53 protein-coding genes and 1 tRNA gene are annotated in these 57671 nt (G+C 65.2%); 33 read left to right on the top strand and 21 right to left on the bottom strand.

Translation table 11 applies throughout. From position 1 onward, the window contains the following. The first annotated feature begins 36 nt into the window (after positions 1-36). Complete coding sequence (locus tag ACLB0R_RS00270) at positions 37-315, top strand: hypothetical protein (protein ID WP_416641144.1); 279 nt, start codon at positions 37-39, stop codon at positions 313-315. 55 nt (positions 316-370) lie between these two features. Here the strand turns inward: ACLB0R_RS00270 and ACLB0R_RS00265 are convergent, their stop codons facing one another. Continuing rightward, a complete protein-coding gene (locus ACLB0R_RS00265) occupies positions 371-1912 on the bottom strand; it encodes an ABC transporter permease/substrate-binding protein (RefSeq protein WP_416641142.1) in 1542 nt (513 codons plus the stop codon). Beyond that, a complete protein-coding gene (locus ACLB0R_RS00260; RefSeq protein ID WP_416641140.1) occupies positions 1909-2694 on the bottom strand; it encodes an ATP-binding cassette domain-containing protein in 786 nt (261 codons plus the stop codon). Before ACLB0R_RS00260 ends, ACLB0R_RS00265 begins: the two co-directional genes overlap by 4 nt. A gap of 64 nt (positions 2695-2758) precedes the next feature. Between ACLB0R_RS00260 and ACLB0R_RS00255 the strand changes: the two genes are divergently transcribed. Next, a complete protein-coding gene (locus ACLB0R_RS00255) occupies positions 2759-3550 on the top strand; it encodes an SDR family oxidoreductase (protein WP_416641138.1) in 792 nt (263 codons plus the stop codon). Here ACLB0R_RS00255 and ACLB0R_RS00250 read toward each other — a convergent pair. Further along, positions 3547-3840 (bottom strand): 4a-hydroxytetrahydrobiopterin dehydratase, encoded by a 294-nt coding sequence (locus tag ACLB0R_RS00250; RefSeq protein WP_416641136.1) that lies wholly within the window; start codon positions 3838-3840, stop codon positions 3547-3549. The genes ACLB0R_RS00255 and ACLB0R_RS00250 overlap by 4 nt on opposite strands. 77 nt (positions 3841-3917) lie before the next feature. Between ACLB0R_RS00250 and ccmA the strand changes: the two genes are divergently transcribed. Both ccmA and ACLB0R_RS00240 read left to right on the top strand, forming a co-directional pair. After that, positions 3918-4499 (top strand): heme ABC exporter ATP-binding protein CcmA, encoded by a 582-nt coding sequence (gene ccmA / locus ACLB0R_RS00245; protein ID WP_416641135.1) that lies wholly within the window; start codon positions 3918-3920, stop codon positions 4497-4499. Beyond that, positions 4496-5131: a heme exporter protein CcmB gene (locus ACLB0R_RS00240; protein WP_416641133.1), complete on the top strand. Its 636-nt coding sequence runs from the start codon at positions 4496-4498 to the stop codon at positions 5129-5131. The genes ccmA and ACLB0R_RS00240 overlap by 4 nt, the downstream gene beginning before the upstream one ends. On the opposite strand, the gene ACLB0R_RS00235 is transcribed toward ACLB0R_RS00240, so the two are convergent. The 3 genes from ACLB0R_RS00235 to ACLB0R_RS00225 are packed head-to-tail and all read right to left on the bottom strand — an operon-like array spanning position 5128 to position 6769. Next, on the bottom strand, positions 5128-5589 hold the full coding sequence (locus ACLB0R_RS00235) for a cytidine deaminase (RefSeq protein ID WP_416641132.1): 462 nt from the start codon (positions 5587-5589) through the stop codon (positions 5128-5130). The genes ACLB0R_RS00240 and ACLB0R_RS00235 overlap by 4 nt on opposite strands. Next, positions 5579-6268: a glycoside hydrolase family 25 protein gene (locus ACLB0R_RS00230; protein ID WP_416641131.1), complete on the bottom strand. Its 690-nt coding sequence runs from the start codon at positions 6266-6268 to the stop codon at positions 5579-5581. The genes ACLB0R_RS00235 and ACLB0R_RS00230 overlap by 11 nt, the downstream gene beginning before the upstream one ends. Before the next feature lie 18 nt (positions 6269-6286). Further along, positions 6287-6769, bottom strand: a complete 483-nt coding sequence (locus tag ACLB0R_RS00225) for a UPF0262 family protein (RefSeq protein WP_416641130.1) — start codon at positions 6767-6769, stop codon at positions 6287-6289. A 130-nt stretch (positions 6770-6899) separates the two neighbouring features. On the opposite strand from ACLB0R_RS00225, the gene ACLB0R_RS00220 reads away from it, so the two are divergent. Beyond that, positions 6900-8402, top strand: a complete 1503-nt coding sequence (locus ACLB0R_RS00220; protein ID WP_416641129.1) for a replicative DNA helicase — start codon at positions 6900-6902, stop codon at positions 8400-8402. A gap of 232 nt (positions 8403-8634) precedes the next feature. Here ACLB0R_RS00220 and ACLB0R_RS00215 read toward each other — a convergent pair whose 3' ends face one another. From ACLB0R_RS00215 to ACLB0R_RS00185, 7 genes are all read right to left on the bottom strand, one after another. Then, positions 8635-9393 carry a phosphoadenylyl-sulfate reductase gene (locus ACLB0R_RS00215; protein WP_416641128.1) on the bottom strand — a complete coding sequence of 253 codons (759 nt, stop codon included), beginning with the start codon at positions 9391-9393 and terminating at the stop codon, positions 8635-8637. Then, positions 9386-9814 (bottom strand): DUF934 domain-containing protein, encoded by a 429-nt coding sequence (locus ACLB0R_RS00210; protein ID WP_416641126.1) that lies wholly within the window; start codon positions 9812-9814, stop codon positions 9386-9388. Before ACLB0R_RS00210 ends, ACLB0R_RS00215 begins: the two co-directional genes overlap by 8 nt. 119 nt (positions 9815-9933) lie before the next feature. Further along, positions 9934-11571, bottom strand: a complete 1638-nt coding sequence (locus ACLB0R_RS00205) for a nitrite/sulfite reductase (RefSeq protein ID WP_416641125.1) — start codon at positions 11569-11571, stop codon at positions 9934-9936. A 134-nt stretch (positions 11572-11705) separates the two neighbouring features. Beyond that, complete coding sequence (locus ACLB0R_RS00200) at positions 11706-12002, bottom strand: DUF2849 domain-containing protein (protein WP_416641123.1); 297 nt, start codon at positions 12000-12002, stop codon at positions 11706-11708. Next, positions 11999-12787, bottom strand: coding sequence for a uroporphyrinogen-III C-methyltransferase (gene cobA / locus ACLB0R_RS00195; protein ID WP_416641122.1), 789 nt, complete (start codon positions 12785-12787; stop codon positions 11999-12001). Before cobA ends, ACLB0R_RS00200 begins: the two co-directional genes overlap by 4 nt. 259 nt (positions 12788-13046) lie before the next feature. After that, positions 13047-14474, bottom strand: a complete 1428-nt coding sequence (gene astD, locus ACLB0R_RS00190) for a succinylglutamate-semialdehyde dehydrogenase (RefSeq protein WP_434953637.1) — start codon at positions 14472-14474, stop codon at positions 13047-13049. 36 nt (positions 14475-14510) lie between these two features. Then, entirely contained in the window at positions 14511-15890 is a 1380-nt protein-coding gene (locus ACLB0R_RS00185; protein WP_416641118.1) for a protein adenylyltransferase SelO family protein, read from the bottom strand. Positions 15891-15927: 37 nt separating this feature from the next. Between ACLB0R_RS00185 and ACLB0R_RS00180 the strand changes: the two genes are divergently transcribed. The 4 genes from ACLB0R_RS00180 (at position 15928) to ACLB0R_RS00165 (ending at position 19848) form a co-directional block, all read left to right on the top strand. Further along, positions 15928-16818, top strand: a complete 891-nt coding sequence (locus tag ACLB0R_RS00180; RefSeq protein WP_416641116.1) for an alpha/beta fold hydrolase — start codon at positions 15928-15930, stop codon at positions 16816-16818. Then, positions 16818-17960 (top strand): glycosyltransferase family 4 protein, encoded by a 1143-nt coding sequence (locus ACLB0R_RS00175; RefSeq protein ID WP_416641114.1) that lies wholly within the window; start codon positions 16818-16820, stop codon positions 17958-17960. Before ACLB0R_RS00180 ends, ACLB0R_RS00175 begins: the two co-directional genes overlap by 1 nt. A 72-nt stretch (positions 17961-18032) precedes the next feature. Further along, entirely contained in the window at positions 18033-19436 is a 1404-nt protein-coding gene (locus tag ACLB0R_RS00170) for an NAD(P)H-dependent flavin oxidoreductase (protein ID WP_416641112.1), read from the top strand. An 82-nt stretch (positions 19437-19518) separates the two neighbouring features. Then, entirely contained in the window at positions 19519-19848 is a 330-nt protein-coding gene (locus ACLB0R_RS00165) for a PilZ domain-containing protein (RefSeq protein WP_416641110.1), read from the top strand. Between the two features lie 30 nt (positions 19849-19878). On the opposite strand, the gene ACLB0R_RS00160 is transcribed toward ACLB0R_RS00165, so the two are convergent. Then, positions 19879-20364 carry a hypothetical protein gene (locus ACLB0R_RS00160; protein WP_416641108.1) on the bottom strand — a complete coding sequence of 162 codons (486 nt, stop codon included), beginning with the start codon at positions 20362-20364 and terminating at the stop codon, positions 19879-19881. Between the two features lie 266 nt (positions 20365-20630). On the opposite strand from ACLB0R_RS00160, the gene ACLB0R_RS00155 reads away from it, so the two are divergent. Further along, positions 20631-22916, top strand: a complete 2286-nt coding sequence (locus ACLB0R_RS00155) for a penicillin acylase family protein (protein ID WP_416641106.1) — start codon at positions 20631-20633, stop codon at positions 22914-22916. Positions 22917-22920: 4 nt separating this feature from the next. Here the strand turns inward: ACLB0R_RS00155 and ACLB0R_RS00150 are convergent, their stop codons facing one another. Then, a complete protein-coding gene (locus ACLB0R_RS00150; protein ID WP_416641104.1) occupies positions 22921-23931 on the bottom strand; it encodes a 2-hydroxyacid dehydrogenase in 1011 nt (336 codons plus the stop codon). A gap of 109 nt (positions 23932-24040) precedes the next feature. On the opposite strand from ACLB0R_RS00150, the gene ACLB0R_RS00145 reads away from it, so the two are divergent. Both ACLB0R_RS00145 and ACLB0R_RS00140 read left to right on the top strand, forming a co-directional pair. Further along, positions 24041-24529, top strand: coding sequence for an SH3 domain-containing protein (locus tag ACLB0R_RS00145; RefSeq protein ID WP_416641103.1), 489 nt, complete (start codon positions 24041-24043; stop codon positions 24527-24529). Between the two features lies 1 nt (position 24530). Further along, positions 24531-25004: a GNAT family N-acetyltransferase gene (locus tag ACLB0R_RS00140; protein ID WP_416641100.1), complete on the top strand. Its 474-nt coding sequence runs from the start codon at positions 24531-24533 to the stop codon at positions 25002-25004. A gap of 264 nt (positions 25005-25268) precedes the next feature. Here the strand turns inward: ACLB0R_RS00140 and ACLB0R_RS00135 are convergent, their stop codons facing one another. The 4 genes from ACLB0R_RS00135 to hppD all read right to left on the bottom strand — a co-directional run bounded on the left by ACLB0R_RS00135 (position 25269) and on the right by hppD (position 28634). Further along, complete coding sequence (locus ACLB0R_RS00135) at positions 25269-25571, bottom strand: hypothetical protein (protein ID WP_416641099.1); 303 nt, start codon at positions 25569-25571, stop codon at positions 25269-25271. Position 25572: 1 nt separating this feature from the next. Beyond that, positions 25573-26760, bottom strand: a complete 1188-nt coding sequence (locus tag ACLB0R_RS00130) for an acetyl-CoA C-acyltransferase (protein WP_416641098.1) — start codon at positions 26758-26760, stop codon at positions 25573-25575. A 231-nt stretch (positions 26761-26991) separates the two neighbouring features. After that, positions 26992-27546: a VOC family protein gene (locus ACLB0R_RS00125; protein WP_416641097.1), complete on the bottom strand. Its 555-nt coding sequence runs from the start codon at positions 27544-27546 to the stop codon at positions 26992-26994. Next, positions 27543-28634 carry a 4-hydroxyphenylpyruvate dioxygenase gene (gene hppD, locus ACLB0R_RS00120; protein ID WP_416641095.1) on the bottom strand — a complete coding sequence of 364 codons (1092 nt, stop codon included), beginning with the start codon at positions 28632-28634 and terminating at the stop codon, positions 27543-27545. Before hppD ends, ACLB0R_RS00125 begins: the two co-directional genes overlap by 4 nt. A gap of 119 nt (positions 28635-28753) precedes the next feature. Here hppD and ACLB0R_RS00115 point away from each other — a divergent pair, with 119 nt between their 5' ends. The 3 genes from ACLB0R_RS00115 to ACLB0R_RS00105 all read left to right on the top strand — a co-directional run bounded on the left by ACLB0R_RS00115 (position 28754) and on the right by ACLB0R_RS00105 (position 31997). After that, positions 28754-29392: a YoaK family protein gene (locus ACLB0R_RS00115; protein WP_416641093.1), complete on the top strand. Its 639-nt coding sequence runs from the start codon at positions 28754-28756 to the stop codon at positions 29390-29392. Continuing rightward, positions 29389-29841 carry a MarR family winged helix-turn-helix transcriptional regulator gene (locus tag ACLB0R_RS00110; protein ID WP_416641091.1) on the top strand — a complete coding sequence of 151 codons (453 nt, stop codon included), beginning with the start codon at positions 29389-29391 and terminating at the stop codon, positions 29839-29841. The genes ACLB0R_RS00115 and ACLB0R_RS00110 overlap by 4 nt, the downstream gene beginning before the upstream one ends. Positions 29842-29915: 74 nt before the next feature. Next, a complete protein-coding gene (locus ACLB0R_RS00105) occupies positions 29916-31997 on the top strand; it encodes a malate synthase G (protein ID WP_416641090.1) in 2082 nt (693 codons plus the stop codon). Positions 31998-32025: 28 nt separating this feature from the next. On the opposite strand, the gene ACLB0R_RS00100 is transcribed toward ACLB0R_RS00105, so the two are convergent. Further along, the gene (locus ACLB0R_RS00100; RefSeq protein WP_434953634.1) at positions 32026-33528 is read right to left on the bottom strand and encodes a serine hydrolase; all 1503 of its coding nucleotides are present in this window, start codon (positions 33526-33528) and stop codon (positions 32026-32028) included. Between the two features lie 109 nt (positions 33529-33637). On the opposite strand from ACLB0R_RS00100, the gene ACLB0R_RS00095 reads away from it, so the two are divergent. The 18 genes from ACLB0R_RS00095 (at position 33638) to ACLB0R_RS00010 (ending at position 57000) form a co-directional block, all read left to right on the top strand. Next, positions 33638-35137 carry a flavin-containing monooxygenase gene (locus tag ACLB0R_RS00095; protein WP_416641086.1) on the top strand — a complete coding sequence of 500 codons (1500 nt, stop codon included), beginning with the start codon at positions 33638-33640 and terminating at the stop codon, positions 35135-35137. Between the two features lie 497 nt (positions 35138-35634). Next, the gene (locus tag ACLB0R_RS00090; protein WP_434953633.1) at positions 35635-37170 is read left to right on the top strand and encodes an EAL domain-containing protein; all 1536 of its coding nucleotides are present in this window, start codon (positions 35635-35637) and stop codon (positions 37168-37170) included. 427 nt (positions 37171-37597) lie between these two features. Beyond that, positions 37598-39535, top strand: coding sequence for an ATP-binding protein (locus ACLB0R_RS00085; RefSeq protein ID WP_416641083.1), 1938 nt, complete (start codon positions 37598-37600; stop codon positions 39533-39535). A gap of 64 nt (positions 39536-39599) precedes the next feature. Next, complete coding sequence (locus ACLB0R_RS00080; RefSeq protein ID WP_416641081.1) at positions 39600-39992, top strand: response regulator; 393 nt, start codon at positions 39600-39602, stop codon at positions 39990-39992. Positions 39993-40052: 60 nt separating this feature from the next. Then, positions 40053-40976, top strand: coding sequence for a helix-turn-helix domain-containing protein (locus tag ACLB0R_RS00075; protein ID WP_416641079.1), 924 nt, complete (start codon positions 40053-40055; stop codon positions 40974-40976). Between the two features lie 376 nt (positions 40977-41352). Continuing rightward, entirely contained in the window at positions 41353-44046 is a 2694-nt protein-coding gene (locus ACLB0R_RS00070) for a TonB-dependent receptor (RefSeq protein ID WP_416641077.1), read from the top strand. 158 nt (positions 44047-44204) lie between these two features. Continuing rightward, positions 44205-44278 (top strand) — tRNA-Cys (locus ACLB0R_RS00065). Between the two features lie 145 nt (positions 44279-44423). Beyond that, complete coding sequence (locus ACLB0R_RS00060; RefSeq protein WP_434953632.1) at positions 44424-45071, top strand: protein-L-isoaspartate O-methyltransferase family protein; 648 nt, start codon at positions 44424-44426, stop codon at positions 45069-45071. An 11-nt stretch (positions 45072-45082) separates the two neighbouring features. After that, positions 45083-46612: a TolC family outer membrane protein gene (locus ACLB0R_RS00055; RefSeq protein ID WP_416641074.1), complete on the top strand. Its 1530-nt coding sequence runs from the start codon at positions 45083-45085 to the stop codon at positions 46610-46612. Positions 46613-46633: 21 nt separating this feature from the next. Next, positions 46634-47116: a DUF2497 domain-containing protein gene (locus tag ACLB0R_RS00050; RefSeq protein ID WP_416641072.1), complete on the top strand. Its 483-nt coding sequence runs from the start codon at positions 46634-46636 to the stop codon at positions 47114-47116. 175 nt (positions 47117-47291) lie between these two features. Then, positions 47292-49367 carry a prolyl oligopeptidase family serine peptidase gene (locus tag ACLB0R_RS00045; protein ID WP_416641070.1) on the top strand — a complete coding sequence of 692 codons (2076 nt, stop codon included), beginning with the start codon at positions 47292-47294 and terminating at the stop codon, positions 49365-49367. Positions 49368-49424: 57 nt separating this feature from the next. Continuing rightward, positions 49425-49655 carry a hypothetical protein gene (locus ACLB0R_RS00040; protein ID WP_416641069.1) on the top strand — a complete coding sequence of 77 codons (231 nt, stop codon included), beginning with the start codon at positions 49425-49427 and terminating at the stop codon, positions 49653-49655. Positions 49656-49728: 73 nt separating this feature from the next. Then, complete coding sequence (locus ACLB0R_RS00035; protein WP_416641067.1) at positions 49729-52773, top strand: valine--tRNA ligase; 3045 nt, start codon at positions 49729-49731, stop codon at positions 52771-52773. Continuing rightward, the gene (locus tag ACLB0R_RS00030; protein ID WP_416641065.1) at positions 52770-53057 is read left to right on the top strand and encodes a hypothetical protein; all 288 of its coding nucleotides are present in this window, start codon (positions 52770-52772) and stop codon (positions 53055-53057) included. Before ACLB0R_RS00035 ends, ACLB0R_RS00030 begins: the two co-directional genes overlap by 4 nt. Before the next feature lie 310 nt (positions 53058-53367). Next, a complete protein-coding gene (locus ACLB0R_RS00025; RefSeq protein WP_416641063.1) occupies positions 53368-54810 on the top strand; it encodes an MATE family efflux transporter in 1443 nt (480 codons plus the stop codon). A 122-nt stretch (positions 54811-54932) separates the two neighbouring features. Beyond that, positions 54933-55922: a porphobilinogen synthase gene (gene hemB, locus ACLB0R_RS00020; RefSeq protein WP_416641062.1), complete on the top strand. Its 990-nt coding sequence runs from the start codon at positions 54933-54935 to the stop codon at positions 55920-55922. Further along, positions 55919-56452, top strand: coding sequence for a GNAT family N-acetyltransferase (locus ACLB0R_RS00015; protein ID WP_416641060.1), 534 nt, complete (start codon positions 55919-55921; stop codon positions 56450-56452). Before hemB ends, ACLB0R_RS00015 begins: the two co-directional genes overlap by 4 nt. Continuing rightward, entirely contained in the window at positions 56449-57000 is a 552-nt protein-coding gene (locus ACLB0R_RS00010; protein ID WP_416641058.1) for a GNAT family N-acetyltransferase, read from the top strand. Before ACLB0R_RS00015 ends, ACLB0R_RS00010 begins: the two co-directional genes overlap by 4 nt. On the opposite strand, the gene ACLB0R_RS00005 is transcribed toward ACLB0R_RS00010, so the two are convergent. Further along, positions 56993-57523, bottom strand: coding sequence for a hypothetical protein (locus ACLB0R_RS00005; protein ID WP_416641057.1), 531 nt, complete (start codon positions 57521-57523; stop codon positions 56993-56995). The two genes, ACLB0R_RS00010 and ACLB0R_RS00005, sit on opposite strands and share 8 nt — an antisense overlap. Between the last annotated feature and the right edge of the window lie 148 nt (positions 57524-57671).

The following is a 57671-nucleotide window of genomic DNA, read 5'->3' as shown; positions in this document are numbered from 1 at the left end:
CGGTAGCGCCAGGGGGCGTTACCTGAGGAGGAGCATATGTCAGTCGATTATCGCCGTATCGGTTTCAGCATCATCGCGGGCGTCACCAGCGGGCTGTTGGTGGCCGCCATTCCCGCCAGCGCCGCGACGCCCGGGGAGGGCGGCGGCAAGCCCGTCGTCGCACCGACCGATCAGGCATCGCCGACCAAGACCGAAAAGCCGACAGTTTATTGCGTCGTCGAAACCACCACGGGGTCGCGCATCCCCCACCGCACTTGCTTGACCGAAAAGGAATGGGCGGCGCAAGGGGTCGATATCACCCATCCCGATCGCTGACGGGTGATGTCTCCGGTCCGCGGCGCGTGCCCCCGCGCCGCGGACCGTCTTTCGATTAGGGGCGCGTATCGGCGAGCCGCGCTTCCAGCCAGCGCGCGGCATCGTCGGGCGAGCGCTTGTCGGTGTCGCGATCGACCATGTAATTGGCCTGGCGCATCAGGTCGACCGGGATGCGGCCGATGAGCGGCGTCAGTGCCTCGATGAACCGACTGTCATTGCGACGCGCAGGCGCAACCATCAGGATGGCGTCATAGCCGGGAATGGCGTTTTTAGGGTCGGCCAGCACCGTCAAGTGCTGCGCGGCGATGCGTCCGTCGGACGAGAAGGCGGAGATGACGTCCGCCTGCTTGCTCTCGATCGCGCGGTACATGAAGGTGGGATTGTACGCGCGCGCCGAGCGAAAATTGAGCGGGTAAGCGCGCTTGACCGCCGCCCATTCGGGCCGTTCCAGAAATTCGAGATCGGCGCCGAAATCGAGCGACGGCGCCTGTGCGACGAGATCGTCGAGCGAGTGGATGTGGCGCCGCCGCGCATCATCGCCGCGCATCGCGAAGGCATAGGCATTCTCGAACCCCAGCGCGCCGATCAGCCGCACGCCATCCGTTGCCTCCACCCAACGCGACACGCCTGCCACGATCGCGGCGCGGGGCGGCACATCGATGCGGTGCATCCGGTTGGTCCAGATCGTGCCCGAATAATCGACATAGGCGTCGATATCGCCGCTCGCGAGCGCGCCGAACACGACCGCCGAGCCGAGCCCTTCCTTGTAGCGCACCCGATAGCCGGCCGCTTCCAGCCGGTGGCCGATCAGCCGCGCCAGAATATATTGCTCGCCGAACCCCTTGGCGCCGATGGTGACGGTCGGCTGGCGGCTCGGCAGCATCGGGGTGAGCGCCGCCAATATCCCCGCCGCGAGGATGGCGAGCGCGGCGAAGGCGCGGCCGCGCTTGCGATAAGCGATGCCATGCTCGATCACGCCGAGCAACGCATCGACCGCCAGCGCCAGCCCGGCGGCGGCGACGCAGCCCGCCAGCACCAGCGCCCAGTTCTGCGTCTGGAGACCCGCGAAGATCATGTCGCCCAGGCTCGGCTGGCCGACGGTGGTGGAGAGGGTCGCCGCGCCGATCGTCCAGACGGCGGCGGTGCGGATGCCCGCCATCAGCACGGGCGAAACGAGCGGTGCCTCCACAAGCAGCAGCTTCTGCCAGCCGGTCATGCCGACGCCGTCCGCCGCTTCGATCACGGCGGGGTCGAGGCCGTTGAGGCCGGTGACGCCGTTGCGCAGGATCGGCAGGAGCGCATAAAGCGTCAGCGCCAGCATCGCGGGCAGGAAGCCGAGCGCGGGAATACCGCCGCCGACCAGCGCCGAGATCGACAGCAGCACCGGGTAGAACAGCGCGAGCAGCGCGAGGCTGGGGATCGTCTGGATCAGGCTGGCGACGCCCAGCGCCGCGCGCGCGACCGCCGGCCGCCGCGCCGACCACACCGCAAGCGGCAGGCTGATCGCCATGCCTAGCACGAGCGCCGAGGCCGCTAACAGCAGATGCTGCGCCAGCAGATCGGGCACACGGGTGAAAGCGGCGAGGAAGGGGCTCATTGCCTCCGCTCCAGCGCTGCCAGCGCCCGCGCCTGTTCGCGCGGCACCGCGACCAGTGCGTCGGCGACCGGCCCGCCTTTGCCGGCAAGCAGATCGGCCGGCGTCGCGTCGGCGACGATATGGCCCGCGTCCATCACCAGCACGCGATCGGCGAGCAGCAGCGCCTCGGCCATGTCATGGGTGACCATGATCGTCGTCAGGCCAAGCCGGTCGTGCAGCGCGCGCACCGCGTGGCCAAGCTGATCGCGCGTGACGGGGTCGAGCGCGCCGAACGGTTCGTCCATCAGCATCAGCCCCGGCTCGGTGGCGAGCGCGCGCGCGACGCCGACGCGCTGGCGCTGGCCGCCCGACAAGGCATCGGGAAAGCGCGTGGCAACGTCCGCCGGCAGATCGACCAGATCGAGCAGTTCCGCCACCCGCGTGGCATTGTCGCGCTCGCCGATCAGCCGCCGGCCGATCGCGATATTCTCGGCGACGGTCAAATGCGGGAACAGCCCGACATTCTGGAAGACATAGCCGATCCGCCGGCGCACTTCATGCGGCTCGGCGTCGGCAACGGGTGCACCGTTAATCAGCACGCGGCCGGTGCTCGGCTCGATCAGCCGGTTGATCGTCTTGAGCAAGGTCGATTTGCCCGATCCCGAGCCGCCGACCAGCGCCACGAACGTGCCGGCGGCGATCTGAAGCGATAGGGCGGCCACGGCATCCACGCCGCCGGCATAGCGTTTGCTCACGCCCTCAAAGCTCACCGATGGGCCCTGCGGGCGCGATTGTGCTGGCATTGGTGCCGGTGATGCGGGATGACGCCGCCAACGTCAAACCAATGAGTGGGGAGGGGCAGCAAAAGTGACCGCAAAGGCGATTTTCATCACCGGGGGTGGATCGGGCATCGGTCGCGCGGTGGCGCAGTATTTCGCCAGGCAGGGCTGGCGCGTCGGTCTTGCCGATGTGAACGCCGCCGGCCTGGCGGAAACCGCCGCGCTGGTGCCCGCCGGCATGGCGACGACCTATGTGATGGACGTGCGCGACCGCGAGCAATGGGCGCAGGCGCTCGCTGACTTTACCCAGGCGAGCGGCGGCCGGCTCGATGTGTTGTTCAACAATGCCGGCATCGCTGCCGGCGGCGCGCTCGCGGACAATGACTGGGACGAGATCGACCGCGTCATCGGCATCAACCTGATGGGCGTGATCAACGGCGCGAAGATCGGCTATCCCTATCTGAAAGCGACGCCGGGCTCGTGCCTGCTCAATACCGCGTCGGCGGCAGGCATCTATGGCGGGCCCAATATCGGCATCTACGCGGTCACCAAGTTCGGCGTGCGCGCGCTGACCGAGTCGCTCGACGGCGAATGGGCGGCTGACGGCATCAAGGTCCGATCGCTGATGCCGTCGTTCATCGACACCCCGCTGCTCAAGGCCAATGTCTCGGGCAGCAATCGCTCGGTCCGCGAAGCGGTGACCGAGGGCGGGCTGGAAATCACGCCGGTCGACGATGTTGCCAAGGCGGCGTGGGAGGCGGTGCATGGCGATCGCCTCCACACCACGGTCGGCAAAACCGCGCGGCGCCTGGCGTTCGCCGCGCGCTGGATGCCGGGGGGCTTACGCAAGCAGATGCGCAGCCGCGCGCTGCTGCGTTAATCGACCAGCGCGTCGATCGCTGCTGCCAGCTCGATGTCGCGATGGCTGAGGCCGCCGGCATCGTGGGTGGTGAGCAGGATGTCGACGCGGTTCCACACGTTCGACCATTCGGGGTGGTGATCGGCCTTTTCCGCGAGCAGCGCGACTTGCGTCATGAAGCCGAACGCCGCGACGAAATCCTTGAAGACGAGGCGGCGGGTGATCGCGTCGCGCGCTTCGTCATAATCCCATTCGGGCAGGCCATCGAGCGCGTCGGCGCGTTCGGCATCGCTGAGCGGTTCGATCATCACCCTCGTCCTCCTTGCTGCACCCTTGTGCGCTGGCCTATGGCGGTTGGCATGACGGGGCAAGCGCGAAAGGGGGCAGGGTGAGCGGGCTGGTGTTCGACGCCGTATCCTGCGCGCGCGGCGGGCGGTTGCTGTTCGAAGGCATCAGCTTCGCGCTCGACGGCGGCGACGCGCTGGTCGTGTCGGGACCGAATGGCGCGGGCAAATCGAGCCTGTTGCGGCTGGCGTCGGGGTTGCTGTCGCCGATTGCCGGCGCAGTGCGGCGCCAGGTTGCGATCGCTTATCTGGGCGAGGCGCACGCGCTGGATCCGGAGCGAACGCTCATCGATGCGCTGCTGTTCTGGGCGCGGCTCGACCAGGGCAGTCGCGCCGATATCGAGGCGGCGCTGGAGGAAGCCGGGCTGGCGGGCCTCGCCGATGTGCCGGTGCGGTTGCTCTCGACCGGCCAGCGCCGCCGCGCCGCGCTCGTGCCGCTGATCGCCGGGCCGGCGCCGATCTGGCTGCTCGATGAGCCGGCGAGCGGGCTTGACGTCGCGTCGGTCGAGCGGCTCGGCGAAATCATCGGCCGGCATCGTGCGCGCGGCGGCGCGGTGGTGGTCGCGACGCATCAGCCGATCGCGCTCGGCGAGGTGATGACCCTGGCGCTCGGGGCGACGCCGTGATCACGCTCATCCTCCGCGATCTGCGCCGTGCCTGGACCGGCGGCGGCGCGATTTTCCCAGTCACTTTCTTCCTGCTGGTGGCGATCCTGTTTCCGTTCGGTGTCGGGTCCGATCGGGTGCTGCTCGCGCGCGCCGGCGCGGGGGTGATCTGGACAGCGGCGTTGCTTGCGGCGCTGTTGCCGGTCGAGCGGCTGGTCGCGCCCGATATCGATGCCGGCGTGATCGACCAGATCGAACTCAGGGGCCTGGGCCTTGCGACGATCGCTGCTGCCAAGCTCGCCGCGCACTGGCTGAGCTTCGGGCCACCGCTGATGCTCGCGGCGGTGATCGCGGCGGGGCTGCTCGGCATCGATGCCGGCACGCTGGCGCGGACCGAGCTCGGGCTGCTGATCGGCACGCCGGGCCTCGCCGCGCTGGCCTTGGCTACGGGAGCGTTAGTCGCGGGGCTGGGCGGCGCGGGCGCGGTTGCCGGCCTGGTCATGCTGCCGCTCGCGGTGCCGCTGCTGATCTTCGGCGCCGGGGCGACCGATGGCGGGCCGGGCGCGATCAAATTGCTCGGGGCGGTCAGCCTGCTGCTTGTCGCCGGCGCGCCCTTGGTGGCGGCTGCAGCGATCCGCGCCGGGCGCGGCTAGCGCTTGCCCAATCCCAGATCGGCCGGCCCAAACGCATCCGGCAGCAGATCGCCGATCGTGTAGCGGTTCATCGCCTCGCCCTCGGCGGCGCCGCACCACACGATGATGTCGCCTCCGCCCATCTGCGCGGCTTCGTTGATCACTTGCCGGCAGCGCCCGCACGGATTGACGACGGTGTTCCCACTCGCAACCCCCTTGGCATCCATCGCCCCGCCGATCACGCCGATCGCGACGACATCACCAATCCGCCCTTGCGCGCTCGCCGTCGCGATCGCCACCGTCTCGGCGCACAGCGACAAGCCGTAGCTCGCATTCTCCACATTGGCGCCGGTGATGACCGATCCGTCGCTGAGCAACACCGCCGCGCCCACCGCAAAGCGCGAATAGGGCGCATGGGCATTGCGCGCTGCTTCTCGCGCCGCCGCGATCAGCGCGCGACCGGTTGCTTCATCGTCCATTGGCGACCACGCTCCATTCGACACTTGTCTGAATGCCCGGCACCCGCCGCCGCGCATTGGCTTGCCACAGCCGCCACGGCCGCCCGGCATAATCGGGCGGGAAGAAGGTGCCCGTCTCCCATAGCGGACGCGGAATGGCGCTGGCGAGCTGGTAGCGCGCCTCCACGGCGGGCGACACCTGCAAAATCGCCGGCCGGCCGAGATGGTTTTCGATCACCGCCATCGCCCGCGCGATTTCGCCGACCACGACTTGCCGCTCGGGCCGCGCCGGGCAATCGTCGGTGAAATCGATGAAGATGGCGGGCGGTAACTGGTCCTGCGTCTGCGGCACGACGGTGTTGAACAGATTGGCTTGGTCGGCCGCCAGCCCGCACAGCGAATAATCGAGATAGGCGCCGCGCTTCAGCCCCGCCTCGAACGCCGCCCGCCAATTATCGTCGAACATGATGTCGCGGCCGAGCGTGCCGTTGGTCGCGCGGACATAAGCGAAATCGGCGCCGCTTTCGTGCACCTGCTCCCAGTCGATCGGCCCCTGCGCCTGGCTGACGCTGACGCCCTGGAAGCGATAATCGCTCATCGACGGGTGCCAGTGCACCAGGAATTGCCAGCCGATCAGCGCGGCCAGCCCGAGGACCGCGAGCACGACCGCTGCCAGGCGCAGCCGCCGGGTGATCGGCACGGGGGGCGCCATCGCCGCTCAGGCCTTGATGTGGAGCACGCAGATCAGCGTGAACAGCCGCCGCGCGGTGTCGAAATCGATGTCGATCTTGCCGTTCAGCCGCTCCCTCAGCAGCTCGGCGGCTTCGTTGTGGATGCCGCGCCGCGCCATGTCGATCGTTTCGATCTGCTGCGGCGTTGCGTTGCGGATCGCCTGATAATAACTGTCGCAGATCGCGAAATAATCCTTGATCGGCCGGCGGAAGCGGCCGAGCCCAAGCACATAGGTCTCGAGCAACTCACCGCTCTCGCGCGCGATGTCGATCGCCAGCCGCCCTTCCTCGACGCTGAGCGCGATCTTGTAAGGCCCGGCATAGCCATCGGGATAGTCGCGCACCGGCTTGAAATAATTGCCTTCGATCAGGTCGAAGATCGCGATGCGCCGCTCCTGCTCGATATCGGCGCTGCGCCAGATGATCGTGCGCTCGTCGAGCGAGACGTCGATGATGCGGTGATCGGCCATGGTCTCCTGCCGTTTGTGGCAGCGCAGCACGGATGCGGCAAGCCGCTAGCGCAGCGCGGACCCGAGTTATCCGCTCTATCAACAGCCAATTGGGCTTGAGCAGCGCGGGCGCCTCTGAAAAGACGGGCGGATGGCGAGCGTAACCCCTATCATCCCAGCCGAGTCCCCCGCCCCGCGGCTGCCCCACAATGTCGAGGCGGAAGCAGCGATGCTGGGCGCGATGATGATCGACAATCGTTTGGCCGATGATCTGATCGACAAGCTCGACCCCGATCATTTCTTCGAGCCCGTGCATGGCCGCATCTTCGCGGCGATCCGCACGCTGCGCCAGAAGGACCTGCTCGCCACCCCGGTCACGCTGCGGCCGATGTTCGATGGCGACGAGGGGATGCGCGCGCTGGGCGGCCCGGCCTATCTCGCGCAGTTGACCGGCAGCGGCGCGGGCCTGATCGGCGCGCGCGATTTTGCCGAGCAGATCCTCGATCTCGCGATGCTGCGGACGTTGGTCTCGGTTGGGCGCGGGCTGGTCGAGCGCGCCGTCGATACCAGCAAGGAAGTCAATCCAAGGAAGCAGATCGAGCTTGCCGAGGAAGAGCTGTTCAAGGTCGCAGCGGATGGCACCACCGAAAGCACGGTCAAGACGTTCGGCCAGGCAGCAACGCTCGCGGTCAAGATGGCCGAACGCGCGCACAATGCCGGCGGCGGCTTGTCGGGGACGACGACGGGGTTCGATTCGCTCAATTCAAAGCTTGGCGGCCTGCACAAGTCGGACCTTGTCATCGTCGCGGGGCGGCCGGGCATGGGCAAATCCTCGCTCGCCAGCAACATCGCGTTCAACGCCGCCGCGCGCTGGCAGCGCGACATGGCCGACGGCATCGCGCCCGAGCGATCGGTTGGCAGCAAAGTCGCTCTGTTCAACCTCGAAATGTCCGCCGACCAGATTGCGACGCGTATCTTGGCTGAGCAATCAAGGATTTCGTCGGAAAAGCTCAGAAAGGGTGAGATCAACCAGGCCGAGTTCAACCGGTTGGTGCAATCCTCGATCGAGCTTCAGAACCTGCCACTGTTCATCGACGATACCGCCGGCTTGTCGATCAGCGCGCTGCACACTCGCATGCGGCGGCTACAACGGCGGCATAATGGTGAGATCGGCCTCGTCATCATCGACTATCTGCAATTGCTGAGCGGCTCGTCGCGCGGCGGCAGCGACAATCGCGTGCAGGAAATTTCCGAAATCAGCCGTGGCTTGAAGACGATGGCCAAGGACCTGAACGTTTGCGTCATGGCGCTCTCGCAGCTCAGCCGCGCGGTCGAAAGCCGCGAGGACAAAAGGCCGCAACTTTCTGACCTGCGCGAATCGGGCTCGATCGAGCAGGATGCCGATATGGTGTGGTTTATCTATCGCGAGGATTATTATCTCGCAATGCAGGAGCCGACCCGGCCCGACGCCAACAGCTCGGCCGAAGCGGTCGCCAAGCATGCCGATTGGACGCAGCGCATCCAGGCGGTGGATGGTCTCGCCGAACTCGTCATCGCCAAGCAGCGCCACGGCGCGACCGGCAAGGTGACGATGCACTTCAATTCCGAATTCACGCTGTTCAGCGATTATGCGGGACCGGCGCCAAGCTATTGAAATGGAACGTCACGCCATCTATATCGCATAGTGACATAGGGTAGTTTTCTCCGTCACCCCGGCCTTGAGCCGGGGTCCCGCTTCTTCTTCGGCGAGGCAAGGCAGCGGGACCCCGGGTCAAGGCCGGGGTGACGAAGTTGATCTCATTTGATCGCGGTCTTGCCGGGATTGGAAGCCGTATTAGCCCATGGCTGCCGGCCAGTGGCCCCAGCTTCCGCTGGGGCGACGGTCGCTAGAAAACCGGCTCTTCACCCGGCTTGGCGGGGACATGGATGCCGCACTCCACCTTGTCCCATCCCCGCCAGCGGCCGGCGCGTGGGTCTTCGCCGGGGGCGACCTTGCTGGTGCAGGGCACGCAGCCGATCGAGGGATAGCCATTGGCTTCCAGAGGGTGGCGCGGCAGCTCGTGCTCGGCGAAATAGGCGTCGAGCCGCGCCTTGTCCCAATCGGCGAGCGGGTTGAGCTTCAACCGGCCTTCATCTTCCTCGAAGCGCGGCAGCGCGGTGCGCGCCTTGCCCTGGAACGCCTTGCGCCCCGAAATCCACGCGTCGAACGGCGCGAGCGCGCGGCGCAGCGGCTGCACCTTGCGGATGTCGCAGCAACCATCGGGATCGTAGGACCAGCGCAGGCCGGTCGCGTCGCGCGCGGCGAGCAGCAGCGGATCGGGGCGATAGACGCGCAGATCGGTAAAGCCGAGCCGCTCGGCGAGCTCATCGCGATAGGCCAAAGTCTCGCCGAAAATCTTCTGCGTGTTGACGAAGATGACCGGCACATTTTTGTCGATCGTGGCGATCATATGGAGCAGCACCGCCGACTCCGACCCGAACGATGACACCGCCGCAACGCGCCCTTTGAGCGCGCCGCCGAGCATTTCGGCCAGCATGTCCTGGGTCGCAACGCCCGCGTAGCGCGCCTCATAGTCCGCCGCGTCCGCCGCCGTGAAGGTAGGCGCGGTATCGATGACGTCGATCTTGCGAATGGCGCTAGCCATGGCGCTTGGCCCAGACGGGCACACGCGCGTCGGCGGCGGGCTGATAAACCTCGGTGTAGCGCGCGAGCGAGGCGGCCAGCACATCGGCATCGATCGGTGCCTCGGGCGTGAAACTGTCAAAGCCGCAGCGGCGCATGAAGGCGACCTGATCGACCAGCACATCGCCAGCCGCGCGCAACTCTCCAGGGTAACCCGCCTCGCGCAGAATCCGCGCTGCCGAATAGCCGCGCCCGTCTCGGAAGCTCGGAAAGCTCACTTCGATCAGCGCGAGCTGTTCGAGATGCGGCAGCAGTGCCCGCGCATCGTCGCCCGCCTCGATGCGCACGGCGGTGGCATTCGACTGGCCGGCGAGGAACGAATCGAGCGTGACCGCGGGCTCCTCGTGCGGTTCGTCGTCGCGGAAGCGGAGGAGATTATCCATGGCGGTAGCCCCTATCCGTCATGCCAGCGAATGCTGGCATCGTTTCGCCATATAGGCGCGCCAAGCGGCCAGCGATCCCAGCTTTCGCTGGGATGACGGGGGAGGCGCGAAGGATGGCCTTATCCATAGATCGCCTCCTTGAACGGCTCGAAGCCGAGCCGGCGATAGGTGTCGATGAAGCGCTCGCCGCCGTTGCGCTTGGCCAAATAGAGATCGGTCACCCGCTCGACCGCGTCGACGATGCCATCCTCGTCGAAACCCGGCCCGGTGATGCGGCCGAGCGACACGTCCTCTGCCCCCGATCCGCCGAGCAGCAGCTGGTAATTTTCGGTGCCTTTGCGGTCGACGCCCAAAATGCCGATATGCCCGGCATGGTGGTGGCCGCAGGCGTTGATGCAGCCCGAAATCTTGAGCTTCAATTCGCCAAGCTCGCGCTGCCGATCGAGATCGGCGAAGCGCTGCGCGATTTTCTGCGCGACCGGGATCGAGCGGGCATTGGCGAGGCTGCAATAATCGAGGCCGGGGCAGGCAATGATGTCGCTGATCAGGTCGAGATTGGCCGAGGCGAGCCCTGCTGCGTCCAGCGCCTGCCACACCGCGTGGAGGTCGGTCTGGCGGACATGGGGGAGGACGATGTTCTGGGCGTGCGTGACGCGCAGCTCGTCGAACGAATAACGCTCGGCGAGATCGGCCATCACGTCGATCTGCTCGGCCGAGGCGTCGCCGGGGATGCCGCCGACCGGCTTCAGGCTGATGTTGACGATCGCATAGCCCGGCTGTTTGTGCGGCTTGACATTGTGGTCGAGCCAGACGGCGAAATCGGGGTCGCTGCGGTCGGTCTCGCCCGCGGCCCCCGCGTCGAACGCCGGCGCCGCAAAGAACGTCTTGATCCGCTCCAGTTCGGCGAGCGGCGGGTCGATACCGAGCGCCTTCACCGCGGTGAACTCTTCCTCCACCTGGCGGCGATATTCGTCGGCGCCAAGCTCGTGGACCAGGATCTTGATCCGCGCCTTGTAGATATTGTCGCGGCGGCCATGGCGGTTGTAGACGCGCAGGCACGCCTCCAGATAGCTCATCAGATCGTCAGCGTGGACGAAATCCTTGATTTCGGGCGCGATCATCGGGGTGCGGCCCATGCCGCCGCCGACGAACACCCGCGCGCCCAACTCGCCATCGGCCTCGCGGCGGACGATCTGGATGCCGATATCGTGCAGCCGCATCGCCGCGCGATCCTCATCCGCCGCGATCACCGCGATCTTGAACTTGCGCGGCAGGAAGCTGAATTCGGGGTGGAAGGTGCTCCACTGGCGGATCAGCTCGGCCCAGGGGCGCGGATCGGTCACTTCGTCAGCGGCGGCGGCGGCGAACTGGTCTGACGAGATGTTGCGGATGCAATTGCCGCTGGTCTGGATGGCGTGCATCTCGACCGAGGCGAGATCGGCAAGGATATCGGGCGCGTCGGCAAGCTTGATCCAGTTATACTGGATATTTTGCCGCGTCGTGAAATGGCCATAGCCGCGATCATAAGTCCGCGCGATATGGCCCAGCATCCGCATCTGCCGGCCGTCAAGCGTGCCATAGGGAATGGCGACGCGCAGCATATAGGCGTGAAGCTGGAGATAGAGGCCGTTCATCAGCCGCAGCGGCTTGAACTGGTCCTCAGTGATCTGGCCGGCGAGGCGGCGCTTTACCTGATCGCGGAATTCCTCGACCCGGGCATCGACGATCGCCTGGTCGTATTGGTCGTATTGATACATGAGCTACCTCGTCATCCCAGGGAGGGTCCCATCAAAGTAATACTTTGATGGGTACCCGCTAGCTGGGATCGTGTGCGGCAAGCAGACGCTATCGGGAAAGCGACCCCAGCTTTCGCTGGGGTGACGGAACGGTGTCATATCACCCACTCCCCCGCGGCAGGATCGGCGGGTTTCAGTGTCAGGTCGGGGCGCACGGTAGGGCCGAGCGCGCGGATGCGGTCCTTGATGTGCGCGGGGCGCGGGCCATTGGCGGTCGGCTCGGCATCGATCACATAAGGCGCGTTGACGCGGCGGGCGCCGTCTTCGGCACGCGCGATCGCTTCGCCCTTGTCGCCCACGTCGACCGCGTCCTCGACATGGCGCGACCAGTCGCCGCCCGTCCACCAGATGACGTCGCCGGTGGGAAGATCGTTGCCCGTCAACAGCTTCATTGCATCGCCTCCGCGACCCGCGACCAGCGGGCGAGCTTATCCTCGGCATCCGACAATTCGACGACCTCTCCGACGACGATCACCGCCGGACTTCCGACGCGCTCGCGTTCGACCATCGGCCCCAAATCAGCGAGCAGCGTCTTGATCGCGCGATGGCCGGCGAGCGTGCCACGCTCGAGCACTGCGACCGGCATGTCGGGCGCAACGCCATCGCGAATCAGCTTGTCGGCAATGTCGGCAGCGGTCGCCACGCCCATATAGATGACCAAAGTGCGGCCCTGGCCGGCCAGACCTGCCCAGTCCTGATCGGCCAGACCCTTGCATTGCCCAGCGACAAAGCTGACTGCCGAGCTGTGATCGCGATGAGTGAGCGGCAGCATCGCCTCCGCCGCGCAGCCCAGCGCGGCCGAAACGCCGGGGATCACCTCGACCGGCAACCCCGCCGCGCGCACTGCCTCGACTTCCTCGCCGCCGCGCCCGAAGATGAACGGATCTCCGCCCTTCAGCCGCACGACGATCGCGCCCGTTTTCACATGCGCTATGATCAGCGCGTTGATCGCTTCCTGGGGCAGCGTGTGTCGGGCGCGCTGCTTGGCGACCGAGATGCGGTGTGCGGCAGGCGGGGCGAGATCGAGCACGCGCGGGTCGATCAGGCCATCATGGACGACGATGTCCGCCGATCTCAGCGCCTCGACTGCGCGGACGGTGAGTAGGCCGGGATCGCCGGGGCCGGCCCCAACGAGGATGACGCGGCCGCGCGCGGCGGGATCGAGCAGGGTTGTCATGGACAGCACATGAGTTGGGCGCGGTGTTGGAGCAACCGACGGTTGCTTGGGCGGCGGGTAGCGAAACTTTTGGCGAGGCGCGGCCTGGTCATTTTCGGGGTTCTCCGGTCCTTCTTCACCGCCTCCCCGGCGAAGGCCGGGGCCCAGTCCTGATAAATTCCTGCGCGACAGCGCAGGGCGCGCTCCTGCGCGCAAATCTGATGTGCTGGACCCCGGCCTTCGCCGGGGAAGCGGAAGAGGCTTCAATGGGTCGATAAAATCACCCATCCCGCAACCCTACACTAATCACGGCCCGCGCCTGTTCGGCTTCGGATGAAACGACCGGATACGCACAATAATCCGCTGCATAATAAGCGCTCGGCCGGTGATTGCCTGACCAGCCGATGCCGCCGAACGGGGCCGACGAGCTCGCGCCGTTGGTCGGCTTGTTCCAGTTGACGATGCCCGCGCGCGCATTGGCCCAGAATTGGTCGTACAGCGCCGGATTCTGGCTGATCAGCGAAGCGGACAGGCCATAGCGCGTGTTGTTCGCCTCGGCGATTGCTTCCTCGAAGGTGCCCACCCGGATGATCTGCAGGATCGGCCCGAACAGCTCGATATCGGGGCGGTCGGCGATTGATGTCACGTCGATCAGCGCCGGCGTCAGGAAGGGCTTGTCGGGATCAGGTCGCGTCAAATGGCGGATCGGCCGGCCGCCATGCGACATCAGCGCGAGGAAGCTTTCCTGCAGCAGGTCGGCGGTGTCGTTGTCGATCACCGGGCCCATGAAGGGCTGGGGGTCGGCGTGCGGATCGCCGACGATGACGCGACCGACGAGCTTGTTGAGTTCGGCGATCAGCGGCTCGGCGAGCGTCTCGTCGATGATCAGCCGTCGCGCGGCGGTGCAGCGCTGGCCGGCACTGGTGAACGCCGATTGCACGATCACCGTCGCGGCAGCGGTAAGGTCGGGCGTGTCCCACACCACAATCGGGTTGTTGCCGCCCATTTCGAGCGCGAGGATCTTCTCGGGTCTGTCGGCGAATTGCCGGTTGAGGATCAGCCCCGTCCGCGCCGATCCCGTAAACAGCAGGCCATCGATATCGGCATGCCCCGCCAGCGCCTTGCCTTCCGCCGGGCCGCCGATGACGAGGCGGATGCACCCTTCGGGTACGCCGGCCTCACGCAGGCAATCGACGAGATAAGCGCCGACCGCCGGCGTCTTTTCGGACGGCTTGAACACCACCGCATTGCCCGCGAGCAGCGCCGGCACAATATGGCCGTTGGGCAGATGCGCCGGGAAATTATACGGCCCCAGCACGGCCAGCACCCCGTGCGGCTTGTGGCGCAGCGCCATGCGATCGCCCATCTGCGCATCGAGCCGGCGCTGCGAGGAGCGTTCGGCATAAGCCGTTGCCGAGATATTGACCTTGGCGATGACCGACTCGACCTCGGTCTTGGCTTCCCACAGCGGCTTGCCGGTTTCGCGCGCGATGAGATCGGCAAAGGGATCAAGTTTGGCGCGAACCATATTGGCGAAGCGGCGCAGCGTTTCGAGGCGGTTGGCGAGGGGTTGCGCGGCCCAGCCGGCCCAGCTTGCGCGCGCGGCCGCGACTTCCGCGTCGACATCGCTGGTGGGCGCCCGCCATAATTCGGCGCCGGTTGCGGGTTCGAATGAGATCAGCTCGGTCGCGCTCATCCGCGCGGCCATGCCCCAAATGCACCGGAATTGCCACACCGCATGCCGTCAAGCCGCCAGCGCGTGGCCCATGCGGCGGACGGCGGCGATCTTGGCGTGGAACGGTGCCCAATCGTCCCGCTCGGCAATGGCGGACCAGATTGCTTCGACCTCGTCGATCAGCATCGAACAGGGGGCAGGGTCGCGCCAATAGGCGTGATCGCGATTGGCGCGTGGCGTGTAGCTGGCCAGGAGCACGCGCGCCTCGTCGAACGCTTCGCCCCATTCGGCGGGCAGCAAACCGCCAAAGCTATGGAAGTAGAAGTCGTCGATGCCGATGCCCGTCGCGCGCATGCCGCGCTCGATGGCCTGGATCAGCGCCTGATCGGCGTCCAGCCCGCGCGGCACAACGCCGAGCCGCCACAGCATCGCGCGCGTCACGGCCTCCTGATAGGCCGGCCCGAAAGCATCGAGCCGTTCGATCAGCGCGGCTTCCTCGGCCAGCGGCAACAGCGAGCCGGCCAGCTGCATCACATCCCAATGGATCGCCTCGGGCTGGCGGCCGAATGCATAAAGGCCGTTATGGTCGAAATAGGCGGCGACAAAGCCCGGGTCCCAATTGGGCGTGAAGCGCCACGGGCCGTAATCGAAGCATTCGCCGGTGACGTTGATGTTATCGCTGTTGAGCACGCCATGGACGAACCCCGCCGCCATCAACTGTCCGGCGAGCCGCGCGGTGCGATTAACGACATGGCTTAGCAGGCGGAGCGGGGCGTCGTCGCCCGCGCCATCATCGTTGAAATAATGGCGCAGGACGTAGCGCGTCAGCGTGGCCAGCCCCTCGGCATCGCGCATAAAGGCGAGGCGCTGGAAGGTGCCGATGCGGATATGGCCATGGCTCAGTCGCACGAGCACGGCCGAGCGCGTTGGGGAGGGCTCGTCATTACGCTCGAGCGCTTCGCCCGTCTCGATCAACGAGAAGCTGCGCGAAGTATCGACGCCCAGCGCTTCAAGCATCTCGGTCGCCAGCACTTCGCGCACGCCGCCCTTCAGCGTCAGCCGGCCGTCGCCGAACCGGCTCCACGGCGTGCGGCCCGATCCCTTGGTGCCGAGGTCCATCAGCCGGTCGTGCGCGTCGCGCAGCTGTGCGAACAGAAAGCCGCGCCCGTCCCCGATATCGGGATTGTACACGCGGAATTGATGGCCGTGGTAACGCAGCGCCAGCGGCTCGGTCAGGTTGTCGGGCAGCGGCTCGAATCGGCCGAAATGGCGCGCCCATGCCGTATCGTCGAGCAGATCGAGGCCCACCTCAGCCGCGGCGCGATCATTGCGGAACCGTATCGTCGTCTCGGGGAAATCGGCGGCGCGGACGCGATCGTAGAAGGCGTCACCCAGTTCCAGGATAACGGGATCAGCACGATAGCGGGCGGGTTGCGGAGCGGCGGTCATGCGGCGATATGGGGCCGGGCATCGCAGGGACGCAACCATGGCCGCTTACGAAAACCGATATTGGTGGTCGAATGACGGCTTGCGGCTGCATGCGCGCGACTATGCGGCGGCGGACGCCGGCGCGGGCGATCATCCGCCGATCCTCTGCCTGCCGGGGCTGACCCGCAACGCCCGCGATTTCGCCAATCTCGCTGATCGTCTGTCGAGCGCAGGCTGGCGCGTGATCGTCGCTGAGTTCCGTGGGCGCGGTGAGAGCGGCTATGCCAAGGACTCGATGAGCTATGTGCCGCTCACCTATGTTCAGGACGTGGAAGCGCTGCTGACCGAGCTCGGCATCACTCGCTTCGTCGCCATCGGCACGTCGCTGGGCGGCATTGTCGCGATGCTGCTCGCCGGTGCCGGGCGCGGCGTGATGGCCGGCGCTGTGCTCAACGATATCGGGCCCGAGATCAATCCCGACGGGCTGGCGCGGCTGCGCGCTTATGTCGGCAAGCCGGCGAACCACCCGACCTGGATGCATGCCGCGCGCGCGCTCGCCGACGCCAATGCCGCGATTTACCCCAATTATGCGATCGGCGACTGGCTCGCGATGGCGAAGCGGCTCTACCGGCTCAACAGCACGGGGCGAATCGTCCTCGATTACGACCTCAAGATCGCCGAGCCGCTGCGCGTGCCGGGCAACGAGGCGGGCCCCGATATGTGGCGCGCGCTCGATCGGCTAACGGGCGTGCCGGTGCTTGTCGTGCGCGGCGCGCTGTCGGACATTCTCGATGCCAGGGTGGCGGACCGGATGATCGCGTCGCTCGACCGGGCCGAGCTCGTCACGATTGCCGATACGGGCCACGCGCCGACACTCGACGAGCCCGAGGCCATCGCCGCGATCGACCGGTTGCTCGCGCGCGTCGCCGAGGAGCGCCAACCCGCCTGATGCCCGTTCACATCCTGCATCTCCATTCCAGCTTCGATCTCGGCGGCAAGGAAGCGCGCGCGGTCCGGCTGATGAACCTGTTCGGCGATGCGGCGCGCCACACCATTGTGTCCGGCGTGCCGGGGGCGCTGAGTGCGCGCGACGCGATTGCGCCCGGCATTCGCTACGAAATTGCGCAGGATCCGCCACCGCTGACCGGCAAGCCGTCGGTGGCGCGCTATGAAGCGATCGCGCGCTACATGCAGCGCTTCGATCTGGTGCTGAGCTATAATTGGGGGGCGATCGACGGCGCGATGGCGCGGCGCGTGTTCGGCAAGGGCCAGCCGCCGCTGATCCAACATGAAGACGGCTTCAACAGCGACGAAGCGCGCCGGCTGAAGATGGAACGCAACGTCTATCGCCGCATTGCATTTGGCGCGGCGCACGCGGTCGTCGTGCCGTCCAAGACGCTGGAGACGATCGCACGCGAGACGTGGAAAGTGCCGGCGGCCAAGCTCCATCGCATCGTCAACGGCATTCCGGTCGAGCGCTATCAGCAGCGCCCCTCTGCCAAGGCGATCCCGGGCTTGCGCAGGAAGGCGAGCGAGGTGGTGGTCGGTACGATCGCAGGGCTGCGTCCGGTAAAAGACTTGCCGCGCCTGGTGCGCGCGGTCGGCGGCGTGTCGGCGCGGGTGCGGCTGGTGATTGTGGGCGAGGGGCCTGAGCGTGCCGCGATCGAGGCAAGCGCCAACGCGATGGGTCTGGCGGATCGGCTGGTGATGCCGGGCTTTCTGCCCGATCCGCATCGTTATGTCGGCCTGTTCGACATTTTCGCGCTCTCCTCGCACAGCGAGCAATTTCCGATCGCGGTGGTGGAAGCAATGGCGGCGGGGCTACCCGTCGCGGCGCCCGGCGTCGGCGATGTCTTGGACATGGTCGCCGAAGAAAACCGCCCGTTCATCGTCAATTTCACCGGCGAGGTCGATCTGCGCAACGCGATCGAGGCGCTGGCCGCAAACGCCGAACTCCGCGCCCGTATCGGCGCCGCAAACCACGCCAAGGCATTGGAATTGTACGACGAAGCCACCATGGTCCGCCGCTACGCCGCGCTTTACGGTTCAGCGATCGGCAAGCCTGATGCGTTTACCAGCATCATTGGTTGACGCTTAAGGCTCGCCTGCCACAATTTTGCCGTTATAAACGATTGCTCGGTTTTCAGTTCGGAAGGGACAGACGTGTTCAAGGGCCTGACGCCCATCAATTATAACGGTCGCGAAGTCTGGCCGCTGGTCGAAGGCGGCAAGGGCGTGGCGGCGACGAATCACGCCTCGGCTGGCGCCTGGGCTGCTGCGGGCGGTATCGGCACGGTCTCGGCCGTCAATGCCGACAGCTATGATGCGGACGGCAAGATCATCCCGCAAATCTACAGCGCGCTCACGCGCCGAGAACGTCATGAGGAACTGATCCAATACGCGATCGATGGCGCCGTGCAGCAAGTCCGCCGCGCCTGGGACATCGCTGGCGGCAAGGGCGCGATCAATATCAACGTGCTGTGGGAAATGGGCGGCGCGCAGCGTGTGCTCCACGGCGTGCTGGAACGGACGCGCGGCATGGTCGCGGGCGTCACCTGCGGCGCCGGCATGCCGTATAAGCTCTCCGAAATCGCGGCGTCCTACGAAGTCAATTATTTGCCGATCATCAGCTCAGCCCGCGCCTTCCGCGCGCTGTGGAAGCGCGCTTATTCTAAGGCGGCGGAGTGGCTGGCAGCGGTGGTCTACGAAGATCCTTGGCTCGCCGGCGGGCATAACGGCTTGTCCAATGCTGAAGACCCGCGCGTCCCCCAGGATCCCTATCCCCGCGTCAAGGCGCTGCGCGATACGATGCGCGAAGGCGGCATCCCCGATTCGGTGCCGATCGTGATGGCAGGCGGCGTCTGGTATCTGCGCGACTGGAACGACTGGATCGACAATCCTGAGCTTGGCGCGATTGCCTTTCAGTTCGGCACGCGGCCCTTGCTCACCAAGGAAAGCCCGATCCCCGAAGCGTGGAAGGAAAAGCTCACCCAGATCGACGAAGGCGATGTGCTGCTCCACCGCTTCTCGCCGACCGGCTTTTATTCGAGCGCGGTGCGCAATCCGTTCCTGCGCAATCTGGAAGCGCGCACCGAGCGGCAGATTGCGTTCTCTACTCAGCTGGCGGGTGACCATACCCACCAGCTCGATGCGGGCGTGAAGGGCAAGAATTTCTGGGTGACGCGCAACGACTTGCTGCGCGCGCGCCAATGGGTGGGCGAGGGCTTTACCGAAGCGCTCAAAACGCCCGACAACACGCTGGTTTTTGTCACGGCGGAGGAAAAGCACACGATCCGCAAGGATCAGTCGGACTGTATGGGCTGCCTCAGCCAATGCGCTTTCTCGTCATGGATGGACAGCGAGACCAACTCGACCGGGCGCCTTGCCGATCCGCGCAGCTTCTGCATCCAGAAAACGCTGCAGGACATCGCGCATGGCGGCGATATCGACCAGAATCTGATGTTCGCCGGCCACGCCGCTTATCAGTTCAAGCGCGATCCCTTCTATTCGAACGGCTTTGTGCCCACGGTGAAACAGCTGGTCGATCGTATCTTGACCGGGGATTGATCAGGGCGACACCGTCGTTACGGCCCTCAATCAGTCGTTTACGGTTTGCGCGCATGGTGGTGGCCCGCAGGGGAAGGGTCCTATGGGTGCCAGCACCTTCAAATATCGCCGGCCCGAACCGGCGCTGGTCGAACAGCGCAGCATCGACCGGCATCCTGTCTTCATTCGCCGTGCGGCCGTACAGCGCGGTCGCGCCAAGGCGATCGAGGCGCGGTTGGAAGATGTATCGATTTTCGGCTGCAAATTGGCCTGCGCTGGCCAGGCCAAGGCGGACGAGCGGGTATTCCTCAGTATCCAGGGCGGCATGCCGATCGCGGCAACCATCGTCTGGGCCGACAAGGGCATGATCGGCTGCCGCTTCGATACGCCGATTTCGGGCGGCATGGTGCGGGCGCTGACGCTAGGCCTTTGACGTCGAGCCGGCGCTTGCCCGCCGGCCAGCTCAGCGCATGGCCAAAGTGATTGCGTTACTCGTATGCGCGAGCAGCGGTGCGATCGTCATCGTCAGCCAGACCGAGGCTGCGGCGACACCTCCGACAAAAGTGGCATATTGAGCCAGCATCGCGCGGTGGCGGTTATGGTGATAGCGTTCCTCCACGCCCGCCCGCGCAATGGTGCGGCGCTCGGCACCGTTCCAGCCGGCTAGCGTCTCAGGCGCAACGAAGGAGCGACCATCGGCAAGGCCGCGCGGATCGATAATCTCCTGCGTGCGGATGCCGAAGAAATTGCCTTTCACCCAAATAGCGCGAGCGATGATCGTCATCGTCGCCCGGCGGATTTCGATGTAACAACCCGGGCGCGGTGGTGCGATCGCGTGCAGCATCATCCCGTGCGGCGACACGTTGCGGATCGAAATATCCATCCAATTCACCCCCAGCCGCATCCGCGCGGGGAGCAGAACGGCGAGCCGTGGTTCCCGGTTTTTCATCGCGTTGGCCCTCCTCACTGGGCGACGATCGTGTGACAGAATTGTTACGATCCGTGGCAGCGCAGTTATTGGTCGCGCGCCTAATCGGACCTTACCGGCCTTGGTTAATCGCGCGCGGATTCATCAATATGAGTAGGTGCGGACAGCCCTCATTCGCTTCTCCGGCGCCGCTCGATTTCCTTGCTGCGACCGGGCGCTCGCATGATTGCCATGGCCCCCGGCTTTGCCTTAACCTGCATGCCAATAATCGATGGGGGAGGGGTGCGATGAGAAAGATTTGGGCAGCGGCCATCTGCGGCGCGCTGGTGAGTTCGGTCGCGCCGGTTAGCGCCAAGGCGCCAACGTCTTCCGCGACGATCACGCGGACCAAATTCGGCATTCCCCATATCCGCGCGACGAGCTGGGAAGGGATCGGGCTCGGCGCCGGCTATGCCTATGCGCAGGACAATCTGTGCATGATCGCTGAGGAATTTGCGACTGTCCGGGGCGAGCGATCGAAATTCTTCGGGCCCAGAAAGACAGCGACCTTGGGGTTCAGCGAGGTCGATAACCTCTCGTCCGATTTGTTCTTCCGCTCGGTGATCGATCTGCCGCAGCTTCGCGTCGAGCTGGCCAAGCGGTCGCCCGACGTGCGCGCGCTCGTGCACGGCTATATCGCCGGTTATAATCGCTGGTTGCGCGATATCGGCCCGTCTGGCGTTCCGGCCGAATGTCGTGGCCAGCCCTGGGTTCGGCCGATCGGCACCGACGATTATCTCCGCCTGTTCGAGAAGGAGATGCTGCTGGCAAGCTCGCTGGCGCTCGCGCCGTTCATCGCCAATGCGCAGCCACCGTCGGACGCCAAAACGTCGAGCAACGCGCTCGATCGCGATCCGTTCGTGCACGGCGACATCGGCTTCGGCAGCAATGGCTGGGCGTTCGGCTCGCAAGTGACGAGCGGCTCCGGCATCCTGGTCGGCAACCCGCACTTCCCCTGGAATGGGCCGGCGCGGTTCTGGCAGATGCACTTGACCATCCCCGGCAAGCTCGACGTGATGGGCGTGTCGATCGCCGGCGGAGCGATGGTAAGCCTTGGCTTCAACAAGGATGTTGCCTGGACGCACACCGTAACCGCCGCCCAGCATTTCACCGTTTTCGAGCTGAAGCTCGATCCCGCCAATCCGCTCGCCTACCAAGTCGATGGCAAGACCGAGGCGATGCGGCCGATTTCGGTCACCGTGCCGATGCCGGCCGGCGAAGCGCCAGTAACGCGCACGCTTTACACCACCCGCTATGGCCCGGTGCTGGCGAGCCCGTTCATCGGCATGACGTGGACCCGCGCCAAGGCCTTCGCCATTCGCGATGCCAACCATAACAATATGCGCTCGATCGAGGCGTGGATCGCGATCGATCAGGCGCGCAACGTCGGTGATATCAAGCGGGCGGTCTCGACCACGCTTGGCATTCCCTGGGTCAACACCATCGCGACCGATCGCACCGGCGCGGTGCTCCATGCCGATGTTACGGCCGTGCCCAATGTTTCCGCCGCCAAGCTCGCGACCTGCGGCTCGCCGCTGAATGCAAAGCTTGCGGGCCGCTTGTTCGTGCTCGATGGCAGCCGCTCGGCGTGCGATTGGGACATGGCAGCCGGCACGCCGGTGCCGGGATTGATGCCGGCGAGCGATCAGGCGATCTGGGAGCGGCGCGATTATGTCGCCAACAGCAATGACAGCTATTGGCTGAGCAATGCCTCGGCACCCTATCGCCAGCTATCGCCGATTCTGGGCGCATGGGGCACTGAGCGGACATTGCGGACGCGATCAGGGTTGCTGGAGATCGAGCGCCGCCTGACCGGGCAGGACGGCATGCCGGGCACCAAAGTGACGCAGTTGACGGCCGAAGCAATGGCCTTCGCCAACAAGAGCCTCGGCGCCGAGTTGTTGGTCGACCCCGTGCTCAAGATGTGCGCGGGACAAGCGGCGCTGGTGGCGACGTGCGATGCGCTCGGCAAATGGGACCGCCGCTTCAATCTCGACAGTCGCGGCGCCTATCTGTTCCTGGCGTTTTTCGAAGCGCTGAAAGCAACGCCGGCGATCTGGGCGACGCCGTTCGACCCTGCCGATCCGGCGCATACACCGCGCGACCTGAAGACCGATGCGGCGACCACCGCGCAAATGCTCGGCGCGCTCGGCGCGGCGCGCGACCGGCTGGCCAAGGAAGGCATCGCGCTCGATGCGCGCTGGGGCGACGTGCAGTTCGCGGTGCGTGGTAGCGAGCATATCCCAATCCATGGCGGATCGGGCGCATTGGGTGTGCTCAACGTGCAGCAATCGAAGCCCGTGCCGGGCGGCATCGTGCCTTTCCATGGCACCAGCTATATCCAGGTCGTGACGTTCGACGCCAAGGGGCCGGTGGCGGACGCGCTGCTGAGCTATTCCGAAGCGACCGATCCGGCATCACCGCATTGGGCCGACCAGACGCGCGCTTTCTCGGCCAAGCAATGGCACCGGCTGCCGTTTACCCCGGCTGAAATTGCGGCGGAGGGCGGCACGACGATCACCGTGCGGCCGTGAGCGACTAGATCCAGCCTTCCAGCACCTGATCGGGGGGGCGATGGCCGTCGGCCCAGACGCGGATGTTGGTAATGACGCGCTCGCCGGTGGCGGCGCGGCCTTCGAAGGTGGCGGAGCCCATGTGCGGCGTCATCACCACATTGGGGAGCGCGAGCAGGCGCGGGTCGATTTCGGGTTCGAATTTCCACACGTCGAGCCCCGCGCCGGCAAGCTTGCCAGCCTCCAATGCATCGACGAGCGCGTCCTCATCGACGATGCCGCCGCGCGAGGCGTTGATGATATAGACGTGTGGCCGCATCAGCCCGATGCGTCGGCGGTCGATCAGGTTCTCGCTGTCGGCGTTGCGCGGGGTATGGATCGTCAGGATGTCGATCTCAGCGAGCATCGCGTCGAGATCGGCGTGCCAGGTCGCGGCGAGCTGTGCCTCCAGCACCGCGGGCAAGCGATGGCGATTGTGGTAATGGATCGACAAGCCAAAGGCGCGCGCGCGCATCGCGACGGCCTGGCCGATCCGCCCCATGCCGACAATGCCGAGCGCCTTGCCGCCGATGCGGTGGCCGAGCATGCCGCCGGGGCTCCAGCCCCTCCACTGGCCCGATCGCACCAGCTTCTCGCCCTCGGCCAGCCGCCGCGGCACCGAGACGATGAGCGCCATCGTCATATCGGCAGTGTCCTCGGTCAGCACGCCCGGGGTGTTGGTGACGATAATGCCCCGCGCCCGCGCCGCTTTCAGGTCGATATGATTCACGCCCGCGCCGAAATTGGCGATCAGCTTCAGCCGGTCGCCCGCGCTCTTGATGAGCGAGGCGTCGATCACATCGGTCACCGTCGGCACCAGCACGTCGCACGTCGCGACGGCGGCTTCCAGCTCGGCGCGCGACAGCGAATGGTCGTCGCGGTTGAGCGTGGTGTCGAACAGCTCGGCCATCCGATCCATCACCGCGTCGGTCAGCTCGCGCGTCACCACCACCTTGGGGTTGGGCGTGCGCGGCCGCTGGCGTGTCAAATCGGGCATGGCGGAGGCTTGGCGAGTCTTGGCAGCGGCGTCAACGTGGTTGATGGGGCGTAGGCCAAAGCGTTAATTGGCAGCGGTTTGCGATTCTGGCGCGGGGATGGGGCAGTCGATGCGGCGATGGGCAGCGATGACGGCGATGGCACTGGCGCTGCTCGGCGCCGCGTTGCCTGGCGCGAGCTCCGCCCAGCAGCGCAAGCTCCCTTATTACGCCTCGATTTCCGCCGGCCAGGCGCGGATGCGCACCGGGCCGGGGCGCGAATTCCCGGCCAGCTGGCTCTATCGCCGCGCCGATCTGCCAGTGAAAGTGATCGCCATCTACAAGGATTGGCGCAAGGTCGAGGATCCGGACGGCACACAGGGCTGGATGCAGGCCAACCTGCTGAGCGAGCGCCGCACCGCGATCGTGATGGGCAGCGTCGCCGACATGCTCGATACGCCGCGCTTCGGCGCCAAGGTGCAGTGGCGCGCGGCGCCGGGCGTGGTCGGCCGGATCAGCCAGTGCAGCCGCGGCTGGTGCTGGTTCGACGTGCGCGGCCGCGCCGGTTTCGTCGAGGCGAACCGGTTATGGGGCGTCGGCGCGGGCGAGGATTTGTCCTGACGTGGCCGACGCGGGCGAATTTCGCATCACCGAAGACGATCTGTCGGGCGCGCCGGTCCAGGCGCTGATCGCGCTGCATCTGAAAGCGGTCAGTTCGCACAGTCCGGCTAACAGCGTTCACGCGCTCGATATCGACCGTCTCCGCCGCCCTGACGTGACCTTCTGGACGTTATGGGAGGGCGACGCGCTACTCGGCTGCGGGGCGCTCAAGGAGCTTGGCGGCACAGAGGGCGAGATCAAATCGATGCGCACCGATCCCGCCGCGCTGGGCCGGGGCGTTGGCGCGGCGATCCTTCGCCACATCATCGCCGAGGCCAAGGCGCGCGGCTATGCCCGGCTCAATCTGGAAACCGGCACCGGCCCGGCGTTCGAGCCCGCACACCGGCTCTATCTGCGTCACGGCTTCACGGATTGCCCGCCGTTTGCGGATTATCGCAACGATCCGTTCAGTCGCTTCATGACATTGAGTCTGTGACCTTTTTTCGCGAATGTTCCCTAATGTTCCCACTGACCATGGAGGTCTTGGGCGCGGTCCAACTGATGCCGGGAACGACCAGCGATGCCGACGATGGGAAATAGCGCTCGGCAAAATAAGCTGAGGCGCCGGAGTAGGACAGGCGTTGCTGGCGAGTAGCCAAAGGGCCGAGGCCTGGCGGCGCTGGGGTCTCGTGCCGTAAGCGACCCCAGCTTTCGCTGGGGTGACGGCACATGTGGGCTGCCGGTCAAGCCATGCTGCGGATCACCGGCGACAAGCCTCGACGTCGACGGTGAGCGAGACGCCTCGTTCTCGCGCATCCACCTTGTCGCCGACATGGCAGCGCAGACTGGCCACTGGAACGACCAGAACCGTCATCAGGCCATCCTGGCTCCTGATGGTTACTACGGCTTGACTGTCGCGGTACTGATCGTCCCGGGCGCCGATATCGACGACGGTGGCGGATACCTTGCGCTCGGGTTGTTCGGCGCAGCGCGGTAGCAGTGCGCCGGCAGCCAAGATCGCTGCCAGCAAGAGCGCTGATCGGTAGCCGCCGGCGGTGCTCAACTCAGTGCATCAGCTCCAGCGCCACCGCCGTCGCTTCGCCGCCGCCGATGCACAGCGAGGCGAGGCCGCGCTTCTGGCCGGTCGTCTGCAAGGCCGAGATCAGCGTTGCCATGATCCGCGCGCCGGAAGCACCGATCGGGTGGCCGAGCGCGCAGGCGCCGCCATGGATATTGAGCGCCTCATGGCTCAGCCCCAGGTCGCGCATCGCGATCATCGCGACGCAGGCAAAGGCTTCGTTGACTTCGAACAAATCGACATCGCCCGTCGACCAGCCCGCCTTTTCCAGTGCCTTGCGCATCGCGAACACCGGCGCGGTGGTGAAGCGGGCGGGGGCGTGGGCGTGCGCGGCGTGGCTGACGATGCGGGCGATCGGTTGCAGGCCCAGCTTTTCGGCGACCGACGCGCGCGTCATCACCAAGGCCGCCGCACCGTCGGAAATCGACGAGGCATTGGCGGCGGTGATCGTGCCGTCCTTGCTGAACGCGGGCTTCAGCGTCGGGATTTTGGCGGGGTCGCCCTTCAGCGGCTGCTCGTCCTTGTCGATCGTCTCGGTGCCTTTGCGGCCGGTGATCTCGACGGGCGTGATCTCGCGGTCGAAGGCGCCCGAACGCTGCGCCTTCTGCGCGCGCTCCAGCGAGGCGATGGCATAGGCATCCTGCTCAGCACGGGTGAATTGATATTCCGCCGCCGTTTCCTCGGCGAAATTGCCCATCAGCTTGCCGGGCTCATAGGCATCCTCAAGGCCATCGAGATACATATGATCCTTCAGCACATCATGGCCGATCCGCGCGCCCGAGCGGTGGCGCATTGAGAGGTACGGCGCGTTGGTCATGCTCTCCATGCCGCCGGCGACGAGCAGATCGACCGAGCCTGCCGCCAGCGCGTCCGCCGCCAGGATCGCTGCCTGCATGCCCGATCCGCACATCTTGTTGACCGTCGTCGCTTCGACATGGTCGGGCAGGCCGCCGTTCAGCGCCGCTTGCCGCGCCGGCGCCTGGCCGAGGCCGGCGGGGAGCACGCAGCCCATATAGATGCGCTCGATCGCCTCGCCCGACAGCCCGGCGCGCTCGACCGCCGCGCCGACCGCCGTCGCGCCCAAGGCGGTCGCCGAGGCACCCGCCAATGATCCCTGAAAGCTCCCCATCGGCGTGCGGGCATAAGACAGGATGACGACGGGATCGGCAGACATGGCGAGCTCCAGCTGGTTGTGCGGCGTGATCTAAGGTGTCGGCGGGTAAATGACAAACGGCAGGCGGGATTGTCGCCGTGGAGACCTCATTGCGCTTCCCCGGCGAAAGCCGGGGTCCAGTCGCGAAATAATTCTGCGCGGTAGCGCAGAGGGCGCTACCGCGCGCTTCTGTCAACGGGCTGGACCCCGGCCTTCGCCGGGGAAGCGGGAAGGGGAGGCGAGGTAGCTGCTTTATTCCCCCAGCGATCCCGGGTCGACATGCAGCCATTGCGCGTGCTGCGGCGCTTTCTTGGTCCGGCTCCACTCTTCGAGCATGTCGGGCGCGACGCGCTGCAGCTCGGCATATTGCTCCGCCGTGCCGATATTACAGGCAAGCTCAAGCCGGTGGCCGTTGGGATCGAAGAAATAGATTGAGCGGAAAATGCCGTGATAAGTCGGCCCCAGCACGTCGATGCCGAGGCTTTCGATATGCGCCTTGGCGGCCTTCAGCGTATCGAAATCGGCGACTTCGAAGGCGATGTGCTGCACCCAGGCGGGGGTATTGGGATCCTTGCCCATTTCGGGCTGATTGGGGAGTTCGAAGAACGCGATGATGTTGCCGCCGCCGCAATCGAGGAAGACGTGCATGTACGGGTCATACGCCTTGGTCGAGGGCACGTAATCCTCGGCAAAGGCATTGGTGTAGCGCATGCCGAGCACGCGCTCGTACCAGTCGACCGTCTCCTTCGCGTCCTTGCAGCGATAGGCGACATGGTGGATGCGGTTTAGGGTGAAGGGCAGAGTCACTTGGCCAACTCCTCAACCTTGCCGATCACGCCGCGTTCGAGTTGATCGGCTTCGATCGATTTGAACAGCGCGGTGAAATTGCCTTCGCCGAACCCTTCGTCCTTCTTGCGCTGGATGAATTCGAAGAACAGCGGACCGATCTGCGGCTGGGCGAAAATCTGGAGCAGCAGGCGCAGGTCGCCGCCTTCGGTCGAGCCGTCGAGCAGGATGCCGCGCGATTGCAGCTCGGCCACCGGCTCGCCATGGCCCGGCAAGCGATCATCGAGCATCTTGTAATAAGTGGCGGGCGGCGGCGCCATCAGCGGCACGCCGTTGGCGCGCAGGCGATCGAGGCAGGGGATCAGATCGTCGCAGATCAGCGCGATGTGCTGGATGCCCTCGCCATTATAGGCGCGCAGATATTCCTCGATCTGGCCGCCGCCGGCCTTGCCTTCCTCGTTCAGCGGAATCCGGATCTTGCCATCAGGCGCGGTCATCGCCTTGCTGGTGAGGCCGGTATATTCGCCCTTGATGTCGAAATAGCGGATTTCGCGGAAGTTGAAGATGCGCTCGTAGAACCCAGCCCAATGCGCCATGCGGCCGCCATAGACATTGTGCGTCAGGTGATCGATCAGCTTGAAGCCGGCGCCAACCGGGTGGCGATCGACGCCGTCGAGATAGACGAAATCGATGTCGTAGATGCTCAGATCATCGCCATACCGGTCGACCAGATAAATCAGCGCGCCGCCGATGCCGCGCAGCGCCGGGATGCGCAATTCCATCACGCCGGTCTGCGTCTCGACCGGCTCGGCGCCGCGCTCGATCGCGGCGGCATAAGCGGCCTGGGCATCCTTCACCCGGAACGCCATGCCGCACGCCGATGGGCCATGTTCCGCCGCAAAATAAGCGGCGTGGCTGCGCGGCTGGTAATTGACGATCAGGTTGATCCCGCCCTGGCGCCACAGATCGACATCCTTCGACCGGTGATGCGCGATGCGGGTAAAGCCCATCGCGGTGAACACCGGCTCGATCACGCCTTTGGTCGGCGCGCAGAATTCCACGAATTCAAAGCCGTCGAGGCCAATCGGATTGTCGAACAGGTCGGTCACCACGCGATCTCCGGCAATGTCGTAACAATTGATACTATATCGATTCTCGGGCGACCGGTCCAGTGCCCTATAGCCCATGTACCTCGCATTTGCCGCACAGCTTCGCTATCGCCAAAAGCGTGACTCGCCTGGATTCGACCGACCGTAGCTTCGCCATCTGCCTGAGCGCGCTTGCCGGCTATGTCGACGCGGTCGGCTTTCTGATGACCGGCGGCTATTTCGTCTCATTCATGTCGGGCAACACGACGCGGCTGGGCGTGGGGCTGGGTGCGATGTCGAGCGAAGCCGGCGTGGCGGCGCGGCTGATCGTCATGTTCGTGGGCGGGGTTGCGATCGGCACGCTGGTCGGACGCTCGCTGGGGCGGTGGCGACGCTCCGGGCTGCTAGCGCTGATCGCGCTGTTGATCGCGGCGTCTGCGTGGCTGGGGACGGGCGACCATGCCGGACTGGCGATTGCGCTGATTGCGCTGGCGATGGGTGCCGAGAATACCGTGCTGGGCGATGACGAAGGGGCGGTCGGCATCACGTATATGACCGGGACGCTGGTGAAGATCGGCCGCGGCTTTGCCGGCGCGATTGCGGGCGGGCCGCCCTGGGCTTGGGTGCCCAATCTGCTGCTATGGACGGGCCTGCTGAGCGGCGCGTGGATCGGCGCGGTGCTCTATTTCCGCTGGCAGACGACATGCCTGTGGCTGGTCGTCGCCGGCCTCATCGCCTTGGCGCTGGCAAGCCTGCCGAGGCGCGGGCCAGCGGCATGACCGCGCTGCGGCTCGATCGTTTTCTGCCCTATCGCTTGTCGATTGTCTCCAACAGCGTCTCGGCGGCGGTAGCGACGAGCTATCAGGCGCTGTTCGGTCTGAAAATCCCCGAATGGCGGATCATTGCGGTGATCGCGGAAGGCGAAGCGATGACGCAGCAGGCAATCGGCGCGCGCACGCGGATGGACAAGGTGACGGTCAGCCGCGCCGCGATCGCACTGGTAGAGCGAGGGTTGCTCGACCGGCGCCCCAATCCGGACGATCAGCGATCGCATCTCCTGTCGCTGTCGCCGGCCGGGCGCGCGCTGTACGAGAATGTCGCCCCGCAAGCGCTGGCGTTAGAAGCCCGGATGTTCGGTGCTTTTTCGGCGGACGAGATTGAGCACTTCACCGCCATGCTCGACCGCATCGAGGCCGCTGCCGCCGCGCTGGAGCCCGAACGCACTTGAAGTCGAGCCCAAGCCTGGCCTAGGGGGCGTTTCGCCTCCCCGGGCCCGATCGCTGCCATTCACCTGGAGGAACCATGTCCCACTTCGTCGACCGCGCCGGCCTGTCGGTCGCTCCTGAACTTGCCGAGTTCATCGAGGGCCGCGTGTTGCCGGGCTTGGGCGTCGCGGCGGATGGCTGGTGGCGCGGCGTCGCCGACATCTTCGCGCGCTTTGCGCCCGAGAATGCCGCGCTGCTCGCCAAGCGCAACGCGCTGCAGGCGGAGATCGACGCGCGCTATCAGGCCGGCCAGCCGGTCGACGAAGCGTTTCTGCGCGAGATCGGCTATCTCGTGCCCGAGCCCGCGCCGTTCACCATCGGCACCGAGAATGTCGATGCCGAAATCGCGACGATGGCGGGGCCGCAGCTCGTCGTGCCGATCCTCAACGCGCGCTTCCTGCTCAACGCGGCGAATGCGCGCTGGGGCAGCTTGTATGACGCGCTTTATGGGACGGACGCTTTGCCGGGGGCCGCGACGCCAGGCGGGTACGACCGTGAGCGTGGGGCGCAGGTGATCGCGCGGGCCAAGGCGTTCTTGGATGACGCAGTGCCGTTGGCCGGCGGTTCGTGGGCTGATTTCGCAGGCGGCGATCCTGTGCTGGCAAATCCCGCGCAACTAGTGGGGCGAGAAGGGGACAAGCTGCTTTTCATTCACAACGGCTTGCATATCGTCCTATTAATCAGTCGAACGGACCCAGTTGGTCGTGACGATCCCGGCGGCATAGCCGGTGTTGTGCTCGAGTCTGCGCTGACCACAATCTGCGACCTTGAGGACTCGGTCGCCGCCGTCGATGCCGAGGATAAGGTTGCGGCTTACTCGAACTGGCTCGGGCTGATGCGCAGTGACCTCAAAGAGACCTTTGAGAAGGGCGGCGAGCAGCTAACCCGTAAGCTAAATCCCGACCGAACCTACACCGCCCCCGATGGCAGCACGGTAACGCTCCCCGGTCGCTCGCTGCTTTTCGTGCGCAATGTCGGTCATCTGATGACGACGCCGGCCATCCGCTTGCCCAGCGGCGGCGCGGCGCCCGAAGGTATTCTCGACGCGATCATTACCTCCACGATCGCGCTTTACGATCTCAAAGGTCTCGGCAGGTTCAAGAACAGCCGCGCGGGCAGCGTCTATATCGTCAAGCCCAAGATGCACGGGCCGGAAGAAGCCGCCTTCACCAACCGGCTGTTCGATGCGGTGGAAGACCTGCTCGGCCTCGCCCGCCACACTGTCAAAGTCGGCGTGATGGACGAGGAGCGGCGCACCTCCGCCAATCTCGCCGCCTGCATCCACGCGGTGAAGGACCGCATCGTCTTCATTAACACCGGCTTTCTCGATCGCACCGGCGACGAAATCCACACCGCGATGGCGGGCGGCGCGTTCATCCCCAAGGCCGAGATCAAGAACGCCGCGTGGATCAAGGCCTATGAGGACCGCAATGTCCGCATAGGCCTCCGCCATGGCCTCTCCGGCAAGGCACAGATCGGCAAGGGCATGTGGGCCGCGCCCGATCGCATGGCCGACATGATGGCGCAGAAGATCGGTCACCCGATGGCGGGCGCCAACACCGCCTGGGTGCCTTCCCCCACCGCCGCGACGCTGCACGCGATGCATTATCATCAGGTCGATGTCTTCGCGCGCCAACGCGAGATTGCCGGCGAGGCAGTGCCGGGCCTGACCGACCTGCTCACCGTGCCCTTCGCCGCCGGCCGCAACTGGAGGCGCGAGGAAGTAGCGCGCGAGCTCGACAATAACGCGCAGGGCATTCTCGGCTATGTCGTCCGCTGGATCGACCAGGGCATCGGCTGCTCGAAGGTGCCCGACATCAATGATATCGGCCTGATGGAAGACCGCGCGACGCTGCGCATCAGCTCGCAGCATATCGCCAACTGGCTGCGCCACGGCGTGTGCACGGCGGCCGATGTCGATGCCGCGTTCGAGCGCATGGCCGCCAAGGTCGACGCGCAAAATGCCGGCGATCCGCTCTACGAGCCGATGGCCGGCCACCCGGAGAGCATCGCGTTCCAGGCCGCCCGCGCGCTGGTGTTCGAAGGCGGCGTGCAACCCAACGGCTATACCGAGCCGCTGCTCCACGCGTTCCGGCTCAAGAAGAAAGCGGCGGGTTAGCCGGGCAGTCCCGGTACGCCCCCGCGCTTCACGCTGCGATCCGCCGGCTCACATTGCTGTTGCGCAGGATGCTCACGACTTTCCCGGCGGCGTCGCGCTGGAAGGTGACTTCCTCTGCTTCGCCGCCATCATCACGTAGCACGCGGAAGGTGTCACCACTCTTGGGCTTCAGCAGTTCGAGCCCGTCGGCGGGGTTGTCGGTCGGCAGCCCGAGGATGGCGAGCCCGCCCGCCCATGGCACGACGACCTGCTCCGCCGCCCAAGGCTGCCGCGAATAATGGCCGGCATAGTCCTCCAGATGCGGATTGGGGCTGGCCGGCGGATTTTTGAAGGCAAAGCCCGCGCGTCGATCGAGCAGCGCGAACACGCCGTTCGCCCAGACGGCCGGCCTTTCCGATGCGTTGTCGAGGATGATGACGGCGCGGCCGGCGGCCGGCTCCATCCGCAGCACCGTCTGGTAGCCGGGGCAATCGCCTTCATGGCCGACATAAGTGTGACTGCCGATATGCGCGATCGAAAAGCCCAGCCCGCGCGTCGTCCTCCAATCCGGGTCAGTGAATTGCACGCGCTGCATCTCGTGCAGCGTCGATGCCTTCAGCAGTTCGGGCTGCTCGGTGCGCAGCAGGCGGAATTGCCAGATTGCGAACTTGGCGAGGTCATCGACCGTTGAGGTGAAGCCGGCAGCGGGGGCGAGCGCGCGCACATCGAACAGCGGCATCACATCGCGGATGCCGTCGCGCTTGGTCGCGCCATAACCGACCGCCAATTGCTTGCCATACAGCGCTACCGGCATGAACGGATGCGTGTTGGCCAGATGGAGCGGCGCCAGCACGTGCTGCTCGACATAATCGGCGTAGGGCTGGCCCGACACGGCCTCGACCGTCTCGCCGACCAGGGTAAGGCCCAGATTGCTATACTGGTAATAGCGCGACGCGGGATAATAGGGCAGCTGCTGGCCGATGCGATCCCGCAGCTGGTCGCGCGTTGGGAAGGTGAAGTTGGGCGGGCTCCAATACGGAAAGTCCGCTTCGCGCGGCAATCCGGCGGCATGGCTCAGGACCGCGCGCAGCGTGATCGGCCCGCTGTCGGTGCCGATCGGCTTGAGCGTCGCCCAGGGGAGGTAGGTGGTGATCGGCGCATCGAGCCGCACCTTGTCCGCCTCATAGAGCTGCATCAGCGCGACGGATGTGAACAGCTTGGAGATCGAGCAGATCGAATAGATGGTTTGCGGGCTCGCCGCGACCCGGTGCGCAGTATCGATCGTGCCATAGCCTTTTGACCAGATCAGCTGTTCGTCGGCGACCACGCCCGCCGAAATCGCCGGGATGTGCTGATAGACCTGGATGCTGTCGAGCCATGCATCGGCGAGACGCAGCGCCTCGGCCTGTTCGGTGGCACTTTGCGACGGTCGCGGCGGCATCGACTGCGCTGCCGCGACGATCGGGTTCGCGACCAGCGCCAGCATCGCCGCGACCGTTCCCAGCACCGATTGCCTGATCATGTTCCCCGCCATGCCGATCGTTACCGTCAAGTTCTGAAGCGTTTTGGAAAGCCGCGCAATACCGCCGGGCCGTTCCGAACGCGATGCCGTACGGTTTGCGCACACTGCATAAATCGAATATCAGGTATGGTCGGAGGAGATGATCATGGAGCATGTCGACGTCATCGTGGTAGGCGCCGGGCTTTCAGGCATTGGGGCGGGCTATCACCTGCAAGCCAAATGCCCCGATCGCAGCTACCTGATCCTGGAAGGGCGCGGCGCGATCGGCGGCACCTGGGATTTGTTCCGCTACCCCGGCATCCGCTCGGACTCCGACATGCACACGCTTGGCTATGCTTTCGAGCCGTGGATTCACGAAAAGTCGATCGCCGACGGGCCGGCGATCCGCGATTATGTCAACATGGTCGCCGATAAATACGGCATTCGCGAGCATATTCGCTTCAATCACAAGGTGAAGGCGGCGCGCTGGTCGAGCGAGGACGCGACCTGGATCGTCACCGCCGAAACCGATGGGCGCACGGTTGAGTATGCGTGCAATTTCCTCTTCATGTGCTCGGGCTATTATAATTACGCGCAAGGGCACCGGCCGCATTTCGAAGGTGAGGAATCCTTCGCGGGGCAGATTATCCACCCGCAATTCTGGCCCGAAGACCTCGATTATGCGGGCAAGCGCGTGGTGGTCATCGGCAGCGGCGCGACGGCGGTAACGCTCGTGCCGGCGATGGCCGATACGGCGGCGCACGTCACGATGCTGCAGCGCTCGCCCACTTATTGCGTGTCGCGTCCGGCGCGCGACGCGGTCGCCAATGGCTTGCGCAAAGTTTTGCCCAACAAGCTCGCTTATGCGCTCACCCGCGCCAAGAATGTCGGCTTTCAGCAGCTTTTTTACCGCCTCGCGCGCAAAAACCCGGCCAAGACCAAAGAGCGGCTGATCGGCATGCTCCAGGAGCTACTGCCGGCGGATTATGACATCGGCACGCATTTCACGCCGAGCTATAATCCCTGGGACCAGCGCTTGTGCCTGGTGCCTGACGCCGATTTGTTCGAGGCGATCGGCCAGGCAAAGGCAGATGTGGTGACCGACACGATCGCGCGCTTCGATGCGACGGGCATTCGGCTGGCGTCGGGCCGGCACCTCGATGCCGACATCATCGTCACCGCGACCGGCCTCGAACTCCAGTTGCTGAGCGGCATCGAGCTGATGATGGATGGCGCGCCGGTCGATCTCACCAAATCCTTGTTCTACAAGGGGATGATGTTCAGCGACGTGCCAAACCTGGCGTGGACGGTGGGATATACCAACGCGTCATGGACGCTGAAGGCGGACTTGACCTGCCACTATGTGACGCGGTTGCTCAACACGATGAAGCAGCGCGGGCTGCGCCAGGTAACACCGCGCGTGCCCGCCGATGTCGAGGTAGTGCCGGGCGCGTTCTTCGGGCTCAACTCGGGCTATGTCGAGCGCGCTGCCGCGAAATTCCCCAAACAGGGGAGCCGCAGGCCGTGGCGGATCAACCATAATTACGCCAGGGACATGATGGCGCTGAAATATGGTTCGGTCGACGACGGGCTGGAATTCAGCAATTCCGCAACGGCTCGGCAAAGGGTGCCGGCGACGCGGGTTTCGGAGCCAGCTTGAGCTTCTTGATGGCGTAGGTTTGCCGCCGAGCCGGCATGCCCGCCGCTGGCTTAGGCCGATTTCGATCAGATTTGATAGGTGCACCGGTGCCGACCGCAATCGCGCGTCGGCTTACAAATCTGCGATTCGAAAGTAGGAAAAACGAATCGGCAAGCCCGATTCGCGAGGCGGCTGTTTCAATACGAAACAGCGAGCGCGGTCATATCGGCCGCAGCCGGTAAGGTGGGCTCGACCGTTCCAGAAACCCCTGATTTTCAGAAGCTTAGGACGCCGGTCGAGCCACGGTTAGAGTTACCAGGGCTTAATATCAGTCGAGTAGCCCAGCTGAAGAATAAGGGCGAACATTCTTTTTCTCCCATGTGTGCAACGCTTAAGGTTGCTTTGCGTAATTAATGGGTTTTTAACCCTAACACAATTGATTAATGGCGCTTTCCCGCAGCCGGCCCGATCGCGGCTTAACGCTTCCTTCAAGGGTCCGGCCTATCCGTTCTGGTGGGATGGCGCGATCACAGCAATCGACGGCCGGATCGACCGGCTTGGCAGCGACGCGGGCAACGCGTGGTGCTGGCACGAGTGCGTCCATTGTGGCGGTATCGGCTGAGCGGTCAGCGGCTGACGCGGCGGCGTTGCTTGGTCTTCCCGATCGACCCGCCGGTTCACCCGCAGATGCAGGTGGGTGGCAAGCGCTCGCCGTCCTCGAAATCGCCAATTTCGCGACGCTCCGCCGGTATCTCGGAACCAGGCGTGCCGATCGGTTGATCCTCGATGTCGCCGAACGCGTTTCGCTGCACATCCCCGACGCTCAGATCGGCATTATCGGCCGCCACACGATCGAGATACAGTGCGAGCTGCCCGGCATGTCAGCGACCGAGAACCTGCTGTCGTCCTTGAAGAGCGCGTTCGACCCGCCGCTCAATCTCGACGGCGAAGCGCATTCGATCGAATTGACCCTGGCGGCGGTTGCGGGCCCCGGCTGGAGCCCCGACGATGTCCGCCTTGCCGAAGCCGCCGAACAGGCCCTGCGCGATGCGCGCGCCGAGCAGAGGGTCATCGTCCGCGATCTTTCGAACGCCGCGCCCCTCATCGATCGCACCGTGCTGATGCGCGACCTGGAACATGCCGTAGAACGCGGCGAATTGTTCCTGCAATATCAGCCCAAGGTTCATTTGCGCCGCCAGGAAGTCAGCAGCGTCGAAGCGCTGGTAAGGTGGCAGCATCCCACGCGCGGCCTGATCCTGCCCGGCGACTTCATCCCGGCCGCCGAAGACACCCGCCTGATGGGCGATTTGACGCTCTGGACGCTGGAAACGGTGATCGCCGATCAACGGCGGCTGGCCGCGCGCGGCAACGACTTGACGATTTTCCTCAATATTTCGGGTCAATTGCTCGGCGACACCGCCTTTGTTGCCCGGGCGTGTCAATTGGTGCGTCAAGGCGACGCCAAGATCGGCTTTGAGATCACTGAAACGTCGGTCATCCGCGATCCGCAGACGGCGATCAACCACCTCCAGGTGTTCGCCGAGATGGATATCCCCATCGCAATCGACGACTACGGCGCCGGCCTGTCCTCACTTGCCTATCTCAAGCAGTTGCCCGCGAGCGAATTGAAGATCGACAAGCTCTTCGTCGTCCAGCTCACCAGCAGCAATCGCGACCCGCTGATCGTGCGCTCGACGATCGACCTTGCCCACGCGCTCGACATGGAAGTGACGGCAGAAGGCGTGGAGACCCAGGCGGCCCTGGCCCTGCTCAGCGTGATGGGCTGCGATATGGTCCAGGGCTATTTGATCAGCCGGCCCATCTCGTTCGACGCGCTCTGCCAGTTCCTCGACGAGCAACCCTATAAAGCGACGGCCAGCAATACGCGCATCTCCTTAATCGGCCGGACAGCTTCTGGAAGCGAGCGTGATCCGGCGAGCGTTTTTGGGCTTCGGGCACGCGGTCCGGTCGCTTTGCTTGGCCGCGGCGCTGAGCGCAGTCATCGCCGCGGCCGATCCAACCCTGGCGGCCGCGCCCGTGACCGATCGTTTTGACCAACTCGTTGCGGCAGCAAAGGACGCGATGCTGTCAAATCCGCGGCAAGCGGAAGGTCTCGGGCAGCAGGCTGAAGCCGTCGCGACGAGGCGCTCAAGCGGCGAAGATCGTAGCATCGCTATGGCTACGGCCGAATGGTTGCAGGCCGAGGCTCTGGTCCGTCAAAACGATTCAGACAACGCAACGCCTCTCATCGAGCGCGCGCTGGCCAACCTGTCGGCCGTCCACCGACCCACGAAGGTTCTTGCTGACATTCTCGTCTCACGCGGGTGGATCGAAACCGCGAAGCCTGATGTTGCTGCTGCACTTCGCGATTATCAACGCGCATTCGAGATCTATCGCCAGTTGAACGAGACACGAAGCCAGGCGATATCTCTGCTATCGATCGCCTCCTTGTATCACGAGGCATTGGATTATTCGAGCGCAATGAGGTATTATTCTCAAGCGCTTGAGCTATCCTCGGTTGATCCGAAGCTCGCAGTTTCGATTTACAATAATCGTGGCAATACGCTCAAGGATAGCGGCAAGCCCGAACTCGCTATTCGCGAATATCAACAGGCCTTGAAGATCCTGACGCAGTTGCAGGCGCCGGCGATCGAAGCGCAGGTTAATCGCAACATTGCTTTGACGGCGATCGACCAGAACAACTTGCATCTCGCCCGGGATGCCGCCAAACAAGGGCTGTCGGCGGCAAAGCTCGATGGTGATGCCGGCACGTCGTCCCAGTTCAACGCATTGAACGCCTATCTGCTTCTGAATTCAGGCGAACCGACCGAAGCGAGGCGGTTGATCGATAAGGTTTTCACCGGGGTCGATCTGTCCAAGACACCGCTTGCTGCGAGAATCGACCACGAATTCGCCTTCAAAATCTACCAGCGGCTCGGCGATAGCGAGAAGGCGCTCGCTCATCTGACCGCGCTGAAGCGGCTCGACGATCAGGCGACGCAACTCGCGATCTCGACCGGGACGGCGCTGATGTCGGCGCGGTTCGATTATGCCAACCAGAACCTCAATATCGCGCGACTGAAGCGGGCCGAGGCGCAGCGCAGCTTGGAGCTGGAGCGGTCGCGCGCGCATTTCCAGCGCATCCTGTTCACCGGCTCGGCGGTCGCGGCGCTGATCGTGTTCGGCATGCTCGGCTTCGGCATCGTCACGCTGCGCCGCAGCCGCAACGAAGTGCGCGCCGCCAATATCGAGCTTGCCGCCAGCAACAGTGCGCTCGAAAAGGCTCTCGCCGCCAAGACCGAATTCCTGGCGACCACCAGCCACGAGATCCGCACGCCGCTCAACGGCATTCTCGGCATGACGCAAGTAATGCTGAGCGACACCCGCATTTCGCCCGAGACGCGCGATCGCATCAGCATCGTCCATGGTGCCGGCGTCACGATGCGGGCGCTTGTCGACGACATTCTCGACGTCGCCAAGATGGAAACCGGCAACATGACGATCGAGAACGCGCCGTTCGATCTTGCCGCGCTGGTGACCGATCTGGCGCGGATGTGGCGCGATCAGGCGACGACCAAGGGCCTGGCGTTCGAGATGCACACCGAAGCCTGCCCGAAGATGATCATGGGCGATGCGGCGCGGCTGCGGCAGATTGTGTTCAACCTGTTGTCCAACGCGCTCAAATTCACCGCCGAGGGCAAGGTTGGGCTGGAAGTTAAAGCCAGCGACGGCCGCCTGCGCATCACGGTCAGCGATACCGGCATCGGCATTCCGCCGGACAAGCAGGGCATCATCTTCGAATCGTTCCGCCAGGGCGATGCCGGCACGACGCGGCAGTTCGGCGGTACAGGCCTTGGCTTGTCGATCTGCCGCAATCTGGCGCGCGCGATGGGCGGCGATGTCCTGGTGACGAGCGCGCCGGGTGAGGGGTCGACCTTCACGATCGACTTGCCGCTGGTTCTGGCCGAGCAGCCTGCCGCCGCCGTCGCGCCAGGCGACGACGCGCCTGCGCTGCTCGTCATCGATCGCAACCCGATCACGCGCAGCATGTTGAAGGCACTGCTCGCGCCGCGCGCCGGTGCCGTGCTTGCCACCGGATCGACCGCTGACGCGCTGCCGATGCTGGCCGACAATACCGTCGCGCGCGTGCTGGTCGACGCGGCCGCGCTCGAAGGAGGAGAGGGCGACGATGCCGCGGCGAACCTGTCGACGCTGGTGCAAGCCGCGAAAGCGCGTGGTGCGACGTTGGTTTTGATGGCGCCGGCCGATCATCCGATCCTTCAATCAGCGGCGAATGACGTGATCGAAGCCCTTGTTTCCAAGCCGATTACGGGTGCCGCCCTGGTCGAATTACTCTATCCTGTTGGGGGCGCCGGCACCGCCGCGCCCGAAACAGGGCTTGTTTCGCAAGCGGCTTGACGCGATAGGGTCGAACCATGGTTTTCGGCGGACATCCTGCCTTTTTCACGGGGCCCGGCACGCAATGAACATCCTGTTTGTCGAGGATGATCCGATGAACCGCCGTGTCGTCAAAGACATGCTGGACGTTGCGGGCGCCGGCATGGTCGAAGCGCCCGACGCCGAAACCGGCCTGGCGCTGATCGGCGAGCATGATTTCGATGTTGTGCTGATGGACTTGCGTATGCCCGGCATGGACGGGATGACTGCCATTCGCCGCATCCGCGAGCGCGGCGATGCCAAGGCGCAGCTGCCGATCATCGTGGTGACCGCTGACGCCGGGGTCGATCTGCGCGACCAATGCTTTGCGGCGGGCGCCGACGAAGTGCTGTTCAAGCCCGTCGCGATGGACGCGCTGTTCGATGCGATCGGCCGGCTGATGGCACGCGGCGGCGGCGGGGGCGGCCTGCTCGGTTGATTGCTGGCGCGTGTCGCGCCAATATAGCCGCCTCGGCCAAGGGCTGCTGCGGGGTTTGGCTTGTTGGATACGCTGCTCGATCGTTTGTTGACGACGCTGGATATCGACGTCGAGGCCTTCGCGGTCTGTGAGGTCGCGCGGGGACGTAAACTCATCGCGCGCGGCGGGCCGCAGATCGAAATCCATTATGTCCTGGCCGGCACCATGTTCTTGGCGGTCCCGGGCCATCCAATTGTCGAATGCCCGACCGGCAGCGTCGTGGTGGTGCCGCCGCGCATCCCGCAGACGATCGGCGCCGATGGTGAAGAGGGCGATGAGCTGCTCGCGATCGACTTCCAGCGCCAGCTCGATACCGGCCTTGCCCAGTTCGACCTGACCGGCGGCAGCCCGAGCGATCTGCGCTTCATCTGCGGCCTGGTTCACGCCAATTTGTCGGGGTCGTTCGGTCTGCTCGACGCGATGCGCGCGCCGATCGTCGAGGATCTTGCCGGTGATGACGGCGTCCGCGCCTGTTTCCGGATGATGGCGGCCGAGCGCGACCGGCCCGGCGTCGGCTCGCGCGCGCTGATGGGCGCGTTGATGAAAACGTGCCTGCTCGTCGCGCTCAGGCGGCATCTCGCGCGCGGGGTCCATGAATCGAGCCTGCTGCCGGCGTTGCGTGACCCGCGGCTGGGGCGCGCGGTTGCTGCCGTGCTCGATCGCCCGGCCGCACAGCACAGTGTCGCGGCGCTGGCCGCCGTTGCCGGGATGAGCCGTTCGGCCTTTGCCCGCGAATTCTCGACCATCTTCATGATGAGCCCGATGGAATTCGTCGCCAAGACGCGGCTGCGCCGTGCAGCCGACATGCTTCGCTCGACCAACATGCCGGTCAAGCAAGTCGCCGCGAGCATCGGCTTTTCCAGCCGCAGCCATTTCAGCCGCGCGTTCCGGCAGGATTATGGCGTCGATCCCACAGCTTATCGGCGGACGATCGCCGCCGATTGACGGGCGCTGGCGCGCGCCAGCCGAGTCGCGGGCGCAGCCGCCTTTGGCTACGCGATCCTGTTGTATTGCCGCCACAGTCGGGCGCGCCAACGCATCCAAAATGCATCCTCGCACCGGACCGATTAGTCGGGATCAGATGCGCGTCAGTTAATGATGATGTAATATAAATGCAACAAATCACCGTCGCTTGGTTGGAAACCTTAGGGCATCATGGTGTTTAGCGTGCCAAAGTGCCGCAACCGCTGTAACACAACTGAAATACGACAATTTATGGTCAGAAAGACTTCGATTATATTACAATCTCTGTAATATTTCTGTCTCGGTTGGTGGGTAGCGGGCCCCTGCCACCTTAAAAATCAACCTTGGGGGATCACCAATGACCGTCCGTTCGGGCCTTCGGCTCAACCTTATGCTCGGCAGCGCGATGCTTGCCGTTTGCTCGCCCGCTTATGCGAAGACCGCTGCCGCGCCGGCGCCCGCCGCCGATGACGCCGCCGCGCCCGCAGCCGCGCCTGCCGATCAATCGACGATCGGCGAGATCATCGTGACCGCGACCAAGCGCGAAACCAATCTGCAGAAGACGCCGATCTCGATCTCGGTGCTCAACTCCGAAGCGCTGCAGGATCGCCACGTGCAGAGCCTGTTCAACCTGGCGGACGGTTCGGTGCCGTCGCTGCGCATCGCGACCTTCGAAGCGCGCCAGTCGGCGCTCACCGTCGGTATCCGCGGCATCGTTCCCTACGACCAGAACCAGACCGCGCGTGACGCGGGCGTCGGCGTCTATATCGATGGCGTCGTCCTCGGTAAGACCCAGGGCCTGAACGCCGCGCTGTTCGACATTGAGCGCATCGAAGTGCTGAAGGGCCCGCAGGGCACCATCTTCGGCCGCAACACCGAAGGCGGCGCGCTCTCGCTCGTTACCCGCGCGCCGAGCGGCGTGCTCGACGGTCGTGCGGTTGGCGGCGTCGGCAATTATGGCAGCCGCAATGCCGAGCTGCACCTCGACCTGCCGAGCTTCTACAACATCTCGCTGAAGCTCGACGGTGTCTATCAGCACCAAGACCCGACCGTGAAGGATCCGCTCGCGGGCTCGACCGGCTGGAACTATTATGACCGCGTCGGCGGCCGCATCGCGGCGCGCTGGAAGCCGTTCGACAACTTCACGGCCGATGTCGCCTATGATTATGCGAAGGACGACAATACGCCGCAGTTCAGCCAGCTGCTGAGCTACAACCCGAACAACTACACCGTCGGCGTTTTCGGTGCGACCAGCGCGACCAACGGTACGCCGCGCCTGTTCCTGCCCGGCACCTACACCGTTCCCGGCACCGGCACGCCTTGCGGTGGCACCATCGCTGCCGGCGCTGCGACCCCGATCTGCATCGCGCCGCTCGCGCCTGCTAATCGCGTCCACACCGAGCGTCAGCTGTCGTCGGACTTCGCTGTGCCGCAGCAGCCCAGTGAAGACATTACGCACGGTGCGTCGATCAACCTGAAGTGGAAGGCCGCTGACTGGATCGAACTGCGCTCGATCACCGCGTGGCGCGGTGTTTCGACCGACCAGTGGGATAACTCGGGCGGTGCGGCGCGTACCACCTTCCAGCCGCAGGGTACCGACCCGGTGACTGGCAACCCGGTTGCCAATACCGGTCTGTTCAGCCGCTACAGCTTGTCGTTCCTGCGCCAGCACCAGTTCAGCCAGGAATTCCAGGCGGTCGGCAGCTTCCCGCAGTTCGACTATGTGGTCGGTGCCTATTACTTCCAGGAGCACGCGACCGAATATGCCGCGACCCCGCTGAGCAACCAGTACAACACCACTGGCACGGGCTACATCATCCGCAGCCCCATCTTCTTGGGCACGATCAACAGCGGCAACAACTCCGGCTATCAGCCGACCGACCCGAACTGTAACAACCTGCTGTCGACCAGCGTGCCGCAGTTCACCAACAGCTGCCAGTTCATCACGCGCGCCAGCGAAGCCTATGACCACACCTATTCGTTCTTCGGCAATGTGGTTTACTCGCCTGACTGGCTGCAGGGCGTGCACTTGACGCTCGGCGGTCGCTACACGCACGACCAGCGTCGCGGTCGTCTCTATGTTGTCAACAACAACTATATCAGCGGCGTTTTCCAGCCGAACTTCGTGCCGTTCACGTTCGCGAACAGCCTCAACCGGTTCGATCCGCTGATCAACCTGTCGTGGGATGCGACGCGTGACCTGCACTTCTACGCGAAATATGCGACCGGCTTCCGCGCTGGTGGCGCGAACGACCGCTCGCAGCAGTTCAACTCGTTCGGCCCGGAATCGGTCAAGTCGTACGAAATCGGCGCCAAGATGGACTTCTTCGAGCATCGCGCCCGGTTGAACGTGGCGGGCTACATCATGGACCGCAAGAACACCCAGTTCGACTTCGACCAGTTCGACACCCAGTCGGGCAGCCCGACCAACGGGTCGCACATCGAAACGACGCAGAACGCCGGCAAGACCAAGATCCGCGGTATCGAAGCCGACCTGACGGTCAAGCCGATCGCCAACCTGACGCTTGGTGCTTCGTACGCCTACACCTACTGGAAGGCTCCGGCGGCGGTGAACCCGCTCACCGGCGGTCCGCTGCAGCAGCTGTACATCGTCTACACGCCGAAGCATGCCGCATCGGGCTCGATCGATTACGAGATCCCCCTGGCGAGCCTGGGTGATGCGAAGATCCGCTTCCACCTCGACGGCAACTATGCGAGCAGCCAGTACAGCTTCCAGCTCGAGCCGACCAAGACCGACTCCAGCTTTGTCGTGAACGGTCGTCTCGCTCTGGCGGACATCGCGGTGAATGGCGGCAACAAGGTCACGCTGTCGGTCTGGTCGCGCAACCTGTTCGACACGACGTATATCTATCGTCGCTCGGCCGCCAACTCGTCGCCGGTGCTCAACTATTGCGGCAGCAATGGCCTGAACGGCGCCGCGCCCTGCACGCCGAACGCGCTGATCTCGACCAATTATGGCGGTATCCTCGGCGATTACGGCAACCTCAACCCGCCGCGGACCTTCGGTTTCGAAGCGTCGATGAAGTTCTAATAAAGTTAGGGTGACCCCACCCACACTTTCGGCCCGGTCAGCTTCGGTTGGCCGGGCCGCTTTCTTTGGTGGGTGGGCAGGCGATGGGGCAGGCGAGGGCGCGCGCTGCCTCGCGGGGGTTGACGTCCCCCCAAAAGCCTCGCACAGGCATGGCCGCTGGCCCGATGGCGGAGTGGTTACGCAGCGGACTGCAAATCCGTGTACGCCGGTTCGATTCCGGCTCGGGCCTCCAGCTTCTTCGCCGTTTACGTTTCAAATTCGTACCTATATCGCTTGGCGGACCGAGCCGGGCACGATATGACGCGCGCAAGAGCAAAACTGTATTGCATCAATAACACAGTTGTGCGAAGGGATGATCGATGACCGACGGTGCCGCCATGACTGACTTCGCCGCGATGCGCCACGCGATGGTCGTCAGCCAGTTGCGGCCCAACGCGGTGAGCGATCCGCGCGTGATCGCCGCGATGGCGGGGGTGCCGCGCGAGCATTTCCTGCCGGCCGAGCTGGCTGCGCTGGCTTATCGCGATCGCCCGCTGCCGCTCGGCAATGGCCGCGCGCTCAATCAGCCGGAAGCGACCGGGCGGCTGCTCTCCGAAGCGCGGGTGCGCGCCGACGACAAAGTGCTGCTGATCGGCGCGGCAGGGGGCTATACCGCCGCGTTGCTGGCGACGCTCGCCGGCCTGGTGGTGGCCGTCGAGAATGATCCCGCGCTGCTCGCCATCGCGCGGTCCGCGCTTGTGGGCAGCACCAATGTAACGCTGGTCGAAGCGCCGCTTGCCGAAGGCGCGCCGTCCGAGGCGCCCTATAACCTGATCGTCGTCGATGGCGCGGTCGAGCAATTGCCGGAGGTGCTGATCGATCAGCTCGCGCCCGGCGGCCGGCTCGTCACCGGGATCGTCGATCGTGGCGTCACCCGGCTCGCGCTGGGCACGCGTACGGCCGGCGGCTTCGGGCTCGCCGATTTCGCCGATGTTGATTGCGTAACGCTGCCGGGATTCGCCCGGCCGGCGGTTTTCGCCTTTTGAAAAGAGACCCGATGGGCGTGATATCCTCTTCCAAATACCTCGCCGGCACCGCGTTGCTGGCGATGGCCGTTGCGCCCGCCACGGCTGAGACGCTGCGCGAGGCGCTCGCCAAGGCTTATGCGACCAACCCGACGCTCGCAGGCGCGCGGGCGGACCTGCGCGCGACCGACGAGAATGTGCCCATCGCCAAGTCGAACGGCCTGCCGCAAGTCACGCTGCAAAGCGCTTACCAGGAGAACGTCCTGGTTGCCTCGAACAGCTTTGCCTCGCCGCTGAGGCAGGTGACCGCGCAGGCGCAGGCGACGCTGCCGATTTATGCCGGTGGCCAGGTGCGCAATTCGGTAACGGCGGCAAAGGTCCGCGTCGATGCTGGCCGCGCCTCGCTCAGGCGGACGGAGTCCGATCTCTTCACCGCGGTCGTCGGCGCGTATATGGACGTGATCCGCGACGAGGCGATCGTCTCCTTGAACCAGCAGAATGTGAAGGTGCTCGAGGTCAATCTGCAGGCGTCGAAGGATCGCTTCCAGGTTGGCGACTTGACGCGCACCGACGTCGCCCAGTCCGAAGCGCGGCTCGCTCTGGCGCGCGCGCAGCTGCAGAGCGCGCAGGCCAAGCTGATCTCGAGCCGGGAAAGCTATGTTCGGCTTGTCGGCAGCACGCCCGACACGCTTGAAACGCCGCCTGATATTCCCAACCTGCCGACCAATGCCGACACCGCCGTCGATGTCGCACTGCGCGATAATCCGGCGCTGATCGCCGCGCACAAACAGGCTGATGCGGCGGGCTTCGATGAAAAGGCCGCGCACGGCCAGCGGCTGCCCAAGCTGCAATTATTCGCCGGCACCAGCTATTATAACTATCTCGATTCGCTCCAGGTTTCCGGCTTCGGCGTGCAGCAGTCGGGCAATGCGGCGCAGGGCGGGGTCCAGCTGTCGCTGCCACTTTACCAGGGTGGTCGCCCGTCGGCGCAGATCCGCCAGGCGCGCGATCGGCGCACCCAGGCGATCGAGGGCGTGACCGAGACCGAACGTGGCGTCATCGCGCAGACGCGCTCGGCTTATGCCGTGTGGCAATCCTCGCTCGATGTGATCCAGTCGTCGATCGTGACGGTCAATGCCGACAAATTGTCGCTGGAAGGTGTGCGCGCCGAAAACAGCGTCGGCAACCGCACCATCCTCGAAATCCTGAACGCCGAGCAGGAATTATTGAACGCCCAGGTCCAGTTGGTCACCGCCAAGCGCGACGCCTATGTCGCGGGCTTCGCGCTGATCGCGGCGATGGGCCATGCCGAGGCGCGCGATCTGGGGCTCGATGGCGGCGCGCTTTACGATCCCGTCCAGCATTACGACCGGGTCCACAACCAGCTCTCCGATTGGGCGGACGGCAATTCGCCGGGGCCCTATGCGACCAGCACGACGGGCAGCAAGGCGCAGAACGCGACCGTCGACACCGTGCGCGAGCCGGTGCTCGGCGCACCGATCGACGGCACGGTTGACACCGACGCCCCCAATCCCGCAAAAGCCGACAAACCCAAGAGGTAAGCTGGCGTGCGAGGGATCGCGATGGGAGACGTGAGCGCAGAACCGTCGATGGAAGACATCCTGTCCTCCATCAAACGGATTATCGCCGAGGAAGGCGAAAGCGCGGTTGCGGCACGCACCCGCCGGCCCGCGCGCGCGGCTGAACCGGCGCCGTCGCTACGCCCGCAGACGATCGAGGACGATATTCTCGAACTGAGCGACGCGGTCACCGCGCAGCTGGCGGCGGACCCCGTGCCGGCCCCGCAGCCGCAAGCCGCGCATCAGCCGGACGCACCCGAGCCGATCGTGTCGCCGCAAGCCGCCCAGGCCAGCCGTGGCGCGCTCGATACGCTGTCGAAGCTGGTCGTGCGCGCACCCGAGGAAGCGCCTGGCGAGAACACGCTCGAAGCGCTGGTCCGCGAGCTGCTCCGCCCGATGCTGCGCGAGTGGCTCGACGCGCGGCTGCCCGGCATCGTCGAGACGATGGTCGCCCGCGAAATCGCGCGGATCACCAGCCAGCATTGAGAGCGTCGCTGTTGCCAGCTTCGTCACCCCGGGCTTGACCCGGGGTCCCGCTGCCTTTGTCCGCCCGCAGAAGAAGCGGGACCCCGGCTCGAGGCCGGGGTGACGGGGGATTGAACGGATGGCATAGCGCCCACCCGTTGCCACTCGCCCGCCGATTTGCTCTAAGCTTCGCCCCATGAGGATGACCCTGATCGCGAGCGCAACAACGCTTGCCACCGCCGCGCTGCTCGGCGCTCCCGCTATTGCTCGCCCGCTCACCATCGACGACGTCTCGACGCTCTCGCGCGTCGCGGCGCCCGCAGTTTCGGCCGATGGCCATTGGCTGGTCTGGCAGCAGCGCGAGACCGATCTTGCCGCCAATAAGGGCCGGTTCGATCTGTGGCGGCTCGACCTGACGAAGAAGGGCGCCAAGCCCGAGAAGCTCGCCGCCGAGCCCGACGTCAACGAAACCGCGCCGCAATTCGCCCGCGATGGCGTGACGGTCTATTTCCAGGCCAATAAGGGCGGGGACGACAATGTCTGGGCAGTGCCCGTCACTGGCGGCACGCCGCGCCAAGTGACCAATGTCGCCGGCGGCATCAACGGCTTCAAGCTCAGTCCCACTGGTGACAAGCTCGTCGTCTGGGCCGATCGCAAGCCGGGCGCCCCTAGCCTCGAACTGCCGATGGAGAAGAAGGACCCCAATGCCGGCGAGGCTCGGGTCTATGATCAGCTGTTCGTGCGCCATTGGGATACCTGGGCGGACGGCACGCGCTCGCAGCTGTTCGTTCTGCCTTTGAAGGACGGCGTCGCGCAGGGCAACGGCACCGCGATCGAGGGCGGGCTGGTCGGCGATACCCCCTCCAAGCCCAGCGGCGGCCCCGAGGAAGTCGATTGGTCGCCCGATGGCAAGACCGTCTATTTCGCACTGCGTGAGGCGGGTCGCATCGAGCCGCTCTCGGTCAATCTCGATATCTTCGCCGCGCCCGCGGACGGTTCGGCGCCGCCCACCAACCTCACTGCCGACAACAAGGCGATGGACAATCTGCCGACTGCCTCGCCAGACGGCAAATCGCTCGCCTGGTTCGCCATGGCGCGGCCGGGCTATGAGGCCGATCGCCAAGTGCTGATGGTCCGCGATTTCGCGAGCGGCAAGGTGACCGCGCTGACCAAGGATTGGGACCGCTCGGTCGGCTCGATCGCCTGGTCGCCCGACAGCAAGTCGATCATCGTCACCGCCGAGGATACGCAGGAAACGCCGATCTTCTCGGTCGATGCGCGCACCGGCAAAGTCACCCGGCTGACCCAGCTTGGCAATGTAACGGCGGTGGTGCCGACGCGCGGCGGCATCGTCTACGCGATGAATTCGCTGACCGCGCCCGATGATTTCTACCTGCTGAAGGGCAAGGCCACTACGCGCCTCACCAGCGTCAATGCCGACAAGCTCGCCAGCGTCGACCTGCCGACCATCACGCGCTTCAGCTTCACCGGCGCCAATGGCGACAAGGTGTGGGGCTATGTCGTCAAGCCCGCGACCCTAGCCGAAGGCCAGAAGGCGCCGATCGCATTCCTGGTCCATGGCGGCCCGCAAGGCACGTTCAACAATAGCTGGTCCTATCGCTGGAACCCGGCGGTGTTCGCTGGCCATGGCTATGCGGTGGTCGCGGTCGATTTCCACGGCAGCACCGGCTACGGCCAAGGCTTCAGCGACGCGATCCGCAACAATTGGGGCGGCTGGCCGCTCGAGGATCTGCAAAAGGGCCTGAAAGCCGCGACCGACCAGTTCGCCTGGCTCGATGCCGACAATGCCTGCGCGCTCGGCGCCTCGTACGGCGGCTATATGATGAACTGGATCGAGGGCAATTGGCCGGACCGCTTCAAGTGCATCGTCCAGCATGACGGCGTGTTCGACGCGCGCGCCATGGCCTACGAAACCGAAGAGCTATGGTTCGACGAGTGGGAGCATGGCGGCAAGACCTATTATGACGACCCCGCCGCGTTCGAGAAATGGAACCCGGTGAACTACGTCGACAAGTGGCAGACGCCGATGCTGGTGATCACCGGCGAAAAGGATTTCCGCATCCCCTATACGCAAGGCTTGGCCAGCTTCACCGCGCTGCAACGCCGGGGGATACCGTCAAGGCTGGTGGTCAATCCCAACGAGAACCACTGGGTGCTCAAACCCCGCAACAGCCGGCAATGGTATCATGAGGTGTTGGGGTGGATGGACAAATGGACGGGGAAGGGTGTGGTCAGCGGCAATTCGCGCTGATCCCGGAACCGCGAAAGCATCGCGGTTGTTTTGCAGCAGATATTTAGGAGATTGATGATGGTGCGCAGCGTGGCGATGATTGCAGCGGCAACGGCGATGGCAGCTTCGGCGCCCGCTTATGCGAAGGGCTGCCTGAAGGGCGCGGTTGTTGGCGGTGTCGCTGGGCATTATGCTCACCACCACGCGCTGCTGGGCGCAGCGGCAGGGTGCGCCATCGGCCATCACATGGCGAAAAAGCAGGAACAGCAAAAGCGGGCTGCGCAGCAGGGAACGACCCCGCCGCGCTGAGGCGTTTCAACTTCCGGGGCAGCTCGACCGGCAAGGGTGACGAACGCGCATTGGCTCGCTAGACACGCGGCCCATGACCGATCTGCCCAAGACTTTCGACCCCGCTGAAATCGAATCCCGCTGGTACGCGCATTGGGAGAATGAAGGCCTGTTCCGCCCGGAACGGCCCGGCGCGGAGCCGTGGACGATCGTCAACCCGCCGCCCAACGTTACCGGCAGCCTCCATATCGGCCACGCGCTCGACAACACGCTGCAGGATATCCTGACGCGGCATGCCCGGCTGAAGGGCAAGGACGCGCTGTGGGTGGTCGGCACCGATCACGCCGGCATCGCCACGCAAATGGTCGTCGAGCGGCAAATGGCCGAGCGGCAGGACAAGCGCAACAACTACACCCGCGAGCAATTCGTCGAGAAAGTGTGGGACTGGAAGCGCGAGAGCGGCGGCCAGATCACCCGCCAGCTGCGCCGCCTTGGCTGCTCGATGGACTGGGCGAACGAGCGCTTCACGATGGACGAGGGCTTCAGCAAGGCGGTGCTGAAAGTGTTCGTCGATCTCTACAATCAGGGCCTGCTCTACCGCGACAAGCGCCTCGTCAACTGGGACCCCGGCCTCGGCACCGCGATCAGCGATCTTGAGGTCGAAACGCACGAGGTGAAGGGCAGCTTCTGGCACTTCCGCTACCCGCTCGCGGACGGCGTGACGCTACCCGACGGCACCGATCACCTGGTCGTGGCAACGACGCGACCCGAGACGATGCTCGCCGACATGGCGGTCGCGGTGAACGCGGCGGATGCGCGCTACCAGTCGGTCGTCGGCCGCCACGTCATCCAGCCGATCACCGGCCGCCGCCTGCCGATCATCGCCGACGACCATGCCGATCCCGAGCTCGGCAGCGGCGTGGTGAAGATCACGCCGGGGCATGATTTCAACGACTTCGAGGTCGGCAACCGCGCCGGCATCGAAGCGCGCGCCATGCTCAACATGCTCGATGCCAAGGCCTGTGTCGTGCAGACGGTGGACGGGCTGGTGCCCGACGCGTTCCTCGGCCTCCCGCGCTTCAAGACCGATGGCGTCCCCGGCGCGCGCGAACTCGCGGTCGCGTGGATGAAGGAGCACGGCTTCCTCGTCCCCCATATCGACAAGGACGGCGCCGAGCACGACGCCGAACCGCGCACCATCCAGACTCCGTTCGGCGACCGATCGGGCGTCGTCATCGAGCCCTGGCTAACCGACCAATGGTATGTCGATGCCGCGACGCTGGCCAAGGAGCCGATTGCGGCAGTGAAGGACGGGCGGATCGGCATCGTGCCCAAGACCTGGGAAAAGACGTTTTTCAACTGGATGGACAATATCCAGCCCTGGTGCGTGAGCAGGCAGCTGTGGTGGGGGCACCGGATCCCGGCTTGGTTCTCGGATGACGGTCGCGTTTTTGTCGCCGAATCCGAAGAGGCTGCGGCGATCCTTGCGGCATCGTCCCGCCGCGATGGCGCACTCGATCTGAGCGGTGGAAGCGTTCTTCTAGTGGAAGACGAAGCGGCTGCCAGAGAGCTTCGAGCGACAACGCCCTCCGAAACCGTTATTCTGTGGCAAGACCCCGACGTCCTCGACACCTGGTTTTCCTCCGCGCTTTGGCCGTTTGCGACGATGGGGTGGCCGGACCAAAATCCTCCCCCGGAGGGGGAGGGGGACCATGCGCAGCATGGTGGAGGGGGGGCTCGGCAGGGCGACGACCTCGCGGCCACTCCCCCTCCACCGCCTGCGGCGGTCCCCCTCCCCGTGAACGGGGAGGATTTGCGCAAGCCCACCGTCCACGGCCGCTACCCCAATGACGTCCTCGTCTCGGGCTTTGACATCCTGTTCTTCTGGGATGCGCGGATGATGATGATGGGCACGCATTTCATGCACGACGTGCCGTTCCGCACGCTCTACCTCCACGGCCTGGTGCGCGCGGCGGACGGGCAGAAAATGTCCAAGTCCAAGGGCAATACCGTCGATCCGCTCGGCCTGATCGACAAATATGGCGCCGACGCGCTGCGCTTCTTCATGGCGGCGATGGAAAGCCAGGGCCGCGACATCAAGATGGATGAGCGCCGGGTCGAGGGCTATCGCAACTTCGCGACCAAGCTGTGGAACGCGGCGCGCTTCTGCCAGGCGAACGGCATCGGCGCGAGCGCCTCGCCCGAGCCGCCCGCCGCGACGCTTGCGGTCAACAAATGGATCATCGGCGAAGTGGTCGAAACGGTCCGCGCGATGGACGCCGCGCTCGCCGATTACCGCTTCGATGGCGCGGCCAACGCGATCTACCATTTCGTGTGGGACCGGTTTTGCGACTGGTATCTGGAGCTGATCAAGCCGGTGCTTTCTCCCCTCCCGCTTGCGGGAGGGGCCGGGGGTGGGCCTGAAGAACCCGGGGCTGACGGAATGGGCGACGTGCCCACCCCTAACCCCTCCCGCAAGCGGGAGGGGGATGACGATGCGGCTGACGAAACCCGTGCCGTCGCGGGCTGGGTGCTCGACCAGATATTGGTGCTGCTGCACCCCTTCATGCCGTTCGTGACCGAGGAGCTGTGGTCGAAGCTGGGCGCGCGGGAGTATGAGCTGATCGTCGCGAAGTGGCCGGTGGTTGATGCGGTCACGATCGATGCTGACGCTAAAGGCATGGTCAACTTCGCAATCGCGTTGATCAGTGAAATTCGCTCGGCGAAAACCGATCTGGGCATACCGCCATCCAACAAGACTGCCGCATATTTCAATTCAGTGGTCCAGGATATGGCGGTCGCTTTCCCGCAGCTTCCTACCTTGCTGGAGCGTTTGGGGCGGCTAACACCGTATTTCGAAGCAGCCGACGCGTCCGGCAAAAGCGTCGAAATCGGCGTTGGCGAAGCAACGGTTCTAATTCCTCTCGAAGGCATTATCGACTTGGACGCCGAGCGTGCCCGCCTGACCAAAGCGATCGAGGCCGCTGCCAAGGAGCGCGACTCACTCGCGGCACGCCTTAACAACCCGGCGTTTGCCGAGAAGGCCAAGCCCGAGGCGGTCGAGAAAGCGCGCGCCGACCATACCGAGAAAGCTGCCGAGGCGGAGCGTTTGTCCGCCGCACTGGCGCGCTTGGGGTGATCGTTCGGGTCCTCACATCGCTGCCGCTCGCAGCTATCGGCTTATTGTGGTTTTTCGCATCGGTCTGGTTGACGCGGAGTTTGCCATCCAAGCCGAATGCCATTGATATGCTGTGGCTCGGCGCGCTGCCGGTTGGCGTTGCAGCCTTTACCTTCTGGGCGCTTTGGTATCTCCGGGCGCCCACGGCGGAGCGCGCTGCAACCAGGATAGTGCTTGCCGGCTTTGAAGGTTTTTGGCTTTTCTTTTGGGTAGGCACGATGCTCGGGTGGGGTGGTGGCGTCTAAGCGTTAAGACGCCGATGTTACTCGGCGGCCAATTCGACTGCCGGTTACGCAAACCGACGACATCCAGACCACCACCCGCTGTCCTACACGCCCGCCCTATGTCACCCTCGACCAATCAGGGCAATTTCAGGCACCCCGCCCGGCACCGGCAAATCCTGATGGAAATCGCTTCGTCAGTGGGAACATTCGGGAACATTCGCGCTTTGGCGCCGCACCGCCGCCTCGGCGACGCCGCCAAATGCCCGAAAGACGGGGCTTAGATTTTCGCGCGTAACCGCCTAAAGGCGGGGGCTGCAACACGAGGTATCGCATGGCCAGCCGCCCGCATCAAAAGGATCTGACGACCGGCCCCATCGGCCCCACGCTGCTTGCCTTTGCGCTGCCCACGCTTGGCGCCAACATCCTCCAGACGCTGAACGGCTCGATCAACACCATCTGGGTCGGGCGGTTTCTGGGTGAGAGCGCGGTGTCGGCGACCGCCAACGCCAACACCATCATGTTCCTGATGTTCGCCGCCGTGTTCGGCTTCGGCATGGCGGCGACGATCCTGATCGGCCAGAGCATGGGCCGGCGCGATGTGGAGGCGGCGCGGCGCGCGTTCGGCGCGGCGATCGGCCTGGTACTGGCGGGATCGGTGGTGATCGCTACGCTCGGCTGGGTGTTCACGCCCGACATTCTCCACGCACTCGCCACGCCGCCTGCCGCGATGCCGTTGGCGCTCGCGTATCTGCGGGTGATTTTCCTCGGCTTGCCGGCGTCGATGCTGCTGGTGCTGCTCGGCATGGCGCTGCGCGGGGTGGGCGATTCGGTGACGCCATTGTGGTTCACGGGGCTGAGCGTGCTGCTCGACAGCGGCCTGAACCCGGTGTTCATCAAGGGGCTGTTCGGCATGCCGGCGCTCGGCATTGCCGGCTCGGCGACCGCCACGCTGATCGCCAATCATGTCGCCGCGCTGGGGCTGCTCGCGGTGGTCTATCGGCGCGATTTGCCGATCCGCCTGCGCGGGCCGGAGCTGCGCTACCTGCTGCCCTCGGCCGATCTGGTGCGCACCATCGTCACCAAGGGCCTGCCGATGGGCGCGCAGATGCTGGTCGTCTCCGTCGCCGGGCTGACGATGACCGGGCTCGTCAACAGCTACGGCGTCGACACCAGCGCGGCTTATGGTGTCTCGATGCAGCTCTGGGCCTATATCCAGATGCCGGCGCTGGCGCTGGGCGCGGCAGTGAGCAGCATGGCAGCGCAGAATATCGGCGCGGCGAAATGGGACCGGGTCGAGGCGATCACGCGATCGGGCCTGTTGTTCAGCGCGATCATCACGACGACGATGGTCGGCGTCATCATCCTGTTCGACCGGCCGGTGATGGCGCTGTTCCTGGGCGGTGGCAGCCACGCGCTGCCGATCGCTCGGCACATTCAGGTGCTGGCGAGCTGGAATTTCATTATCTTCGGGATGACAATGGTGCTGTTTTCCACCGTTCGCGCCAATGGGGCGGTGTGGGCCCCGCTGGTCATGCTGCTTATCGCGATGTTCCCGGTGCGGCTCGGCTTCGCGTTCGGGCTGATGCCGAGCCTGCATGCCGATGCCTTGTGGTGGAGCTTCCCCTTGGGTTCCATCGCCAATTTCGTGATGGCGCTGGGTTATTATCGCTACGGCAATTGGCGGTCGCAACGGCTCGCGGTGCCGCCGGCGCAGGCGCACCAACAGGCGCAGACCGATGCGGAGCCGGCAGGGAGACTGCACCCGACGGGGTGACGATCTCGCCGCCCCAGCGAAAGCTGGGGCCGCTGGCGGCCAGCGATCCCAGCTTGCGCTGGGATGACGGAGATGGGCGCAGGGGTTGCGCCGGGCATCGGCGCGCTGCACAAGCTCGCGCCATGTCCAGCTATCCCGCGCTCCGCCTTCGCCGCACCCGTTCCACGCCGTGGAGCCGCCGCCTCCACGCCGAGACGGTGCTGACGCCCGCCGACCTGATCTGGCCGCTGTTCATCAGCGAAGGGCAGGGCGTTGAAGAGCCGATCGCCAGCCTGCCCGGCGTGTCGCGCTGGTCGGTGGATGGCATCGTCGCGCGGGCGAAGGAAGCGCGCGACGCGGGGATCGCCTGCATCGCGCTGTTTCCCAACACGCCGCGCGAACTGCGGACCGAGGACGGGCGTGAGGCGCTCAACCCCGACAACCTCATGTGTCGCGCGATCAAGGCACTGAAGGATGCGGTGCCGGACGTGGGCGTGCTGACCGACGTCGCGCTCGATCCCTACACCGCGCACGGCCATGATGGGCTGGTCGATGCGGCCGGCTATGTGCTCAACGATGCGACCGCCGAGGTGCTGACCGCGCAAGCGCTCAATCAGGCTGCGGCAGGCGCCGACATCATCGCGCCGAGCGACATGATGGACGGGCGCATCGGCCTGATCCGCGCGGCGCTCGAAGGGGCAGGGCACGTCAGCGTCCAGATCATGTCCTACGCCGCCAAATATGCCAGCGCCTTCTACGGCCCGTTTCGCGACGCGGTGGGATCACGCGGCCTGCTCAAGGGCGACAAGAAGACCTACCAGATGGATCCGGCCAATGCCGAGGAAGCACTGCGCGAAGTCGCGCTCGATTTGGACGAGGGCGCCGACAGCGTGATGGTCAAGCCCGGTCTGCCCTATCTCGACATCATCCGCCGCGTGAAGGACGCTTTCGAGGTGCCGGTGTTCGCATACCAGGTGTCGGGCGAATATGCGATGATCGAGGCGGCCGTCGCGGCGGGCGCGGCTGAGCGCGACCCGATGGTGCTGGAAACGCTGCTGGCATTCAAGCGCGCCGGCTGCTCGGGCGTGCTGACTTATCACGCGCTCCATGCGGCGCGGCTGCTCAACGGATGATCCGGACCGGGCGGTTGATCCTGCGCGCGCCCGAGCCGCGCGATCGGCCGGCGCTCCACGCGATGTGGGCTGATCCGCTCGTCATGGCCGAGCTTGGCCCGGTTAAGGATGAAGCCGCGAGCGATGCGGTGCTTGCCAAGCATGATGCTTATCGCCACGAGGGGCTCGGCTTCTGGAGCCTGGAGCGCCGCGAGGATGGCGCCGTGATCGGCTTTTGCGGTTTGAAGCGCGGCGATGCGCACAACCCGATCGCGGGCGAGGTCGAGGCAGGCTGGATCGTCGCGCGCGCCCATTGGCGGCAGGGCTATGCGCTCGAAGCGATGGTCGCCGCGCTCGATTATGGCTGGCGCGTGATCGCACCGCCGCGCATCGTCGCCATCACCTCGTCGATCAATCTGAAGAGCCAGGCGATGATGGAGCGGCTCGGCATGCATCGCCTCCCCAATGGCGATTTCGACCATGCGCTGATGGCGGAAGACGACCCGCTGCGCCGCATGGTGACTTATGCGATCGACCGGCCGACCAGATGATTGAAACCGAGCGCCTGATCGTGCGGCCTTGGCGCGATGCCGATCGCGAGCCGTTCGCGGCGATGGGGCAGGATGCCGAGGTGATGCGCTTCCTCGGTCCGCTGATGTCGCGCGCCGAGAGCGATGCGGCGGTCGATCGGATGATGGCGCTCCAAGCCGAGCGCGGCCATTGCTTCTGGGCAGTCGAGCGGCGCGCCGATGGCGCTTTCCTCGGCTTTTGCGGGCTGAAGCGGGGGCCGGCGGATACGCCGATCGCTGATGATATCGAGATCGGCTGGCGGCTGGGCAGGGCGCATTGGGGCCAGGGCTATGCGCGGGAAGCAGCGGCGGCGTGCCTCGATTGGAGCTGGGCGACTCTCAATGTGATGTCGATCGCGGCGATCACTGTGCAGGGGAACAGCGCGAGCTGGGGCCTGATGGAGCGCCTCGGCATGACGCGCCGGCCGGATGAGGATTTCGATCACCCCAATCTCGCGCCGGGCGATCCGCTGTGGCGCCACATCACTTATCGGATCGCGCGACCCGCCGCGCCGTCAGCAGCTATTTGAGCTGGTTGCTCAGATCGTCGATCTTCGCCGACACGCGCGTCAGCTCAGCCTCCACCCGCGCGCGCAGGCCCTCCAGCGCCGGATAAGCGGCTTGGCCCTTGTGCGCCCGCTCGATCGACGTGTCGTCGAGCCGGGCGGCGAGATCGGCGAGGTCGGTGCGCGGACTGACGAGCGCGCTCAGCGCCCGTTGTGCTTCCAGCCAGGCATCGCTGCCCGGCTTGGCCCCCTGCGCAGCCGCCACCGCTGCCGTCGCCCGCTCGATCAGCGGATCGGCGCGCGCGGTGATCGCGGCCAGCGTGTGCTCCTCGCTCGTTACTTGGGTATCGAGCGCGGGATCGGGCACCAGCGCCGGATGCGGGCGGACGGGCTCCAGGTCCTCGCGCTGCTCGATCGGACGCGGCAGCAACGAGGGGTAATGGTGGCGCGTATCGGCGCAGGCCGCCGCCAGCGACAGCGCGACCGTCGCCAGCCCTAAACCTAGGCGGCGAAAGCGGGCGGGGGCAGGCGCGCGATACAACGTCATCGATCAATCCTCTATGGCCCGCGCGCGGCCCGCGCAACAGGCTTGCGCAATCCCCCGCGCGCCTCTATGTGCGCAACTCCCGCGCGCCCGTAGCTCAGCTGGATAGAGCATCAGACTACGAATCTGAGGGTCGGACGTTCGAATCGTT

This window comes from Sphingomonas sp. GlSt437 (genome assembly GCF_048015635.2).
Lineage (GTDB): Bacteria > Pseudomonadota > Alphaproteobacteria > Sphingomonadales > Sphingomonadaceae > Sphingomonas.
The sequence above is the reverse complement of the archived record's forward strand: the minus strand, read 5'-3'. Positions and strand labels throughout refer to the sequence as shown.

Bases quoted from the DNA above. Each gene is read 5' to 3' on its own strand.
- ACLB0R_RS00270 (WP_416641144.1), top strand. From the start codon at position 37: ATGTCAGTCGATTATCGCCGTATCGGTTTCAGCATCATCGCGGGCGTC.
- ACLB0R_RS00265 (WP_416641142.1), bottom strand. From the start codon at position 1,912: ATGAGCCCCTTCCTCGCCGCTTTCACCCGTGTGCCCGATCTGCTGGCG.
- ACLB0R_RS00260 (WP_416641140.1), bottom strand. From the start codon at position 2,694: ATGCCAGCACAATCGCGCCCGCAGGGCCCATCGGTGAGCTTTGAGGGC.
- ACLB0R_RS00235 (WP_416641132.1), bottom strand. From the start codon at position 5,589: ATGGACGATGAAGCAACCGGTCGCGCGCTGATCGCGGCGGCGCGAGAA.
- ACLB0R_RS00225 (WP_416641130.1), bottom strand. From the start codon at position 6,769: ATGGCCGATCACCGCATCATCGACGTCTCGCTCGACGAGCGCACGATC.
- ACLB0R_RS00220 (WP_416641129.1), top strand. From the start codon at position 6,900: ATGGCGAGCGTAACCCCTATCATCCCAGCCGAGTCCCCCGCCCCGCGG.
- ACLB0R_RS00215 (WP_416641128.1), bottom strand. From the start codon at position 9,393: ATGGCTAGCGCCATTCGCAAGATCGACGTCATCGATACCGCGCCTACC.
- ACLB0R_RS00210 (WP_416641126.1), bottom strand. From the start codon at position 9,814: ATGGATAATCTCCTCCGCTTCCGCGACGACGAACCGCACGAGGAGCCC.
- ACLB0R_RS00205 (WP_416641125.1), bottom strand. From the start codon at position 11,571: ATGTATCAATACGACCAATACGACCAGGCGATCGTCGATGCCCGGGTC.
- ACLB0R_RS00200 (WP_416641123.1), bottom strand. From the start codon at position 12,002: ATGAAGCTGTTGACGGGCAACGATCTTCCCACCGGCGACGTCATCTGG.
- cobA (WP_416641122.1), bottom strand. From the start codon at position 12,787: ATGACAACCCTGCTCGATCCCGCCGCGCGCGGCCGCGTCATCCTCGTT.
- astD (WP_434953637.1), bottom strand. From the start codon at position 14,474: ATGGCCGCGCGGATGAGCGCGACCGAGCTGATCTCATTCGAACCCGCA.
- ACLB0R_RS00185 (WP_416641118.1), bottom strand. From the start codon at position 15,890: ATGACCGCCGCTCCGCAACCCGCCCGCTATCGTGCTGATCCCGTTATC.
- ACLB0R_RS00180 (WP_416641116.1), top strand. From the start codon at position 15,928: ATGGCCGCTTACGAAAACCGATATTGGTGGTCGAATGACGGCTTGCGG.
- ACLB0R_RS00175 (WP_416641114.1), top strand. From the start codon at position 16,818: ATGCCCGTTCACATCCTGCATCTCCATTCCAGCTTCGATCTCGGCGGC.
- ACLB0R_RS00165 (WP_416641110.1), top strand. From the start codon at position 19,519: ATGGGTGCCAGCACCTTCAAATATCGCCGGCCCGAACCGGCGCTGGTC.
- ACLB0R_RS00160 (WP_416641108.1), bottom strand. From the start codon at position 20,364: ATGAAAAACCGGGAACCACGGCTCGCCGTTCTGCTCCCCGCGCGGATG.
- ACLB0R_RS00155 (WP_416641106.1), top strand. From the start codon at position 20,631: ATGAGAAAGATTTGGGCAGCGGCCATCTGCGGCGCGCTGGTGAGTTCG.
- ACLB0R_RS00150 (WP_416641104.1), bottom strand. From the start codon at position 23,931: ATGCCCGATTTGACACGCCAGCGGCCGCGCACGCCCAACCCCAAGGTG.
- ACLB0R_RS00145 (WP_416641103.1), top strand. From the start codon at position 24,041: ATGCGGCGATGGGCAGCGATGACGGCGATGGCACTGGCGCTGCTCGGC.
- ACLB0R_RS00130 (WP_416641098.1), bottom strand. From the start codon at position 26,760: ATGTCTGCCGATCCCGTCGTCATCCTGTCTTATGCCCGCACGCCGATG.
- ACLB0R_RS00110 (WP_416641091.1), top strand. From the start codon at position 29,389: ATGACCGCGCTGCGGCTCGATCGTTTTCTGCCCTATCGCTTGTCGATT.
- ACLB0R_RS00105 (WP_416641090.1), top strand. From the start codon at position 29,916: ATGTCCCACTTCGTCGACCGCGCCGGCCTGTCGGTCGCTCCTGAACTT.
- ACLB0R_RS00095 (WP_416641086.1), top strand. From the start codon at position 33,638: ATGATCATGGAGCATGTCGACGTCATCGTGGTAGGCGCCGGGCTTTCA.
- ACLB0R_RS00090 (WP_434953633.1), top strand. From the start codon at position 35,635: ATGGCGCGATCACAGCAATCGACGGCCGGATCGACCGGCTTGGCAGCG.
- ACLB0R_RS00085 (WP_416641083.1), top strand. From the start codon at position 37,598: ATGAGGTATTATTCTCAAGCGCTTGAGCTATCCTCGGTTGATCCGAAG.
- ACLB0R_RS00080 (WP_416641081.1), top strand. From the start codon at position 39,600: ATGAACATCCTGTTTGTCGAGGATGATCCGATGAACCGCCGTGTCGTC.
- ACLB0R_RS00070 (WP_416641077.1), top strand. From the start codon at position 41,353: ATGACCGTCCGTTCGGGCCTTCGGCTCAACCTTATGCTCGGCAGCGCG.
- ACLB0R_RS00060 (WP_434953632.1), top strand. From the start codon at position 44,424: ATGACTGACTTCGCCGCGATGCGCCACGCGATGGTCGTCAGCCAGTTG.
- ACLB0R_RS00055 (WP_416641074.1), top strand. From the start codon at position 45,083: ATGGGCGTGATATCCTCTTCCAAATACCTCGCCGGCACCGCGTTGCTG.
- ACLB0R_RS00050 (WP_416641072.1), top strand. From the start codon at position 46,634: ATGGGAGACGTGAGCGCAGAACCGTCGATGGAAGACATCCTGTCCTCC.
- ACLB0R_RS00045 (WP_416641070.1), top strand. From the start codon at position 47,292: ATGAGGATGACCCTGATCGCGAGCGCAACAACGCTTGCCACCGCCGCG.
- ACLB0R_RS00040 (WP_416641069.1), top strand. From the start codon at position 49,425: ATGGTGCGCAGCGTGGCGATGATTGCAGCGGCAACGGCGATGGCAGCT.
- ACLB0R_RS00035 (WP_416641067.1), top strand. From the start codon at position 49,729: ATGACCGATCTGCCCAAGACTTTCGACCCCGCTGAAATCGAATCCCGC.
- ACLB0R_RS00025 (WP_416641063.1), top strand. From the start codon at position 53,368: ATGGCCAGCCGCCCGCATCAAAAGGATCTGACGACCGGCCCCATCGGC.
- hemB (WP_416641062.1), top strand. From the start codon at position 54,933: ATGTCCAGCTATCCCGCGCTCCGCCTTCGCCGCACCCGTTCCACGCCG.
- ACLB0R_RS00015 (WP_416641060.1), top strand. From the start codon at position 55,919: ATGATCCGGACCGGGCGGTTGATCCTGCGCGCGCCCGAGCCGCGCGAT.
- ACLB0R_RS00010 (WP_416641058.1), top strand. From the start codon at position 56,449: ATGATTGAAACCGAGCGCCTGATCGTGCGGCCTTGGCGCGATGCCGAT.
- ACLB0R_RS00005 (WP_416641057.1), bottom strand. From the start codon at position 57,523: ATGACGTTGTATCGCGCGCCTGCCCCCGCCCGCTTTCGCCGCCTAGGT.